Origin of the sequence: Agromyces tardus (genome assembly GCF_003710805.1) — a bacterium.
GTDB classification, from domain to species: domain Bacteria; phylum Actinomycetota; class Actinomycetes; order Actinomycetales; family Microbacteriaceae; genus Agromyces; species Agromyces tardus.
Genome location: NZ_RHHB01000003.1, coordinates 169,505 through 210,043 on the forward strand (window position 1 = coordinate 169,505; position 40,539 = coordinate 210,043).

Sequence of the window (40,539 nt, forward strand, 5' to 3'; positions counted from 1 at the left end):
AGCGCGGCTTCGAGCGCGTCGCCGTCGCGGATCGAGCCCCAGGGGATGCGCTGGAGCTCGACGGCCGGAACCGCCCGATCACGGTACGCGGCCTCCTCGACGAGCCCGCCGGCGAGGAGCTCGCGCGCGAATGCGCGGAGCGTCTCGAGCTCCTCGTCCATCCAGTCGGTGTACCGATCGCGCGCGTCATCCGGGAGCCGCTCGATCATCTGCTGCACGCGATCGGCGACGACGCTCTCGCGCCACGCCACGGGCGCTTCGTGCAGCTCCGCATCCTCATCAGTCCACATCGTGCTCTCCCTCGGATCCCGTGTCCGCCGCGCCGGCAGCGTCGACACGCCGACCCGCGCCGCCCTTCACTGCAGCAATGCCGTGAGCACCGCCGGCACTGCCGGAACGAGCAGCAGAGCAACGGCCGCGACGGCCGCCACCACCGCGACCATCCACCCTCGTCGCCGGCTCCGCGCTCGATCGACCGCCGCACGCAGCCGCTCGAACGCCGAGTGATCGACGTCGTCGGCCTCCGGCATCCGCTTCCAGGTGGCCGGCTGCGCCGCGAGCGCCGCGAGGTGCTGCACCTGCGAGGGCCCGAGCGTGACCGGATGTCGCTGCAGCCACCGCACGAGCTCGGCCTCGCGCAGCACGACGACCTCGGTCGGGCGCTCGCGCACGGTCATCCGCCGCGCTCCGACCACCCCGATGATCGGCGTCACGTCGATGAGCGCCCGCGCCGCTGCCGACAGCAGCTGCGAGGTGCGCTTCGCCTCGTGCTTCGCGTTGCGCAGGTGGTCGGTGCGCTGGCCGTTCACGAGGATTCGGCGCCCGCCGATCCACACGTTCTGGCCGCGGTGGTGCTTGGTGTTGATCGTGAACACGCCGGCGGGCCCGATGACCACGTGGTCGAGGTCGCTCGATCCCGTGCCGACCGGCACCGAGTGCAGCACGTACCAGCCGACGCCGAGCCGATCCAGCCGCTTCGCGACATCCAGCTCGCCGAGGGCCCCGGTGAACCACGGCTCGGCCTCGCGCCCGAGCGGCGAGACGCCGAAGAGCCGCTGCACGGCCGTGTTCGGCGGCACGCTCGCCTGCACGCGCAGGCATTCCGCGATGACGGAGGTCGCGGGGCGACGCAGCCCGAGCGACTCGGCGACGGCGTTCTCGTTCACGTGCCTCCTGAATACGGTGGGAATCCTCCGTATTCTGGCAGCTGCCCACGACACCGCGCGCCCCGCGATCAGCCCCGGTCGTGGATGGTCACGAGGTAGCCGTCGGGGTCGGCGAAGGTGAAAGTGCGGCCGAAGGGACCGTCGACGGGTGCGGACGTGATCGTGGTGCCCGCGGCGACGAGATCGTCGTGCAGCCGCTGCGCGTCGTGGGCGCGAACCCAGAGGCCGACGCCGCCGCTGGGCTGGGCGAGCGTGTCGAGGTCGACGCCCGGCAGCGGCTCGCGCACGGCGAACGGGATGGGCTGCGTGGCGAAGACGACCGCGTGCGGGGGCGACGCCTGCGCGCGGGCGAGGCCGAGGTGCTGCTCGTAGAACGCCGCCGAGCGCTCGAGGTCGCGCACCTGCAGTGAGATGAAGTCGGGTCCGATCGTGGACATGATGTTGCCTCCCGTGAATGTCAGAACATTGACAATCAGCATTCTATGTCAGACTACTGACATGGGGGGATCTCGCTCGACCGTCGACCTCGACACCTCGCTCGGCTACCTGCTCAAGCAGGCGGCCAGTGCGCTGCGATCAGCGATGGATGCGGCGCTGCGGCCGCTCGGCCTGACCGTGCCGCAGTACGCATGCCTCGAACTGCTCGCCCAGCGACCCGGCTTGTCGAACTCCGAGCTCGCGCGTGGCGCGTTCGTGACCAGGCAGTCGATGAACGTGCTGCTGCAGGGACTCGAGCGCGACGGCCTCGTGTCCCGGCCCGCCGAGCCGCCGGCCGCCGGCCGTGCCCTGCCGGCGCAGCTGACCCCGCTCGGTCGGGAGCGACTCGAGGTGGCGAGCTCGGTGGTGCAGCAGGTCGAGGAGCGCATGCGCGCCGGGCTCGACGCGGACCAGCAGGGCGCGCTGCGGGCGCTGCTCACCGCCTGCGTCACCGCGCTGAGCGATTCCGCTCCGAAGTGATCGGCGGGCGTCCCGAGAACGAAGGATGCCTGCCTCCATCGGGCCGGTGGCGCCGCTACGGAGGAGGCGACGTCGCGCGATCCGGCGGGTCAGCCGAGCATCGCGAGGAACCGCCGCATCCGCCCGGCCATCTCGTCGGGCACCTCGGCGATCGCGAAGTGCCCGCCGGCCTCGAGCCGGTCGAACCATCGCAGGTCGAGGTAGTGCGCCGTGGCCAGCGACTCGGGGTAGCCGGCCTCGTGCCGCTGGATCCACACTGCGGCGGGCACGCCCGTGGGCGGGATCAGGGTGTCGGCGCCCTCGTAGTAGGGACGGAACGACGATTGGATCGTCTGGGTAACCCAGTAGATCATCGCCTCGGTGAGGATGCGGTCGCGCGAGATCCGCCGCTCCACGGCGGACGGGTCGCCGGGCGGGGTGTCGCTCCACTCGACGAGCTTCTCGGTGATCCAGGCGAGCAGGCCGACGGGGGAGTCGTTCAAGGCCGCCGCGAGGGTGTCGGGCCGCGTGCCCTGCACGTGGCCGTAGGCGCCGTCCGGTCCGAGCCGCTCGGAGAGGGCGTCGAAGAACGCGCGCTCGTCGGGGTCGGTGACGGCGTCGCGATCGGATCCGGTGGGGAAGTGCGCGTGCGTCGCGACGATGCCGGCGACGTGCTCGGGGTAGCTCGCCGCGATGAGGTCGCTCACGTTCGCCGTGACGTCCTCGCCGTAGGTGACGTAGCGTTCGTAGCCGAGCACGTCGGCCATTAGCCGGTGCATGGTGTCCGCCAGGCGCCGCTCGGTCATCGGGCCGTTCGCGTAGGGCGACGAGAAGGCGAAGCCCGGCAGGCTCGCGACCACGACGTGCACGTCGGGCAGCAGGTCGGCGAAGTCGAGCTGCAGCGCGAACGTGTGCGGCCAGCCGTGCATGACGAGCAGTGCGGGCGCATCGGGCCGCTCCGAGCGCAGGTGCACGAAGTGCACGCTGGCGTCGCCGACCTGCGCGATGAACTGCGGATGCCGGTTCAGCCACGCCTCGCGGGCGCGCCAGTCCCAGTGCTGCCACGAGTCGACGAGCTCCCGCAGGTACGCGGCATCGATTCCCGACGGCGGACGCCGGGGCGAATCATCGAGCAGCCGGGTGCGCGCCAGCCGCTCGCGCAGGTCGTCGAGCACCTCGTCGGCGACCTCAATGGTGAAGGGTTCCGGAGCCGTCATGATCCGACGCTAGGGGCGGCCACCGACACGCGCGCCGGCTCGGGCGCACGGGTGCGCGCCCGAGCCGGAGGCGGGTCTCAGCCGGAGGGATTGTCCACCGGACGACCGTGCTCGTCGACGGTGTCGGGCGCCCCGGGTGCATGGGGTGCCTGGGGCGCATCGGGCGCCTCAGGCGCTCCGCCCGATGCGGTGTCGGCGTCCTCGTTCTCGCCGGGCGTGCCGTGCGTGTTCTGCTTGTCGTCAGCCATGACTCCACGCTCGCGCCTGGCCACCGGGTGCACAACGGGTTGACACGTCGCACGCGCCCGAGCGCAGCGGGCGTCGACCGCGCGTCACCGGGTCGCGGCATCCGCTCGCGTCTGGTAGCCATGTGCACATGAGCGCCGCCGCAGCCAGGGCACGACCAGCGGATGCCGCGCCGGCCGGCCCCTGGTTCGTCGCGCTGCTGCGGGGTGTCAACGTCGGCGGCCGGAACCCGATCCGCATGCCCGAACTCGTCGACTGCTTCCGCGACGGCGGATACGGGAACGTGAGCACCGTGCTGCAGAGCGGCAACGTGCTGTTCCGCGCCGACGGCGTGACGGCGTCGCGGCTCGAAGCCGACGTCGAGGCGATCCTCGAGCGGCGGTTCGAGGCACCACTGCTCGTCGTGGTGCGGTCACGGGACGAGCTCGCACGCACGATCGATGCCGCACCCGCCGATCACGGGTCGGCGAGACTGCGCAGCGATGTCTTCTTCCTCAAGCGGCCGCTGACGGCCGAGCAGGCGCTCGCCGAGATGCCCGAGCTGCGCGAGGGCGTCGATGCCGTGGCGCCCGGCCCGGGCGCGATCTACTTCTCGCGAGTCGCCGCGCACGCGACGAAGACCCGCATCCAGCGCTTCATGGCGTTGCCGGTGTTCCAGCAGATGACCGTGCGCACGTGGCGCACGGTCATCCGGGTGCACGACAAGCTCGATGCTGCGAGCGGGGCGAGCGGGGCCGACGGGCGGTGACGCCCCGAAGCGCCGGCGCGACCCGGCTGCGTTCGGCAGTCGGGTCGAACCGCGTCACGCGGCGGCGGCGGTGGGGCGCACAGGCTTGCGGATGCTGCGACCGCGCGCAGTGGGGATCACCGGCGTGTGCCGGTTGAGGTCGGCCATGTCGAGGCTCAGCCCGGTGTTGCTCGACGCCGCCACCATGAGCGACTCGAGCCAGGCGCGGTCGAGCGGTTCGGAGCGCTGGTTGTCGGCTTCGGCGCGCACCGAGGTGCCGGGCGGGATGAGGAACTGGTGGTACCGGGTCGCGGGGTCCGCCCACGTGAGGAGCATCGTCTCGGTGCGGCGCAGCTTCGCGACCACGACAGCGAAGACGTGCTCGAGCAGGTCGTCGTCGAGGTCGACCGTGGCCTCTTGTCCGATGTGCAGTGTTCCCATGGCGACGCCTCCTGAGCGGTCGAGCGGGCTCATCCGTTGGCTCGTGACCGCTGGTTGAGTTGTCGCTGTGCAGCGAGTTGCTGCTCTTCGCAGTCTCACTGCAATGCCGATCGGCCACTAGGAGTTGACTTCACAGGCGATGTGTGGCCCCCGTTTGCGGGGCACGAGTCACATCAGGTCGAACGGCTCGAGCCACGACAGCTCCCACCACGGCCCGTCGAACTTCTCACCGGATGCCTCGGACTCGTCCTCGAGGTCGATCCGTCTGACCTCGATGCACACGTTCGTCCCGGGCGAGACGAGCACGTTCACGACCCGGTCGGGCGTGCGCACCACCTCCACGAATCCTCCGCCGGCGCGGACCTGCGAGGTGATCGTCCGCATCAGCTCTTCGCGGTCGTACTCGGCGGGCAGGAGGTACTCCCGCTCGCCGATCCTGATCGTGGCCTGCAGCATGTGCCCTCTTCCAGTTGCGAGCCAGTCTGCGCGCTGCGAGCACCGGTGCATACGCCCTTGACACGTCGACCTGTCGATACATGCTCGCGCGCGGGCGCGGCGCGCTGCGCCCCGCCGGCATCCCGGCGGGAGTACGCTCACGCGCAGCACCCTGTGCGGGTCGAGGAGCGAGCGCAGCGGCAGAGCAATCTGTGCGGGTCGGAGCGAGCGCAGCGAGCGTCTCGAGACCCGCGGCGTACACCCGGCGTACAAACGACACGCGGCCCCGGCCGCGACGAGGAGGCGGAGATGGTTCCCGAGATCAACTACTGGGCGGTACTGCTGGCGACCCTGTCGAGCATGCTCGTCGGCACGATCTGGTACGCCCGTGGCGTATTCGGCACCCGGTGGGCGAAGCTCGCGAAGGTCGACATGGACCGCCCGGGATCGAGCGCCGTGATGCCCATCATCGTGACGGTCCTCGTGAGCTTCGTCACGGCGTGGGTGCTCGCGGGCGCCTCCACGATCGCGTGGCACTTCTACGGCGGCAGCTACCTGATGTCGGCGCTGTTGACGGCGGCGATCCTGTGGGCCGGATTCACCGCCGCACGGTTCATCACCCACGACGCGTTCGAGGGTCGTCCGTCGTCGCTCACCGTGCTGAACATCGCACACGAACTCGTGACGCTCCTCGTCATGGGCCTCATCATCGGCGTCTGGCCTCCGGCCGGCACCGTCTGAGGTCGACTCGACGGTGCGTCGACTCGAACCTGACCGGACGGGTGAACCGGCGGGAGCACGCTCGGGCGCGCACGGCGATGCCGAGGCGCGCCGGCGTGCTGCCCGTGCCGCAGACCGCTCCGCCACGATCATCGGCCTGCTGCTCCTCGCACCGGTGGTGCTGTGGTTCGCGTGGCAGGGCGCCTGGATCGGCGCGAAGGTCGGGCTGTGCCATTCCAGCGCCTGCAGGACCAGCGCCATCGACACCGGCATGGCCGTCGCCGTGTACGGTCCCCTCATCGCGTGGGTTCTCGCGCTCGCCGCCTCGATCCTGCGGCTCGCGCTGCGACGCACGGCCTGGTGGATCCCGCCGGTCGCATTGGTCGTGGCCATCGTGGCCCAGCAGGTCGGAGGCTCGATCGCCGACGGATGGTGAGCGCCGTCGCCGGCGTGGGGGCTCGGCTGTCGAGATCGGGCTCCTGCGCCATGGCGGGCTTCGACGGCCGAACGTAGGATCGGAACATGGCCGGGTTCTGGGTCAGGCGCCCACGCGGTGCACGGGAACTCGACGTCGACGACGCCGAGCTGGCGAAGCGGGCTGGACTCGCCCTGGTCGCCGCCGACGAACGCCTCCGCGTCGCCGCCGAGGAACTTAGCTTCGCCGAGGCAGAGCTGGCGGATGCCGCAACGCAGCGCCTGCGCGAGTCGCTCGTCGCGTCGCGCGGGGTGCTGAGCGACGCGTTCCGCCTGCAACGGCTCGCGCACGGTGCGACGGCGGGCGCCGCCGGCGAGGTGCGGGCCCACTACGCCCGCATCGTCGAGCTGTGCGAGGGGATCGAGGGCGCCCTCGATGCGCAGAGCTTCGCGCTCGCCGAACGGATCGCACGGGCCCGCCGTGCGCCCGAGATCATCGACGGCATCCGCGGCGACGCCGCGCGACTGCGTGCCCGCATCCCGCACGCCCGCAGCACGGTCGAACGGCTCGCCGCCCGATACGCGCGCGAGGCGCTCGTCGACGTCGAGACGAGTCCCGCCGAGGCGGAGCAGTTGCTCGATCTCGCCGAGCACAGCGCGGGCGTGGCCGAGCGACGGCGTGCCGCGGGGCGGCTCGAGCAGGGCGACGTCGCGCTCGAGGCATCCGTTGCATCGATACGGCGAGCGGCGGCGCTGCTCGACGCGGTGGAGGACCTCGAGGTCGAGGCGCTGCGGGCCGAGGCCACGCTCGCACTCGTCGTCGAGGAGGCCCGAGGCGATCTGGCCGCCGCCCTCTCCGAGCCCGTTTCCCGCGACGTCGCGACCGCCACCGCGATCGCGGACCTGCAGGCTGCGCTGGCGGCCCTCCCGGCGGTCGGCGTCAACACCGACCCCGTCGCCCACCTCGCCCGGGTGCGCGCGGCGCGTGCGGCGCTGGATGTCGCGCTCGAGGCCGCCCGCGAGCGCGCGACGCATCCGCTTCCGCCCGTGGTCCACGTGCACCGCGCGATCCAGGATGCGGACCGGCAGCTCGACATCGCCCGCGACGCCATCGCCGGCCACCCGGGCTGGGTCGGTGCCGAGGCCATGGCGCTGCTGGCGCAGTCCGAGCACCTCCGGATCGATCTGGGTCACTACCTCGGCAGTTCCGCGGCGGCGGCGATGTCTGGGGGCTCCGGGGCGGCACGAGGAAACGGATCAGGACCGTCAGCGGCACCGGGAACGGCGACGATCACGGTCACCGACCTGGCCCACCGCGAGCGGGTGATCGCGATGGCCCAGCGGGCGGCATCCCTCGCAACCGAGTCACTGCTTCTGGCCCGTCGCGATATCGATGCGATCCGCTCGCAGGGCTCGGGGGAACCCCGCGGCATCCTCGGTCGGCGGTGAGGGCCGCCGGCGCATCGAGCACGGCAGCTGACCTCACCTCACCACCGCGGCACCCACCGCGACCGCACTTCGCGCCGCTTGGGCACCGCCGCAGCGACCGACCGCCCCTGCTACCCCTCAGCCTCGGCCCGCGCCTGGTCGATCATGCGCTGCGCGACATCCGGAACCGAGTTCGTCCACTGCCGCGGCGGCCGCTCGTACCCGCTCGAGGCGGGCCGCGGCGGGATGACGACCTCGATGTGCTCGACGGGCCCCCACGGCACCTTCGTGAGCAGGTGCGCGATCATGTTGATGCGCGAGCGGCGCTTGTCGTCGCTCTCGACCTCGAACCAGGGCGCCTCGGCGATGTCGGTGTGCACGAACATGGTGTCCTTCGCGCGCGAGTAGTCCTCCCACTTCGTGATCGACATGACGTCATTGGGGCTGAGCTTCCACCGCCGCATGGGGTCGTTGAGCCGCGACCGGAACCGTTCCTCCTGCACGACGTCCGACACGCTGAACCAGTACTTCAGCAGGATGATGCCGTCTTCCACGAGCATCCGCTCGAAGGTCGGCGCCTGGTGCAGGAACCGGTGGTACTCCTCGTTGGTGCAGTACCCCATCACGCGTTCGACGCCGGCGCGGTTGTACCAGCTGCGGTCCATGAGCACGATCTCGCCCGCCGCCGGCAGGTGCGACACGTACCGTTGGAAGTACCAGCGCGTCTTGTCGCGCGCGCTCGGTGTGGGCAGCGCCACGATGCGCGTGACGCGCGGGTTCAGGTACTCGGTGACCCGCTTGATCGTGGAGCCCTTGCCCGCGGCATCCCGCCCCTCGAAGATCACCACGAGTCGCGCGCCCGTGTGCTCGACCCACGCCTGCATGTCCACGAGCTGCGCCTGCAACGCCTTGAGCTCGCGCTCGTAGAGCTCCTTCGGCATCCGCTTGGTCATGCTCCACCCCCTCGGCTGCAGCCTAGGGCGGATGCCGCGCCGTGTCGCCGTCTCGCCGCCCCGCGTTGCGCTGTGTCGCTTGTCCCGCCCCGGCGCGGCGCCCCGCCGCCGGGCAATGCCGCGCCCGCGCCGCCGTGCCGCGCTGAGTCGCCGTGTCGTCGCTGGGGTCGGCGGGGTATCCGATGCGGCGCAGCACGTCGCTCACGATCGCCTCGATCGCGGTCTTCACCGGTGCCGCGGTCTCGGGATCCAGTCGGGCGTGCAGGTGCAACATGCCCGCGGCGTCTTCGCGGATCGTCAGCGACCGCTCCGCCCGGATCTGCTCCTCGCGCGGTTCGACCCCGTCGCGGTCGAGCCGCGCCTCGGCCTCGCGGACGCCGCGCACGAGCAGGTCGAGCGGCACCCGCGCAGCGAGGTCGACCAGCGCCGCCTCGGCAGTGTCGGCCAGCTCGGGATCGGCACGCAGGCGCACGCGGTCGAGCATCGAGGTGATGGCGGATGCCGCATCCACACCGATCAGGGCCGACTCGAGCGCTGCGGCGACGTGCTGATGCCGCGACGGCAGGCGATCACCGCCGAAGGTCTGCCGCTCGGCGGTGGCGGTGCCGACCGCGATGAGCTTCGCCGCGTCGCTTCGGGACGACCCGGTCGAAGCGGCGATCAACCGAACCGGATTGTGGAACCCCTGCGCCCTCGCGAGGCTGGATTCGCCCGTCTCGGTGCTCGACCGCTTCGACACCTCGGCGGCGACGCGCGCGAGGAGCGCCTCGGCATCTCGTCGCACCCGAGCCAGCACATCGGTGACGCGCACCAGCCCGGCGTCGCTCATCTGTGCGACCTCGACCTGAGTCGCGCCGCCGATCGCCCCGAACGCGGGCATCGCGCCGTTCCACGCCGCGCGCAACTCCTCGACGTCACGTTCGAGCGTGTGCAGCGGCTGTTCCATGTATCCATCCTGTATCCACCCACCGACATTCGAATGGCAGGGAAACAGAGCCTGACCAGCCATATTGCCTGTGAGGAGATCCCCGTGATGGCGTCCTGTGGAGGACGAGTGGATCATCGGCCGGCTTCGAAGCGGCTAGAGCCGAACGAGCTCGTCGACGCGCACGCCTAACGCCCCGCCCGACTCTGGAACTCACGTCGAACGTCGGCGGCCTGCTCGCCATCGAGCTGCCACCGCGTCTCGTTGCGCCCCGCGAGACGGCCGTACTTCGAGCGCAGGTAGACGCGGATGGTGCGCGGCGAAACGCCGAGTTCACGCGCGAGGTCGTTCGGGGTCACCGGGTTCGGATCCATGTCCGTGAACGTATCGGCACGCTGCGACGGCCGGATGTCGCCGGCTCCGGCTACCGTGATGGGCAGGTTCACGAGTGGCAGCTGTCGGTACCTGGCCGGCTGCCCGGCAACCCCCTCCGTCGAGCGGGTGCCCCAGGGGAAGAACCGGCCCGCGGCATCCGTCTCGGGCAAGTCGACGGAGGTGACGCGCCTCCGAGCGAGAGGAGCGAACCATGCCCGCTGACGAGTACTTCGAGGCTGCCTTCGACCAGATCCGTCGGATGTCGCCGGGCGACCCGCGGAACGAGCGGAGCCCGTGGGGGGACATTCCGCGGGAGGACCGACCGGCGTGGTGCCGCGCGATCCTCGCCTTCCCGACGCACTTCCCCGGGGCGACGGTCATGACGTTCGCGGCGCGGGAGATCCGCTCGGGCGGCGTCGCGACGCTGCATGCCTGGGCGGAGCAGGCGGCCGCGTTCCACCGCATCGGCTGCACGGCCGCCGACTGGTACCTGCTGCGCTTGTGCGTCGACCGGCGGCTCGAGCGGCTGCTCGCCCGCGAGGATGGCCGGTTCGTGATCGACACCCAGCGATCCGGCTATCGCTCCATCGCCCTGATCGCCGAGCACTGGACGGACTGGCTCCCGCTGCTCGCCTCCGGGCTCACGCCGCTGCGCGCCCTCGACCTCATCGTCGACGGGGACCGCCGATCGTGGCCGGGCGGCCGCGTGATCGACGGCGATGGCAACCTGATGGCGTCGGCGTGAGCTGAGGGCGCGGGTGGTCGCCTCCTGCCCCGCTGCGCGAGGCGGCCACCATCACCCACCCATCAGCTCCGTCCGGCGCCGCCGCCGCGGCATCCGCTCGCCTCGCCTACGGCACGTTCGTGAACGTCGCGTTCGGATACAGGAAGCTCGGCGACACCTGCAGCGTGAGGGCGCTGGGGTCGTCGACCGACCAGGCGACCCGCCAGCTGATCGATCCGCCCGGCTCGACGGTGGTGGCCGGGGGGAAGCCCACGTCGTCGCCGGGGCCGAGCGGGTCGTTGCCGAGGTCGACGATCTGGCTCACCTCCTGGTCGCCCGACGAGAAGGTCGGCAGCGGCAGCGCCTCCAGGTCCGCCGTGGAGTTGTTCGTGAGCGTGAAGGTGAACACGACGTTGTTCGACCGGGTCGCGCCGACCGCGAACGCGCTCGGCGTGTACGGCTCGGGCGCGGAGACCGTGAGCGCGACGCCGTCGTCCCAGGTCATCGTGTCGCCGAAGGCGAGGGTGGCGGTGCCGGTGCCGCTGTCGGGTGCCCCGGGCTGCCCGGGCTGCCCGGGCTGCCCCGCATCGGGCCCCTGCCCGGCATCGGGCCCCGGCCCCGCGTCATCCGGCCCCGGCAGCGGCAACCCCGGGACATCCGGAATCGCCTCGTCGATCCCGTCGATCGCGCTGCCGATCGACCCGATGACGAACATGACCAGCATCACGATGCCGACGACCGCGGCGACGATCGACACCAGCAGCCCGGTGACCGCCGGCCATTTCGCGCCCCGCAGGAACAGCCCGATGATCGAGAGCACGAACGCGACGGGCACCAGGATCCACGCGAACCCGCTCACGGCGGGGGTGAACACGACCGCGAGCCCCGCGATCGCGACCACGAGCGCGATGATGCCCACCACGGGCGGGCCAGGATTCGCCGGCTCGGGGTACGACGGCGCTGTGTTCGACGGCTGGGTGAGCGGATGCCGCGGCAGCACCGTCGTCGCGGGCGCGCCGTAGCTCTCGGTCGGCGCCTCGCGGTTCACGCCTGCGGCAGCCTGCGGCGCGGACGGGTCGCCCCACCCCGCCGACCCGGTCGGGCCCCCGCCGTAGCCGGACCCCGCGGCATCCGACCCGCGCGAGCCCCAGACGAAGGGGATCGTCGGACCGTCATCCCCCGCGGGCAGCACTGCGGTGACCGCGGTGTCGGTGTCGCCCTGCGGTGCCGGCTGGGCCTCGGAGCCGGGCGCCACGTACTGCGTCCAGGCGTCGCCGTCCCAATACCGCCGCGCTCCGGACCCGTCTTCGTACCACCCAGCGGGTGCCCTCGTCGGGTCGCTCATCTCTCGATGGTGACAGAGCGGGAGCTCCATCGCATCGTTCAGTTCCGCACCCACAGCCGCCACCCAGCACCACCAATAGGATCGAAGGCATGGCCGGACTCTGGGGCAAGCGAAAGCGCGTTGATCCTGAGCTCGAAGCCCAGGATGCCGACCTGGCGAAGCGGGCTGGATCGGCCCTGGTCGCCGCCGACGAGCGCATCCGCGTCACCACCGACTAGCTCGTGTTCGCCGAGGCCGAGCTGGGGCACGACTCGACCGCAGAGCTGCGCATGTCGCTCATCGCGGTTCGGCAGCATCTGGGCGAGGCGTTCCAGTTGAACCAGCTCAATCACGACGAGATCCCCGACACCGCCGAGGAGCTGCGGGCCCGCAACGCGCGTATCGTGCAGCGCGAGTGGGCCGAAGACGTGCTCGATGAGCGCACCTCCGCCCTCGCCGAGAAGGTCGCGCGAGCGCGTCGGGCTCCCGAGATCATCGCCGGCGTCCGAGGAGATGCCGCGCTGCTCCGCTCCCGCGTCCCTCACGCCCGTGACACCGTCGAACGCCTCGCGGCCCGCTACGCGCCCGAGGCGCTCGCCCCGGTGGAGCCCAATCCCGCCGAGGCCGAGCAGCTGCTCGGATTCGCCGAGCACAGCGCCGGGGTGGCCGAGCGCCGCCGGCAGGCCGGGCAGCGTGAGCAGGCCAACCTCGCGCTCGAGGCATCGACGGAATCGGTGCGCCGGGCGGCGGCGCTCCTCGACGCGGTGGAGACCTTCGAGGTCGAGGCGCTGCGGGCCGAGTCCACGCTCGCGGCGATCGTCGAGGACTCCCGCGGCGACCTCGACGTCGCGCTCAAGGAGCCGCACTCGCCCGGTGTCGCGACCGCGATCGCCAACCTGCGGGCCGCGCTCGCGTCCCTGCCGCGGGCTGGCGCCAACACCGACCCGTTCGCCCAGCTCAATAGCCTGCGCGAGGCGAACGCGGGGCTGAATGCCGCGATCGCCGCGGCCCGCGAGCGCGCGGCGCGGCCGATCCCGCCGCTTGAGCACGTGCGGCACGCCATCGACGACGCCGACCGGCAGCTCGCGGTCACTCGCGACGTCTTCAATGGCTACCGTGGCTGGATCGGCGCCGACGCCCGCACCCGACTGGCCGAGTCCGAGCGCATCCGGATCGACCTCAACCGCTTTCTCGAGATGCCTGCGGCGGCCGTCACCGTCATCGATGAGGACCACCGAGAACAGGCGATGGCGATGGCGCGGCGGGTCGCGTACCTCGCGGGCGAGGCCCTGCTGCTCGCGCAGCGCGACATCGACGCATCCCGTCCGCAGGACCCGGGTCAGTGGGGCGGCCAGGGCTGGGGCGGCGGGCGACGCAGCGGCGGGTCCGACATGATGGGCGGCATCCTCGGCGGCCTGGTCATCGGCAGCATCCTCGACGGCTTCATCGACTAAGACGGATGCAGCATGGCAGGTGCCTGAGCCCACGCTGCGCCATGTCGTGGCATGCGCGACCGGTTCCCCATTCCGCAGCGCGCTCCGAGTGGCGAACCTACGATGGAGCATGGCCGCGTTCCGGGTCGGGAGCAGACGCGGTGCGCAACAATTCGCGTCAGGGCCGACGAGGTCGGCCTCGCCAGGGCTGAGCGGGGTCTGAAGCGATGAGGCAGCCGATCGAGGCCTTCGTCGCGGTGCGCATCCAGCTGAACGATGCGTTCCGGTTGAACCGGCTCAGTCACGACGTTAGCCCGGGCATAGCCAACGAGGTGGGGCCCGTTACATGCGCATCGAGCGGTGCGAACGGGCCCTAGGCATCCTCGATGAGCAGACCTCGGCGCTCGCCGCGCGGATGACGCGCGCGCGGCCGCCCCGAGATCATCGCTGGCGTGCGAGCAGGTGTCGCGCATCTGTCCATGCATCCCACACGCCCACGAGACCGTCGACCGCCTCGCCACCCCGAGCACAGCGTGACGTGGCCGAGCGGCGGCGTGAGGCCGAGCAGGCGAATCTCGGGCTCAAGCCATCCGTTGAATCGGTACGTCGACGGGCGAGTCTTCTCGACTCGGTGGAGACCTTCGAGGTAGACCGCGTTCATGCAGCCGGATAGTCAGACGCGGCAAGTGACTGCGTGGCTAGGCGAACTCTGATCCTCCAAGGTGCTCTGTCTTGAGACCGATGGCCTCGGCGCACGCATCCAAGAACGCCGCGTTCGTTAAGAACCATTCGCGCCCGACCTCGCCTTGGCGGCTAAGGCGGGTGCGGCGAGGATTGTCGTGGCCGGCCGTGCTGAGGAGGCGATGAAAGAGTCGTTCCACTTCTGCCGTGCTTCTTTCACCGGACCCGTACACGCGCAACAGTGCTAGCGGTTCCGGCATGTGCGTTCGCACGCCCTTGCGATAGTCGTCAATCCTTCGGCCGACAGATTCGGCGCGGCCGACCTTGATTAGAAACCGGTCGTCATCCGCAGGATGTTCGATGTACCACCCGTAGGAAAATGCGTAAATTCCGGGCAAGTCGAACAATCGGTCGGTAGCCTTCGACACTTCGCGTTCGAGGTTCTCCTCTTCCTCGCTCTCCGTCGCTTCGTCGGATGACTGTGACTGTTCAACGCGGCGCTCGGCATCCCGAAGTCGTTCTGTCAGTAGCGCGAGCGCCTCAGCAGAGAGGACGCCGCGTCCAGCCCTCGTAAGCGATCGCAGGGTTGACGCGATGGACTTGATCATGGAAGGCGATGATGAGTACTGGCCATCGATGGCGGCGCTAAGGACTGCTTGAGCGTTGTACACCCAGCCCGTCGTCGCGACGTTATGGAGTTCGGAGAGTTCGCTCGGGTTCAGTCCTTGCTCGAGGCCCCGAAATGCGTCACCCAGCCTAGTTTGGTCCTCGCGGATCAAGTCGCGGATCTCGTCGACAGGAGCGACCGGCTGTGATTGCGATTGGTCCTCCGGCGCGAACACGTCGACGAGTCGATCGGCAGACTCCTGATGTAACTCATGCTCAGACATACCCACATCATCCGACAATTGTCGCGGCGCGACGAGCGCGCCCAGGAAGCGCGGCGAACGGCGGATACACGGTTCGCGAGCTCTACGTATCACGTGATGCTCTCGCACTGAACCAGAAGGTCACGGAGGCGAGCGAATCGCCAGCGGTTCGAATCGCGGAAGGCGGCGGCGCACCCGTTCGGTTAAGGCGAAAGGCATTGTGGGCGATCCCGCGCAGTGCCTATCCCTCGGAGGGGTCCAACTCATCGGCAATTGTGGTGAACGGTACGAGCTCCTCACCTGGATCCACATCAAACTCTTGATCGTTTGCGCCTGGAGTAGGCGGCTCGGCCAAGTCGTATTCCGGGCGGACCCAGATCGAGGTAACCAGCGCCGTAAGATCACGAGCGCGCGCCTGGATAGCCGACGCACCCCAGTGATCATTCCCACCAGTCTGAAGCTGGTACCTCGTGGCCACGTCTCTTGTGATCTTGTATGGGGACTCTTCATAGAGTTCAGCCTTGCTCGCAAACCGCCGGGCTCCCAGCGCCGAGTTCTCCGATGGTGTCACGATCGTAAGGTTCGGCAGGGTGTGCAGCCATCGGCTCTGAACCTCCTGAAAGTCTTCTCCAATGTCAGCCAGGTCGGAAATCCATTCAATCGCTTCCCTGCTCTGTGGAAGGATATGTTCGATGGAATCGTCCGTTTCGCCATAGTTGAGCACTGTTGAAGGCGCCAAGGCGTGGTCCATCGTCGAGAGAATCAGCATCCGCTGCGCAGCTTTTTGACTGTGGTAGAAGTCCTCTTGCTCTATTCCGGCAGCAACCACGGCATCGGTTGGCCAGTCGCGCTGGTTGTGGATCATGCTCATCTGTAGTCTGTGCAGCCGATCTTCAACCCCGGATAGGTCCCCATGTAGGCGTGAAAGCATCGATCCGAATATCGAGCTAAGGGTGTTCGTCGGCAGTCCTGCCAAGAGGCGGCGAACTAGCAGGCTTTCTATCCAGCCGATGGCCTCGACGACTTGGTAAGTGTTGAGGTGACCCAAGTGGCGCTGTTCCAGCAGCCACATGGCGAGCGGGTATGCGGTAACGCCGCCCGCCTTTGTGAGCCGAGCGAACGCGCGACCTAGCCCCGCATTGGACTCCCGCTCCGGGTGAACGATCGCTGCATATAGTGCCGACTTGCGCGCGAGGCTCTTCAAATACGCCTCCGTCGCCTCAGGGGTTCCGCCTTCAAGGCGAAGTTCCGCCTGCACCGTGCGATAGGTCCGTTTCTGGAGGATATTCGTTCCCCTGCTGACAACTTCCGCCCAGATCAAGCCCTCGACTTGTTCGGGTCGATGAAGATTCCTCTCGATTAAGCTCCAGTGTTCGCCTAACGCCGCCTCTGCTTTGCTGCCGAGAAGCATGAATAGGTAATTCCGGAGAAGGTCGAGCTGCGTAAGCGGCCGGCCCTTAGCGTTGAGGGATTCAAATATTGAGTTGACGTCGTCGAGGTTGGCGGTTTCGATAGTAATGAGGGTCAGTCGCCTAGTTATCACCTCCTCGATGATCTCGAGATCAAGTGGAAAGCAGCCTGCAAATCTCACAAGCTGCGGCGCCTGTTCTGCGTTTACTCCTTGGCGTCGCAGCTCGGTGTGGAAGAACTTGTACGCCTGCAACATTCGCTTCGAATCAATCTCTGAAAGCCCTATCGATTCGGGCGAAAAGCTTCTTGCGCCGTCGTAGTCAATAATCGCTTCGAAAACCCTGCGATCCGCAGCGAGAGGAACCAGACGGAGCCTGTCAGAGCCAATCTCGTCTTCGTTGACAAGGTACCGGCGGTCGACACGCGCCCTTGCCGACGAGGCGCGTGCCTCTCGCTCCTCCTTGGTGCCGCGGGCATTCAACTCGCTACGCGATCGGACATCGCGGAGTGCACAAAGCAGCAGCAGCAGGGTGGTAATCCGCTGTTGGCCATCAATGACGTCGGAGCGTGGAACCCCGAGTGCGCTCGGGCCCGCTAGAACGACGGTGCCTAGGTAATGCCCAGGAACGCTTTGCAGCTTCTTTTCCCTTTCGGGGTCTGACCAGATGCCGGATAGGCGATCGTACTGATCCAAGATGTCCAACCAGAGAGTCTCGCGCTGTTCCTTTTCCCACGAGTACGCACGCTGAAAGGGCGGGACGCGGTACTGCCTTGGTCCCTTGATTAGACCAAGGAAATCAGTAGTCTTGCTTTCCACAATGCTCCCTTTCGATGGCTGCCCTCGAATCGGATCGTAGGCGCTCCGAATTGTACGCATGGCGAAGCCGTTATTGGCGGAGCCGCCCTGGCCGCCGGTTCTTACACACGCTGGTGAAGCCCTACTGGACCCCGTGGGCCGGCCAGGGCGCCCTCCTCGTGGGTCGGTCCAGGGCGCCCATCCCGCCTCTTCAACGTGAAGACTCGTTGGGTAGGGCACCGGTATGGTTGCTCCATCGACTGCTTTCTGACCGGCCGATATGAGTAACTGGCCGCTATGAGTAAGGGTCGCCCGCTCAGTGTTGGAGCGATAGGCCAAATGCCACGAGGGGACGAGGTGAAGCCTGTGGCGAACGTCACCGACGGAACATCGGCATTGGAAGACCCGGAGAAGACACTCGCGCAAAGCATCGCCGATATGCTGTCGCGTCCTGATTTCCTGCTTCCCTTGGTTGCCGCAGAGCGCCAATTCCGGGACCACTACTACGGTCTAAACGCGGCCGCGCTGCTTGAAGATCTGTTCTTCGACGCACTTGGAAACTTCCTGCGTCAGACCCGGCCCGAGGCGCGTTTACGGCGGCCCGCCGCCGGCCAAAAGGGATGGGATTACAGCTATGACGACCTGAGCGTGTCGCATAAAGTGGGTCAAAAGATTGGGCCGCTCGCTGCTATCTGGGATGCCACTAAGGTACATGACGGGACCTGGACTTTTGAGTTCCCGATAGTCTACGTTTTGGGCAAGAGTCAGCCGGCAACCAAGATTGCAGTTGGCTTGAAGGACGGAACGCGGATTGAAGCACGATCCGTGGGTGAATTGGGCCGAGGCACGAGCCTCCGTGGCGGATCCCTACTGATTGTTCGTTGGCCCGCAAGTGGTGAGCCTGTTGAGCTCTTGGACGTAATCAATTCTCGCCCAGGCCAAAGTTCTTCCGACGTCCTCCCATTCGCTCGGGTCTGGGGTCATGTTGCAAGGGCCGTGGCCCGGGGAGTTCCCGCCAACGAGATCGACGTGCTCCGCATCAAGGGGCGTGATGCTGGGGCGGTTGCTGACGATCCCGACTGCCTGGAATCGCTTTCGGTAAACTTCCGTGGGGGCGTCTACCTGATCGGTGTCGAGGACCTTAAGGAACTGCCCGTCGTCAAGAACAATCGTGCGATTCTGATTGACACACCCGTTGTGCAGAGGCTTCTCTCCACGACCCACGCGGCGGGGGCATTCTCTCCGTTGCCGTTGTGGTACTGGCTCTATTCCTCGGATCGTCCGCCAGACATGTACTCCGCACAGCGGTCGGAGTACGACACACGCTTCCACGCACGAGGAGCCGTGGAGGAGTCGTAAGCCCATACTGAGGGCTAGCCAGCGATGCTGCGTTCAGAAGTACTGCCCTCGAAATACGTGTTCGAGTGAACTCGTAGAAGCTCTTCGGCAAAGCCAGGGGCCACGTAAGCGTTCAGTCGCAAAATGAGATCTGGCTGATGCTTTACGTTCTGATGATCACGCCCCGCGTTGCGTTTCACTACAATATTGGACCCCTCGGATTCGAGGAGAGCGGCCGTCAACGTGGCCGATGGCGCAAGGTTGTCTGGAATCGGAACCGATCGGAGCACTCCGCGGTTGAGCGTGATGCCGCCGTCGTGAATCCGCCACCACCAGTACGCAAGCGACGAATTCAGAACAACGTACGCAAGGTCACGGTCCTCCTCGCTTCTGAAATGAAGCGTGTGCGACCCTGCCCGATCAATCTCTCGCATGACGGCGGACAGGTAGTAACGGGGGGTCGAGGCGACTGTGAGTTTGTATGGCGAATAGTGATCGACCAGCAAGTCCTTAATCGATCGCCTCGATTCACTGATCTCTTGGAAGAGGGCGGTGAGCGAAGCATCGATCTTTCGGAACGCGACGAGGTCTTCCACGAGCGGTGCCAAGTGCTGGTGTGCCGACGCGAACATCTGCTTTCGTTCAGAAGCACGCCATCGAAGCAGCGGCGTTATGCGACGACGAATGGGTCCGTGTCGGAGCGCAACAGTAATCGCGGCACGAGTGCTGTTTACATGATTCGAATTTTGGGAACCGAACTTAACGCCCCGGAACATGTTGTCAGGAACATTATCGAAGCAATAGATATCGATTCGACTGAGGTTTGAGAGCATCAATGCTCTAAGCGATCGGAATTTCCGTCCACCGGTGAAACTCTGCGGTGTGATTGAGACGAATCCGTTGCTCGCCTCGATCACCCGTTCCAGGAAGTACGCATAGAGATCCCTGGCGTCGCTTGTCTTGAAGCTCCGGTTCGCCGGTACCACCACATAAGGCGGATTCAGAATGGCGTACTCAAACGGCGGGAGCGCTTCGAATAACGCATTGAGTACAAACGCCCGGGCAGACAACTTCTCGAAGACATCTGCCGCCGTTCGCTCGAACTCGAGAGTCAGCAAGATTCGCGCTGAAAGCAGCGCCAGTGGGTCTTGGTCTACCAAGACAAGCCGATTCCGAACAAACTCCTCAGGATCGTCGTGGGCACGTGCGAGCCAGAAGCTCAGGTTTCCGACACCGCAGCATGGGTCAAGCCATCGACCATTCCGCCCAATCTCTACCGCTTTCGTAGCCATAAAGACTGCGACGTCGTCCGGTGTGAAGTACTGCCCGGCGAGCTTCCGTTCCTGGTGATTTACGTGAGCCAGGAGGTATTCGTAAAGCACGGAGACTTCTGTGAGAGATCGTTCTCGCAAGAGATCCTCACTCGTCACCGGGGTGATGTCGAGCTCCCTAAGTATCAAAGCGAGTGATGCCGGCTCTTCGCTGGCAGCGCGATTCGCGAGCAGTGACCGCCACGTTGCCTCGAACCCGAAGCGCTCAACGAGCGACTCAAGTTTCGCTGCTGCTTCCTTGACACCCGGCCTAAGGGATGCGTACGCCTGCCCTGTCATGCCCTCAAACCTACCCGCGCCCGGCGACCATACATTGCAGGCTGGCGACGATGTGTGGGCTGGACCCTTGGCTGTGTCGGCGGGGAGAGTCAACGGGGAAGATCGCCTATAGCCCACACCACTCGCGCTGTAGGCGCAGTGCCGCCGGAGAAGGCGCCCTGGAACCCTGCGGGAGATTTGCTCTCTTCCCAGCGAGCGAACGATAGGTCTCGTCGCCGACTGTGGGAGCGATCAAGACTTCGAACGTTTCCTCACCGAGGGCGAGCAATCCAGTGTCCCAGAGGCGGTGAAGGTCGATTCGAAGAGCGATTCCGTTAGGTACAACGTCGGAGTTGGCCCCCTTGAACGGTCGAATGTGGGCTGCCTCCAGAACCTCATTCTCGCGACATCCGGTGATGGCGCATTGCCCTCGATAGGCATCCAGCACGGCGTCGCGGAAACGTCCCTGACCTGGGCGGCGGACCACATTTTGGAGCGCGAACCGGCGTTCGTCCAGTAAGTCTCCCTGCGCAAAAGGATCTGGCAGCTCGACGGCGAGATCTCCAATGTTGATGTCTACGCGCAGTCGAAGGGCAGCGGCTCCTCGATCCAACGGTATCGCTGCATAACCGCCCCTCAACACGCCCTCTAGTAGCCTTTCTAGGGCATTGTCAGTAACCGTGGACCCGGTCGATAGGTACTCTGCTGGCATGGGGGCACCGCCGAAGAGCAAACGGTGCGCATCGTGAAGAATTTCGTACTTCGTCATGTCGGCGGCATTTTCGAGTCCGAGGGCGTTCGCCAAGTCAACGAGGAACGGCTTCTCAACTGTGCTACCGCGCGAGCAATCATGGTGCGGAAACTGCAGGGCCTCCGATAAGGCCGCCATCGTCCTTCGTTCCGGCGAGCGTTCGACCAGCGGCAATGGAGTCTCCTCATCATTCGTGGGTAGTCACGAATCATAGGTGTGTAGTCGCGAAGTCTGAAACCGCCTGAAACGGTCCCTTTTGATCCGATACTGCATCAGACCTCCACGGATTGCGAGGACGGCGCGGACCGTACCAACTCGTTGCTTCCGGCGCCGGCGCTCGGAGCAGTCGCGCGGCGGGAGCGGGCATCGCGCGGCGTCAACGTGGTGCGCGGGCGGAGCGAGTCGAGCCTGCGGTGAGAGGAGGCGTTCCTCGACGGGCTCGTGACCTCGGCGCTGCTGCGCTACCTGGCCGTCGCGCACTACGGACACGGCCGCGGCGCCTGGCGGCAGAGCGAGTACCCGCCGCACTGGCGGCCAATGGTCGTCGACACAGTGGTCGCCGAGCAGGACCGGCTCGCGGTGCTCTGGTCCCGGCGCCGGGAGGGGCGGAGGCGCTGGAGCGCGAACTCGAGGAGCTGCTCGAGGACCTCGCGCTTGGGCTCCTCGAGGAGCTGTACCCGGGTGCGCTCGGCGACGACTAGGGCCGGTGTCGCCCTCGGCGCTGAGATGCACGCGACGTGAGCCTGCCATGACTTCGACGCGTAGGCGCGAGCGACTGTGTCGTAGTTCCTCGCTCGCAGCCACCACATCGCCGACTAAGTGCAATCGCCTGGGCGCAACCCCGGTGCGGCAGCGCACGCCCCGAACTAGCCTGAACAGACCGACCGAGGAGGATCAGCATGAGCGACACCACGGGGCGCGACGACCGGGAATTCGCCGACGTGTCGAGCGAGCAGGAGCGGCTGCGAGCCGAGCACGACCGGGAGCTCGGGGTCGATCCGTTCTTCGAGGGAGCGAACATCACCGAGAGCGACGGACCCGACCTCGAGGGCGGCAACGACCTCGACACCGGCGGCGGGCATCGCACGCCGCGCGAGGGCGACTGACGCCGGCTCAGCGAGCGGCGGGCATGTTGCCCGTCGGTGTCGCGAGTGCCGCGGGGTCGCCGTGCGGTGAGGTCGCGGCTTCCGTTGCGCCCGCGGCATCCGTCGTCACCGCTCGCTCGGCCCGAGGGCGCCGGCCGGTGAGCCGACCTCGATGCGGTCCTCGAGGTAGAACCGCGACAGCCGCACCCGCAGCCGCTCCGCGAGCGAAATCCGCCCGCGCTCGTCGGGGCGCAGCTCGAGCGGGCGCGGAGCGTCCGTCACCTCGATGCGCCGGCGCTCGGCCTCGCCGACCGGGCGATGCACCTCCACGTACTCGCCGCCGGGCAGGCGCACGATGCGCCCGGTCTCGGCGCCGTGCAGCAGCACCTCGCGATCCTTGCGCTGCAGGCCCAGCGCGACGCGGCGCGCGATGACGAACGCGATCGCCGGGCCGAACACGAGCAGCGCCTGCAGCACGGCGATCACGTGCTCGATGGTCAGGTGGAACTGCGTCGCGATCAGGTCGGCACTGCCGGCGGCCCACAGCACGCCGTAGAAGACGATGCCGGCGACGCCGATCGCGGTGCGGGTGGGCGCGTTGCGCGGGCGGTCGAGGAGGTGGTGGTCGCGGCGGTCGCCCGTGATCCACTCCTCGACGAAGGGGGAGGCGGCGACGGCGACGAGGAACAGGGTCACGACCGCGAGGGGCACGAGGATCGCGAGCGTCCAGGTGCGGTCGAGCCACACGACCTCCCAGCCGGGCGGCACGAGCCGCAGGGCGCCGTCGAGGAAGCCCGTGTACCAGTCCGGCTGGCTGCCTGCGGATGCCGCGGCCGGGTCGGCCGGGCCGTACGACCAGATCGGGTTCACCGTGACCGTCGCCGAGACGAGCAGCAGCAGGGCGGTGACGATCGCGAACAGGGCGCCGGCGCGCGCGGCGGCGGCCGGCAGCATCCGCTCGCCCACGATGTTCGACTCGGTGCGCCCGGCGCCCGGGAACTGCGGCGGCCGGTGCTGCAGCGCCGCGAGCCCGCGCAGCGCGACGAGCGCGATGAACAGCACCGGCACGACGGCCACGTGCAGCGGGTACAGGTGCTCGATGATCGCGCCCGGGAATGACCCGCCGAACAGCAGCGACGCGAGCCACGTGCCCACGACCGGGACGCCGAGCGCGATGCCCTCGGTGATGCGCAGGCCCGTGCCCGAGAGCAGGTCGTCGGGCAGGGCGTAGCCGCTCCAGCCGCCGGCGAGGGCGACGACGAAGATCAGGAACAGCAGCACCCACATGCCCCGGCGCGGCCGGCGTAACGCGCCCGTGAAGAACGTGGTGACGAGCTGCATGATGATGGACGCCGGCAGCAGCAGCGCCGCCCAGTGGTGCGCCTGCCGGATCAGCAGGCCGCCGGGAATGTCGAACGTGATGCCCATCGTCGACGCGAACGCCAATGAGACCTCCGCGCCGCGCAGCGGGGCGTACCCGCCGGTGTAGGTCGTCGTCGCGCCCGACGGCGTGTACCAGAACATGAGCAGCACGCCCGTGACCGTGACGACCGCGATGCAGGCGAGGGTCACGACGCCGAAGAGGTTCGTCCAGTGTCGCGGCACCGTGCGGGCGCGAAGGGCGGCGCGGATGTCGGTGACGCTGCGGCCGAACAGCGTGGCGCTCCCGATGCGGGCGGCGAGGCGGTCGGTCACCGGGGCGCGAGGTGGACGGGTGTGGGTGCCGGTGCCGGTGCCGGTTCGGGTGCCTTCGGTGGTGCGGGTGTCCTCGGTCGCCGAGCTGCGCATGCGCTCCTCCTGACTCGTCGTTCACTCCATACGACCCCGCAGGGTGGCGATATGTGACATCCGTCGGGTGCGCTGGGTGCGCTGGGTGCGCTGGGTGCGCTGGGTGCGCTGGGTGCGCGATCGCGGGGCCGACGTGGCCGGTGGGCGCGGCGACCAGCCGCGGCATCGGTGACCTCGGTACCGTGCCCGCGAGATCTCGGTAGCCGATGCGGATTCGCGCGAACCGCTGCGAGAGGAGTGTGGACTCAGGCCGGGAACCCGGCCACTACCACCGGCACCCGAAGGGATCGGAATCATGGACCTCGCACACGACTACCTGGCGGGCGCGACGCATGCGCGCAACGCGGCGGCAGCGGACCGCATCGCCGCGTACCGCCGCAGGGTGGCGGAGCGTCGGGCGCTCGAAGCCCGGGCGGTCGAGAACGGATCGCCCGACCGCGCGTCGGGCCAGTCGGTCGACTCGTCGTGGTCGCGGGCGGTGCGAGCGCTCGCACCGAGCGCATCGCTCGGGCGCGACGCGCTGCCCGGTCGGCCGTGACGGCGGGCGCCGACATCCCCGCAGAGGCCGCCTGACGACTCCGACGGGCAGCGCCGGGCGCGGCCAGCGACCCCCGGCCGACCGCCGCGGACTGTCACAGCACGATCGCGAGCGCGAACCCGTCCCAGCCCTTGGCGCCCACGGTCTGCAGCGCCGTGGCATCCACTCGCGGGTCGCTGCCCAGGAGTTCGAGCCCGCGCTGCGTGCCGATCACCATCGAGTCGCGGCTGCCCGGGTCGGCGACGTCGCCCGAGCGGCCGATGTTGTCGACGACGATGACGGTGCCCGGATGCCCCAGCCGGATCGCCCAGTCGAGGTAGATCGTGTTCGACTCCTTGTCGGCATCGATGAACACGAGGTCGAAGGGGACGTCACCGCGCTCGGCGATGCCCGGCAGCGAATCGGCGGCGCGACCGACGATGATCTCGACCTGCTCCGACACGCCCGCCCGTTCGAGGTTGGCGCGGGCCACGTCGGCGTGCCGCTGCTCCAGCTCCAGGGTCACCACGCGGCCACCACGGGGGATGCCGCGGGCGAGCCAGATCGTCGAGTAGCCGCCGAGCGTGCCGATCTCGAGCACGTGGCGTGCGCCCGTCATACGTGCGAGCAGGTGCAGGAGCTTGCCGGCGAGCGGCGTGACCTCGATCGCGGGAAGACCAGCCGCGAGCGAATCGGCCCGCGCTGCGGTCAGCGCGGGGTCGTCGTCGAGCAGGGTTGCGGCGAGGTAGTCGTCGACGCGGCGCCAGTTGTCGGGAGTGGGGTCGGCCATGCGGCCAGCCTCCTCGCGAGGGCGCTGCGGGTCAACCATCGAAGCGCTGGTGGTGCGCGCCGGGGTGAGGCGCTGTGTGCGCCGGAGTGAGGTTTCCGTGCGGGAGTGCCGTTGAAATCTCACTCCAGCGCAGAAACCTCACTCCCGTGTGCGATGGGCGGCGCGGGCGGCTCGCCTCGCGGGTCGCGGGTCACGGGTCGCGCGACAGGGTGCAGTTCACCGTGTAGAGGCCGTTGGAGATGGTGTCGAAGACGGTGACGGCGACCGTGCGCTTGCGCTCCGGGGGCTCGTTGGGGCTGAGGCCCGCGATCGTCCACGAGGTCACGCCGTGGGCCGCGCCGAGGTCGTCGGGGTCCTCGATCGTGAAGTCGAGCGCGCCCGTGAAGGCGATCGACTTGCTCGTCCAGCCGCGCTGCACCGCCTCGAAGAACACCTTGTCGGCCATGCCCGGCCAGTCCTCGCCGGTGTCGGCGTCGTCCCACGAGGTCGTCAGCAGCTTCTCGCCGTCCATCCACATCTCGAACTCCGGCTCGTCCTCGCCCGGCCAGTCGAGGCCCGACTCGTTGGCGACGTGCACCGTGAACCCCTTGTCGAGCCGCAGGTAGCTCACCGGCGTCGACCAGCGGATGACCTGACCGGTGTCGGCGTCGCTGTCGCGTTGCACGACGATGAAGATCTCGTCCTCTGCGCTCGCGGTGAAGTCATGGGTCAGCGTGTTCGGACCCGAGTCGCTGCCGAGGCCGGAGCCCGCGGCATCCTGCGCCTCGATCTTGCCCGACCCTGCCGGCTGCTCGACCGTGACCGACTCCTGCCGGGGTGTTCCCATGAGCGTCTTCACGGTACGCAGCCGGAACCAGGCGGTGTCGTCGTCGCCCAGCCGCTGGTTGGGCGGGAACGGCACGAGCACGTCCTGGTGGGGTGGGAGCGCGATCGCTGTGGCCTTGCTGTCGCCCAGGTGCTCGAGCACGAGGAGCACGCCGCTGCCCGGGGCGCCGCTCTTCGTGCGCATCGAGACGAGCATCGGCTCGCGGTTGACGAAGGTCGAGCCCTCGTCGTCGATCTGGCGGCCGAACTCGTCGTAGACGACCTGCACGGCCGGCGGCACGGCCGATTTCGAGAGCGAGTCCAGTCGCGTCAGCGGCCGGGAGATGTCGTCGGCGGCGAAGACCTCGACGACGAGCGACGGGCTGTGATGGAACGTGTAGGTGCCCGGCCGCCGCACCCAGGCCCACGAGCGGCCGCCCTCGGCGGCGATGTCGGGCTGCACCAGGTACGCCAGCGACGTCTGCGGCTGGCCCGCGCCCGAGGTGCCGGCGATGGGCCCCGCCGCGTCGATGTCGACGGCCGAGCACGGCTGGCAGTGGTCGTCGCGCACCTGGATGAGCGCCTCGAGGGCGTAGTGGTCGGACGGGTCGCGGTGCCCGACGCGCATGTGGTGGGCGACGAGGTCGGTGCCGTCCATCGTCTTGAGCCGGCAGATGTAGTCGAGCCGCTGCTCGGCCTGCGTCTCGCGATTGCGATTGGTGAGGCCGGGGTCGAGGTCCTCTGACACCCCGGGAGGGCGCATCTCGATCCAGCTGTCGGCGAAGAGCTCGCCGAACTTGTCGGACGGGTTGTCGAAGACATCGAACCATTCGTTGCTCGTCGCGTCGAGGTCGCCGCGGATGTTGAGGTCGCCCGCGACGATCACGTTCTGCCAGCTGCCCGGTGACGCGCCGAGCACCTCGGCCACGAGCTCGCGGATCTCGGCGAGCTGGTTCTTGCGGACGTCGCGGTACTGCTCCTCGGTGTCGTACGACGCCTGCAGGTGCGTGAACACCAGGGTCGTGCGCTCGGCGGGCAGGCCCACCTGCACGAGCACTGCCGCCTTCGACGCCCAGCTGTCGGCGCCCGCGTCATCCGAGTAGAAGCGCTCACGCCGGTCGCCGCCGCCCGGAAGCGGAAGGAAGGGAAGCTGCGAGAACACCATGAGCCCGGCGTCCTCCTCGAGGTCGCCCCCGTGCACCGACTCGATCACGTTGGGCCACTCCGGCTTCAACCGATTCATCAGCACGCTGCGGGCGTCTTCGCTGAACACCTCGTTGAGGGCGAGCACGTCGGGGCGCTCGGTGGGGGCGATGGCGAGCAGGTCGTCGGCGACGGCCTCGGCTCGAGCGATCGAGTCGACCGCGAGCCCGGGCAGCAGGCCCGCGATGCCGGCCGGCACGCTGACGGTGCCCTCGCTGACCCCGGCGATCACCGGGAGCAGCTGGACGTTGAAGGTCATGAGGCGAAGCGGGCGCATTGGAGCACCGTCCTTTGCTGCAGGTCGACGTGCGTGCGCGTCGGCGGTCGCGGTCCGGGGTCGTGCCGGCGTCGGGTGGTGTCGGTGGTGTCGGTGTCGACGGGTGGTGGCGGATGCGTCGGATGTCGCCCGGGTGAACGGCGTCAACGTACGCCCGGGCGGTGGGGGCGGCATCAGGGCTGTCCCTAGAGGTCCGGAGTCGGCCGGGTGCCCGGCACGACGCCCGGCTGGCCGGACTCGTCCTCCACAGGCGGTGAGGAGGGGTAGGGTTTCACCCGCTGATCTGGTATTTCGACTCGATTCCGATGTCGGTGGTGCCCGCAAGAATGGAGCCATGACCGACAGCTGCGAGGCGATGGAGCAGCTCCGCTCTGCGCTCGCCGCCGTGCTGCGATTCGACCACGCGGCGCTGCTGGCCGACGACGACCTGCTCGCCGCCATGCGTGTCCTCGAGGGGCTCGGCCGTCTTGTCGACGGTCGTCGTGCGGCGCTTGCGGGGGAGGTCGCGGAGCGGTCGCGGGTCGAGTTGGGCGAGCAGCGGTTGTCAACTCGGCGCGGATGCCGCTCTGCGGCCGAGCTCGTCGAGCGGGTCACGCAGGTCTCGGCCTTCGAGGCGCGCCGTCGCATCGCCCTCGGGTCTGCGACCCGGGCGCGCGTGGGCTTCACGGGAGAACCGCTCGAAGCGCAGTTCCCGCTCGTCGCCGCTGCGCTCGCCGGGGGCGATCTGGGTGCGGATGCCGCGTGCACGATCATCCGCGAGCTCGACCGCACCCGAGCGGTGGCCGAGCCGGGCGCGTTCGCGGCGGCGGAGCAGGCGCTCGTCGCCGAGGCCACCGGAACGGGCGATGGCGCGCCGCTGAGATGTACCGCCGACGAGTTGCGGGTGCAGGCGCAGGCCTGGTCGACGTTCCTCGACCCGGATGGCCGCAAGCCGGACGACGATCGCGCGATGCGCCGGCGGGGGTTCCGGCTGGGCCGGGCGCGCGACGGCCTCGTGCCGGTCACCGGCGACCTCATGCCCGAGGTCGCCGCGAAGCTGACTCGGCTGTTCGACGCGCATCTGTCGCCGCGCTCGGGTACCGGCTTTCAAGCTGGAGGGCAGCGGGGAGGGGACGGCGCATCCGGTGGATACGGCGGATCCGCTGCACACAGCGACGGCGAGGCCCATGGTGCCGCGGCCCGTTCTGCTGAGGCCCTCGCTGCCGAGGCTCGCGCTGCCGAGACCCGCACCGCCGATCAGCGGCGGCACGACGTGCTCGCCGCCGCGATCGATACTGCTGCCCGTTCGGGCGAGCATCCGACGATCGGTGGGGCCGCGCCCACGGTGCTGGTGAGCGTGCGGGCGTCCGACCTCGCATCGGGCCGGGGCGTCGCGCACGCGGACGGCGTCGAGGTGCCGATCTCGCTCCGCGCTGTCCGCCACATGATGTGCACCGGTGGCATTCAGACGGTCGTGTTCGACGGCGAGGGGCGCATCATCCGCCTCGGGTCGCCCGAGCGGTGCTTCACCCCGCACCAGCGGCGCGCGATCACCCTTCGCGACGGCGGATGCCTCATCCCGGGCTGTTCCGTTCCGGCCGCGTGGTGCGAGATCCACCACGTCATTCCCGACGCCGAGGGCGGGCCGACCCACCCTGACAACGGTGTCCTGTTGTGCTGGTTCCACCACCGCACGATCGACACGTCAGGCTGGGGCGTCCGGATGCTGCGTGGTGTGCCGCACATCCGACCGCCTGCGTGGCTCGATCCCGGGGGCGGCTGGCGGTCCGTCACCAAGTCGCCCACCGCACTCGCCGACCGGAGGGAGCGACACGAGCGGCGACGCGTCGGGCGCGCGGCCTGAACCGGCGTGACGGAGGCGGCCCGCGCGTCGAAGGGCGCAGCGTGAATCGCATGGCGTACGCCGTTCGCGCGCACCGACGGACCGACGCGTTGGACGACGCGTGTACCGGGCGTGACGGAGGCGGGCCGTACGATCGCGGCATGCCCGAACGCTTCACGACCGTCGACGAGTTCCTCGCAGCGCAGGAGCCGCAACGGCGCGCCGACGTCGAGACGCTGCGCGAGCTGGTGCGCGAGGCGGAGCCGAGGCTGGTCGAGATCGTCAAGTGGAACTCGCCCGACTACCAGCTCGACGGTGTCGACCGGCTCACGATCAACGCGGCCGGCACGGGACCGGTGCGGCTCATCCTGCACTTCGGCACCGGGCGACCCGAAGACCGGGGCGCTGCGCCGACCTTCTCGGGCGACCCCGAGGGGTTGCTCACGTGGCACTCGAACATCCGGGCGAGCCTTCGGCTGCCCGACCCGGCGAAGCCGGCGTGGGAGCGCGAGGCGATCGTCGCTGTCATCCGAGCCTGGCTGGCCGAACCGTCGACCGCGCCCGACTGACCCCGTTGCTCGGCCCGCGGCCGCAGCCGCGGCCGCCGACGCCGCACCGCGACGCGTCAGCGCCGACGCGGGCGACCAGCGCGTAGGGCGTCTCGGAGGGCGCGAGGAAGTCGAACTGGGGTCATCGCTCGACCCATCTCTCCCTCGCAATGGTGCTCCTCGCACGCCGAGTCGTGAGTCGCCTCGCACTTCGCCGGGCCGTGGCCAACAGGGCCCCACCCCTGCACTGGGGGTAGCCGGCCCTGAAAATGCGCATCCCTCATCTTGCTGTGCGGCGCGGAGGGGAGCAGGCTTCGGGCAGACACCGTCTCAATGAGGAGGCCGTCGTGCGCGCTGCACTTACCCGAGTCAGGCCCGTTGTCGTTCCCATCGCCGTCGCCGGCCTGGCGGTCGGACTGATGTACGCCGTCGCGGCACCGCCGAGCGCGGCGCGCGCCGACTCGGTCATCACCGTCGACTCGACCGCGCAGGGGCTCGGCGTGCCCGGCTGCACCCTGCCCGAGGCGATCCTCGCCGCGAACCACGATGCGAGCTGGGTGCCGCTGCCGGCCTCGAACGGCCTCGGCTTCGAGACCGGCTGCGCGGCGGGGTCCGGCAGCGACCTCATCGATCTCGCGCCCGGCACGTACGCGTTCCCCGTCGTCATCGACGACGCCTCCAACTACGTCGGGCCCACGGCGACGCCGATCATCACCTCGACGGTGCAGATCGAGGGGCACGGAGCCCTCATCCAGCACACGGGCAGCGCGAACGTCCGGGCCTTCGCGGTGCTAGGCGGTGATCTCGTGCTCAACGAGGTGCACGTGCAGGGGTTCGCCGCGCGAGGCGGAAACGGCGCAAGCGCCGGCGGAGGTGGGGGCCTCGGCGCGGGCGGCGCGATCTACGTGCACGACGGATCGCTGCTCGTGCAGTGGAGCACGTTCGAGGGCAACTCGGCGACCGGCGGCAACGGCGGCGGCCGTACGGGCATCGGCGGGGTCGGCGGCGGGGGCGGCGGCGGCCTGGGCGGCAACGGCGGCGCGAACTCGTCGAGCGGCGGCGGTGGCGGCGGGGCGCGCACTTCCGGAGCGTCGGGCGGGCTCTTCGGCACTGGCGGCGGGGGCGGCGGCACGCTCTCGCCGGCCGGAGGCGGGTCCCTCTTCGATCCCTACCCCGGCGGGTACCGCTGCGGCGGAGAAGGCGGCGTCGACGAATCGATCATCCTCGACGAGTTCCTCGCGCACAGCGACGGCGACGACGCCGAGTGCGCGGGCGGCGGGGGCGGCGGCGGCGCCGACTTCACCTTCTCGAGCGGCGACGGCGGCGACGGCGGCTACGGCGGTGGCGGCGGCGGTGGCGCGTGGGACGACGGCGACGGCGGGCTCGGCGGCTTCGGCGGCGGTGGTGGCGGCGCGACGGTGGAGATCGTCGACGGATGCGGCTACTGCGGCGGCACCGGCGGTGGCGGCGGGTTCGGGGGCGGTGGCGGCAACGGCCCCGGCGGCTTCGTCTTCGGCGGCCCCGGCGACGGCGGCACGTTCGGCGGACACGGCAGCGAGCTCAACGGCGGCGGCGGCGCGGGCCTCGGCGGCGCGATCTTCGGTCACAGCTCCACGATCGCCGTGATCAACAGCACCTTCACCGGCAACTACGCCGTGCGCGGCGTCGCCGGCACGAGCGGCTTCACGGAGGAGACGCCGGCGGCGAACGGCGCCGACGCCGGCGGGGCGCTCTTCGCGGTGGGCGGCACGCTCACCGTCACCAACTCCACCGTCGCGGGCAACGAGTCCACCGGCGACGGCGCGGGCATCGTGGTCTACCGGCCGCTGTCGGGCGAGGCGACGTCGTTCGTGCTGCGGAACACGATCGTGGCGGGCAACTCCGGACGGGACGAGTGCTTCGTGCTCGGCGGGGTCGCGACATCCGGGACCAACAACCTGGTCACCCCGCACGACACCGACGTGCGCGACGGATGCCCCACGATCACGCAGACGGCCGACCCGCAACTCGGTGCACTCGCGTTGAACGCCCCCGGGCGCACCCCCACCATGGCGATCGGCTCCACGAGCTCTGCCTACAACACAGGCAACCTCGCGTTCGCGCCGACCGACGACCAGCGCGGCGTGTCGCGTCCGCGGTACGGCTCCGCCGACATCGGCGCCTACGAATACGTCAGCGGCACGGACTTCTCAGCGCCCACGTCGTCACCGACCATCGCATCCGGCTCGAGCCTCGACGGCTGGAACACCACCGCCGTCACGATCGACTGGGGTTGGGCCGACGGCGCCGGCAGTGCGGGCATCGACCCCGACAACTGCACGCTCCAGTCCACCTCGACCGGTGAGGGCAGCGCGATCGTGCTCACCGCGACCTGCGCCGACCTCGCCGGCAACGTCGCCACCGCGACGCGCACGGTGAAGGTCGACACGACGGATCCGACCGTCACCTGCGCGACACCGCCGACCTACGTGCTCGGCAGCACGCCGACGAGCGGCCTGTCGGCGACCGTGACCGACGAGCTCTCGGGCCCGGTCGCGTCCCCCGTGACCGCGACGGTGTCCGCCGGCGACGTGACCCAGGCGGGCGCGTTCACGAAACCGCTCACGGGTGAGGACGTCGCCGGCAACGACACCACGGTCGACTGCGGCTACCTCGTGGCCTACGACTTCCGCGGCTTCCAGCAGCCGATCCCGCAGTCGTCGTACAAGCGCGGCTCGACGATCCCCGTGCGCTTCCAGCTCGCCGACGCCGGCGGCGTGCTGAGCGACGCGGCGGCCGCGGCGCTGCTCTCGCCGACGTGCCGCGTGTCCGTGACGCTCGACGGGCAGGTGAAGGGCTGCGCGAAGTACAACGCGACCTCCGACACCTTCCAGTTCGACGTGAAGACGACGAAGGGAATGACGGTGGGGACGCACACGATCGGCATCCTCGTGACGTCGGCGGCGGGCGATGTGGTGAACAGCAACTCGACGCAGGTGGTGCTGCGGTAAGGGGCCGGTTCCGGGTGGGTGCCGCGTGTGCTGCAGCGGCATCCGGTCAGCCGGTGCTCAGTCGAGGTGCGCGAAGCGTGGCCACGCCTCGCTCCACGGCATGCGGATGCCGCTGCACACCGTGATCGGCTCGCCCTGCTCCTCGTTGTCGACGCCGAGCCCGTTGTCGAGGCGCGCGTGCACCGCGCACGAGTCGAAGAGCGGCGCGAGGAAGCTCGGGCGGTAGCCGACGAAGACGGCGGCGTCGGCGGCATCCGCTGGGTGGTCCTCGAACCAGAGCTCGTTGTGTCCGCTGAAGACGTCGGTGGCGTCGAGGCCCGACGCCGGGCCGAACCGTGCGACGGCGCCGGCCTCGCCGTAGTTGGCGGTGATGACGGGGATGCCGGCGCTCCCGCCGGGCGCCGTGGCCGCGGCATCCGCGATCTGCTGCACGTACCGGGGCCAGCCGATGCTGTCGGCGGTGACCTGGTTGATCGCCGGAAGGGGAGTGGCACCGACCACGTCGACGGGCACGAGCGGCAGCGCGATGACGGCCGAGATCGCACCGTTGAGCGCGACGGCTGCCCACACGAGGGCGCGGCGGGTGCGGGTGCGCATCCACTCGGCGGTGGGCACGGAGCCGATCGCGAGCAGCACCTGCACCACGCCGAGCGGGTAGAAGAACTGCGCGCTGCCCACGAACGTGAACACGAGCACCACGACGAAGGCGCCGACGAGCAGGCGGATGTCGCGCCACGCGCGCCGCCGGAACAACCCCACGAGGCCGGCCACCCAGACGGGCACGAGCAGAGGACCCACGAGCAGCAGCAGCATCGGCCACATGAGCCACCGCGTCTCGCCCCCGTTGTCCTCGGCGAGGGCGGCGCCCATCGCGAGCTGCGGCCAGCCGTGCGTCGCCTGGTACACGAGGGCCGGGAGGGCAAGCAGGGCCGCGAGCAGGATGCCGCCCCACAGCCACGGGGAACGCAGCACGCGCCACGGCCCGAACACGAGCAGTCCCACGCCGAGGCCCGCGAGCAGCACCGCGACGAGCAGCTTGTTGTAGCTGGCGAGGCCCGCCACGAGTCCGACGACGAGCCACCCGCGGCCGTCGTGGCGCAGCAGCGCGCGTATGGCGAACAGGCACACGAGCGGCCACACCACGAGGTCGATCGACGAGGTGAGGAGCACGTGCCCGAAGATCAAGGGGAACGCGGCCGCGGCGGCGGTCCACGCGGCGAGGGCCTGGGCCCGGCGGGCGCCCCCGACCTCGCGCGCGATGAGGGCTGCGACGAACACGGCCGCGACCGCCGCGAGCAGGGCGGGCAGGTGCAGCATCCACGGCTCGTCGACGATCGACCGGAGCGTGCGGGCGATGAGCGGCGTGAGCGGTGGCTGGTCGAGGTAGCCCCACGCCGGGTCGAGCATGCGGAAGTAGAGCTCGTCGCGGTGGTAGCCGTAGGCGTTGCTCGTCGCGGCGAGCAGTGCGGCGAGCGTGAGCATCGCGGCGATGACGGGGCCGCGGGCGAGGGGCGCGAGGGGCGCGAGTGATGCGGACGGCGCGAGCGGAGCGGCTGAGTTGCGCGGGGCCGCCGCGGCCTCGGCCGGCGGACTCGGGACCGCGGCGTCCGGCGTCATGCGACCACCCTACTGAGGCGGGGGTCGCGGCATGCGCCCGTCGCGTACTCCGGGTGAGCCCCGCGACGGTTCCCCGCGGCGCTGCGTCCGACGGACGCGTTCCGCCGCGACATCCGATCCCACTGGGGCTACCGTGAGAGCACGCGAGCATCTCGGGGGTGGAGATGGCAGGGGAGCACTCGGATGAATCGCCGGGCGGCGGCATCCGCTCGTGGCTGAAGAAGCCCGTCGTCTGGCTGGGCGGCATCGTCGTCGCAGCGCTCGGCATCGCGATCACGAACGCGCTCGTGCCGTGGTTCGGCGGCCTCATCGACCGGGCGACCGAGCGCGGCGACGTGGTGACCGTGGTCGACGCCCAGCCGTATCGGTCCGACGAGGTGGGCGGCACGGTGGCGTTCCCGCCCGACCGCTCGTTCGACGAGGCGGACCTCGCGCAGATCAACGCGTCGGACGATCGCTTCGCGTACCTGGTCGACGCCGGGGCGTCGCCCGTCGGGCGGGCGTTCGTGCGCATCCTGCTCGAGGGCAACCGCAGCGACGGCGTGCGCATCGTCGACGCAGGGATCGACCGCGACTGCGCCGAACCGCTCGACGGCAGCCTGTTCGTCGAGCCGCCCGGCGGGGCCGAGGAGTCGATCCGCCTGGACTTCGACCTCGATGCCGACGATCCGGTCGCCACCACGGAAGGAGGCGACGGGCAACCGGCGCAGTTCTTCCCGGCCCAGACGATCTCGCTCGCCGAAGACGAGCAGGTGCCGCTCATCGTCACCGCGGCGACCACCGAGCAGTCGTGCGAGTTCCGCGTGCGGTTCACGGTGCTGCACGGCGACGATGAGACCTCGGTGCTGGTTCCGGATGCCGCGGAGCCGCCGTTCCGCGTCACCGCGCAGATCGACGAGCGGGCCTACGACTCGGTGTTCCTCGGCGGCGTGGCGTGCGGAGGCGGCGACTTCGTGCGCGCGAGCGACGAGTACTTCGCGACCGGCATCGAGCCGGCGTGCCAGGGCTGATGCAGCTTCTGCTTCTCGCGCACTCCGGGTGAGCCCCGATGCGTCGACCCCGACGCGAGCGCATGATGCTCCCGGAACCATTGGGAATGGCCGGCCGCCCGCGCGCGGCGCCCCCGCGCACGTGCACGCACGACCGCCATGCGGAACGGAACGGAGCGGATCATGGGGATGATCGACGGCACGGAGCCGAAGCCGATCGAGACGCCGGACGTGCGGCCGAGGGTGATCGTGAAGGTGACCGACGCGGCGCGCCGCGAGCGCGGGCTGAAGGAGCGGGCGCCCGAGGGGCGCGCGGGCGAGCGGGAGGACGACATCGGCCGCGAGCTGGTCGACGCGTTCGCGTACCTCGGCGACGTGATCGCCGAGTACCAGGATCGCGTCGCCGGTGAGGCGTTCCTCGAGCCGATGGTGGGGCGCAGCGAGCGCGAGCGGATCGGACGCGGGCGGCGTGCCCGGTTCGACGGGTACGCGGCGATCACGGTGCGGGATGCGGCATCCGCCGCCGAGCTCGCGAAGGAACTCAATGCACGCGACGACGTCGAGACCGCGTACGTCGAGGGCGGTCCGACACCGCCGCCGGTGGATGCCACCGACGACCCGCGCAGCGGGAACCAGGGCTACCTCGATGCGGCGCCCGACGGCATCGACGCGCGGTGGGCGTGGGGTGCGACGGACGGCTCGGGGGTCGGGTTCGTCGACCTCGAGCAGGGGTGGACGCTCAACCACGAGGACCTCGCGGCGGCCGGCATCACGATCATCTCCGGCGTGAGCCAGGCGTACCACGGGCACGGCACGGCGGTGCTCGGCGAGGTCGTCGCGGTCGACAACACGCGCGGGGGCGTGGGCATCGCGCCCGCGGCATCCGCTCGGGTCGTGTCGCAGTACCGCACGTCGACGTCGTACAGCACGGCGGCGGCCATCATCTCGGCGGCCGACGCGATGTCGCCCGGCGACGTGCTGCTGCTCGAGGCGCAGACCACCGCGGCAGGGTCGTCGACGACGTACCTGCCCGTCGAGGTCGAGCAGGCCGTCTTCGACGCCATCCGCGATGCGGTCGACGCCGGCATCGTCGTGGTCGAGGCGGCCGGCAACGGCGGCAACGACCTCGACGACTGGACCGACGCCGACGGTCGCCACCTGCTCAAGGTCGGCGACGACGACTACCGCGACTCCGGGGCCATCATGGTCGGCGCCGCGACCTCCGCCTCGCCGCACTCGCGCCTCGGCTTCTCGAACCACGGCAGCCGCATCGACTGCTACGCGTGGGGCCAGAACGTCGACACGACGGGCGACGGATGGACGGGCACCTCGACCACGGCGTACACCGGGTCGTTCGGCGGCACGTCGGGTGCGACCCCCATCGTCACGGGCGCCGCGGTGCTGCTGCAGAGCTGGCGGCGCGCGCGCACCGGGCAACCCTTCGGCCCGGGCACGGTGCGCTCCTGGCTCGGCTCGAGCCTCAACACCCCGAGCGCCGACCCCGCGACCGACCGCATCGGCGTGATGCCCGACCTGCACGCGATCTTCGACGCGATCGAGCGCAACGACCGGTTCGGGCGGATCGACGACCGCTACGTCTACTGGGTCAACATCCTCTTCGGCATCATCGACGACGCGCCCGGGGTCATCTGGGTGCCCGGCAAGGGGCCGGTGCCGGTCGATCCCGACTGGCGCTCGCAGGCGGTGCGCGCCCGGCGCGAGCTCGTCGCGGCCATCGCGAAGGAGGCGCGCGGGCTCGATGGTCGCCTCACGGCGAAGCAGCTGGATCGGATCGCGGGGGTGGCGTTCAAGAAGCTCGGGCGGTGAGCGGCGTGGCATGGTGACGGGGCGGCGCCGCCCGGTGGCGCTGGTGCCGGCCGCGCTCGCGCCGATCGCGCCAGGGTCGGCGCGCCCGCCGGTCGCCTGCGCCGGCCTGAGGTAGCCGATCTGAGGTGGCCGATCTGAGGTGGCCGATCTGAGGTAGCCGATCTGAGGTGGCCGACCGCCATCTGAGGCGCCGGGTACGCCGAAGATAGGGCACCTGCCGGATACGACGACACCACCTCAGCGAGGAATCTGATCTCAGGCGGACGGACATGCCGCCGGACGTGCACGAACGGAAACGGAAACATGGACCTCGCATACGGTTTCATCGCACAGACGCTCAAGACGAACGACGACATCATCGCCGCCCGGATCGAGGAGTGGCACCGCCTCACCGCCGACCCGCGCGCCGAGAGTGGCGAACCGGTCGAAGACCGATCGACCTTCCTGGGCCGGCTCGGCGAGCGGTGGCGCGGTCGCAGCGCGCGCCGCCCCCACGGGTTGCGAGCGGCCGCCCACTGAGACGGTCGCGCCGCCGAGGTGAATGCCGTAGTGGCGCGCCCGAAGCCCCGCGTCGACCCGGTGCGCGAACGCGGTCAGTGCGCGGCGCGATCGGGCGCCGTGCTCCACAGCGCCCACGCCACGAGCACCGGCTGCAGCAGGAGCCGGATGAAGCGGGCACGATCGGTGCGCATGAGCGGCGCCGGTTGCCCGGTACGCCACTGGTGCACGTTGCCGGAGAACACCGCGACGAAGAAGGCGGCGATCATCGAACCGATCCGCCGGCGCTCATGCGGAAGTCCGACCAGCGCGGCGCCGAGCAGGATCTCGACCGCGCCCGACGCGACGACCACGCCGTCCTTGTCGATCGGCGCGTGATCGACCACCCAGTCGGGCACCACGATGCGGTAGCCCCTCCGCGCCCAGGACAGGTGCGACAGGCCGGCGACCACGAGCAGCGCTGCGAGCAGCCAGCGCGCGACCGAGCGGATGCCGGTCGACGGACTCGTGCGGGCGCGGCTGCATCGGCGGATCATCTCCTCAGTCTCGCATCAGGGCATCAGGGCATCAGCGCATCAGCGCATCAGCGCATCAGCGCATCAGGGCATCAGGGCATCAGCGCGGCCGGGACCGACTGTTCGCCCACCGCGATCGGCGGTGCCGCATCGGGAACATCCTGCCGCGGCATCCGGTTCGCCTTCTTCATGACGACAATCGGAATCATCGGAGCAGGACACATCGGCAGCCAGGTCGCCCGCGCGGCCGTCGCCAACGGGTACGACGTGGTGATCGCCAATTCGCGAGGGCCCGAGACCCTCACCGAGCTCGTGGCGGAGCTCGGCCCGAAGGCCCGCGCCGCGACAGCCGAGCAGGCGGCCGAGGCGGCGGATGTCGCGGTCGTCACCGTGCCGTTCAAGGCCTACGCATCGATCCCCGTCGAGCCGCTCGCCGGCAAGATCGTGATCGACACGAACAACTACTACTTCGAGCGCGACGGCCACGTGCCCGCCCTCGACGACGGCCTCGAGACCGTCAGCGGAATGCTGCAGCAGCACCTGCCGACGAGCCGCGTGGCCAAGGGCTTCAACCACATCCGCTCTGCCGAGATCACGACCGACGGCAAGCCCGCCGGCGCCGCCGACCGGCGTGCCCTCGCCACCTCGAGCGACTTCGAGGATGCCGCGCAGTTCGTGACCGACCTGTACGACCAGTTCGGGTTCGACACCGTGAACGTCGGCCCCCTGTCGGAGAGCTGGCGCGTCGAGCGCGACCAGCCCGCCTACGTGGTGCCGCAGACGCGCGACGAGCTCGTGGCGAACCTCGCGCGGGCGCAGCGTCCGGCCGCGGCGGCGTAGCGCCGCAGCCCCGTCGCAGTCGTGCGGGCCGTGCCGGCGTCGGCACGGCCCGCACGCGTCTGCGGGGGAGTTCGGGCTCAGTCCTCGGAGATCTCTGCGACCGTCTCGCCGGTCTCGACGCTCGACAGGGAACGGGCGATGTCGGCCTGGCTGATGATGCCCACGAGGTCGTGCCCGTCGATGACGGGGAGGCGGCGCACCTGGTGCTGCTGCATCACGACGAGCGCGTCGCGCACATCGTCGTCGGCGCCGATCGTGTACGGCTTGCCGTCGGCGAGGCTGCCGGCGAGCGCGGTCTGCGGATCGCCGCCTTCGGCGATGCACTTCACGACGATGTCGCGGTCGGTGACCATGCCCTGCAACCGATCGTCGTTGCCGCAGATCGGGAGCGCGCCGACGTCGAGCTCGCGCATCATGCGCGCCGCCTCGGCGAGCGTCTGGTCCTCCTTCACGCAGGTGGGATCGGGCGTCATGATGTCGCGTGCGACGGTCATCGGGATCGTCCTTTCTCGAGTCGTCCGGGCATCGTAGGCACGAGTCGGCGCGGGCCGCGCGGGGGTTGACGCCGCGCAGACGGCGTGCGCGAGGCGGCATCCGTGGCGGGGCACACTCCGGGAAACGGAGGCATGCCTCCCGTTCGGGGGACTAGCAAATGGGGGACAACCCCGATTGTGTGGGCCCATGGAGTCAGCCGCCGCCCTCTGGAGACAGCTCCCGGATCTGCTTGCGACGACATGCATCGCAACCGATGACCTCGGGGAGCTCGGCGAACGATTGGGGTACCTCGACGACTCGTGCGAGCGCTACGACGCGCGAGTGCGAAGCGAGCACCAGCCACTGGCCGCCGCGATCCTGGCGCTCGTCCACGACTCCGACACGACCGCCGGCCTGCTCTCGCGCATCGGGCTGAGGTCCGCGCTGCCGTGGGCCGATGGCACCCTCGAGGGCGACCCGCTCTGGGTGCGCGACTCGGTGACGACCGGCCCGATCCCCGTCGTGTCGATGCTCACCGTGGTGCGAGCGCAGGGCCGCTCGTCCGACGAGTTCGGCGAGGCCCGCCTCGCCCCGGCGTTCACGTCGGCCCGGCTCGGCGATCACTGGGTCACCTTCCACTCGTGGTGGGAGCAGCCGCGCATCTACAGCTTCCCGGATGTCGCGATCACCCGCCGCGACCTCGTGCTCCACCTCGCGAACGACGATGGCGCCGGCGCCCTCCTCACCGACGCGAGGCCGCTCGAATCGCAGGCCATCAGCCGCCTCGGCTCCGCCGGGAGCCTGCTGCCGGGCCGGCCCGGCTCGAGCATCCACGACGATTCGCTCGTGTCGGCCGCGATCCGTCAGATCGCCGAGGAGGTGCGGTTCACCCTGCGGGCGACGCTGCACGAGGTGCTCGATGCCCGCGTCGAAGCGGGTGGCGTGCCGAGGGACGAGCCGGTCGAGGCGCCGGCGGGGGCGTAGTCCGGCCGCGCGGCGGGCGGCACCGCGCGGCGGGCGGCACCCCGCGGCGGGCGGCACCCCGCGGCATCCGCTC

General features: G+C 69.7%; 41 protein-coding genes and 1 riboswitch (1 of these 42 running past the window's edge). Of the genes, 20 read left to right on the plus strand and 21 right to left on the minus strand.

The window, feature by feature from the left end; translation table 11 throughout:
* The 3 genes from EDM22_RS03845 to EDM22_RS03855 all read right to left on the minus strand — a co-directional run.
* Window positions 1–290 carry the 5' portion of a hypothetical protein gene (locus tag EDM22_RS03845; protein ID WP_138708019.1) on the minus strand. 124 nt of this gene lie to the left of the window's left edge, so 290 of the gene's 414 nt are visible here — the first part of the coding sequence; it begins with the start codon at window positions 288–290; its stop codon lies off the left edge, out of view.
* 66 nt (window positions 291–356) lie between these two features.
* On the minus strand, window positions 357–1,166 hold the full coding sequence (locus tag EDM22_RS03850) for a nuclease-related domain-containing protein (protein WP_170963998.1): 810 nt from the start codon (window positions 1,164–1,166) through the stop codon (window positions 357–359).
* Between the two features lie 68 nt (window positions 1,167–1,234).
* The gene (locus EDM22_RS03855) at window positions 1,235–1,603 is read right to left on the minus strand and encodes a VOC family protein (protein ID WP_122935737.1); all 369 of its coding nucleotides are present in this window, start codon (window positions 1,601–1,603) and stop codon (window positions 1,235–1,237) included.
* 61 nt (window positions 1,604–1,664) lie between these two features.
* On the opposite strand from EDM22_RS03855, the gene EDM22_RS03860 reads away from it, so the two are divergent.
* Window positions 1,665–2,123, plus strand: a complete 459-nt coding sequence (locus tag EDM22_RS03860) for a MarR family winged helix-turn-helix transcriptional regulator (protein ID WP_122935738.1) — start codon at window positions 1,665–1,667, stop codon at window positions 2,121–2,123.
* 89 nt (window positions 2,124–2,212) lie between these two features.
* Here EDM22_RS03860 and EDM22_RS03865 read toward each other — a convergent pair whose 3' ends face one another.
* Together EDM22_RS03865 and EDM22_RS19430 are read right to left on the minus strand one after the other, a co-directional pair.
* Window positions 2,213–3,319: an epoxide hydrolase family protein gene (locus EDM22_RS03865; RefSeq protein WP_122935739.1), complete on the minus strand. Its 1,107-nt coding sequence runs from the start codon at window positions 3,317–3,319 to the stop codon at window positions 2,213–2,215.
* A gap of 77 nt (window positions 3,320–3,396) precedes the next feature.
* Window positions 3,397–3,567: a hypothetical protein gene (locus EDM22_RS19430; RefSeq protein WP_170963999.1), complete on the minus strand. Its 171-nt coding sequence runs from the start codon at window positions 3,565–3,567 to the stop codon at window positions 3,397–3,399.
* Window positions 3,568–3,695: 128 nt separating this feature from the next.
* Between EDM22_RS19430 and EDM22_RS03870 the strand changes: the two genes are divergently transcribed.
* Entirely contained in the window at window positions 3,696–4,313 is a 618-nt protein-coding gene (locus EDM22_RS03870; RefSeq protein ID WP_122935740.1) for a DUF1697 domain-containing protein, read from the plus strand.
* Window positions 4,314–4,367: 54 nt separating this feature from the next.
* On the opposite strand, the gene EDM22_RS03875 is transcribed toward EDM22_RS03870, so the two are convergent.
* Both EDM22_RS03875 and EDM22_RS03880 read right to left on the minus strand, forming a co-directional pair.
* Complete coding sequence (locus EDM22_RS03875; protein ID WP_122935741.1) at window positions 4,368–4,733, minus strand: DUF7882 family protein; 366 nt, start codon at window positions 4,731–4,733, stop codon at window positions 4,368–4,370.
* Window positions 4,734–4,901: 168 nt separating this feature from the next.
* Window positions 4,902–5,189 (minus strand): hypothetical protein, encoded by a 288-nt coding sequence (locus tag EDM22_RS03880; RefSeq protein ID WP_122935742.1) that lies wholly within the window; start codon window positions 5,187–5,189, stop codon window positions 4,902–4,904.
* A gap of 288 nt (window positions 5,190–5,477) precedes the next feature.
* Here EDM22_RS03880 and EDM22_RS03885 point away from each other — a divergent pair, with 288 nt between their 5' ends.
* The 3 genes from EDM22_RS03885 (at window position 5,478) to EDM22_RS03895 (ending at window position 7,751) form a co-directional block, all read left to right on the plus strand.
* Window positions 5,478–5,909, plus strand: a complete 432-nt coding sequence (locus EDM22_RS03885; protein ID WP_122935743.1) for a DUF1761 domain-containing protein — start codon at window positions 5,478–5,480, stop codon at window positions 5,907–5,909.
* Between the two features lie 13 nt (window positions 5,910–5,922).
* Window positions 5,923–6,324, plus strand: coding sequence for a hypothetical protein (locus EDM22_RS03890; protein WP_122935744.1), 402 nt, complete (start codon window positions 5,923–5,925; stop codon window positions 6,322–6,324).
* 86 nt (window positions 6,325–6,410) lie between these two features.
* Complete coding sequence (locus EDM22_RS03895) at window positions 6,411–7,751, plus strand: hypothetical protein (protein WP_212591882.1); 1,341 nt, start codon at window positions 6,411–6,413, stop codon at window positions 7,749–7,751.
* Window positions 7,752–7,861: 110 nt separating this feature from the next.
* Here the strand turns inward: EDM22_RS03895 and ppk2 are convergent, their stop codons facing one another.
* The 3 genes from ppk2 to EDM22_RS19295 are packed head-to-tail and all read right to left on the minus strand — an operon-like array spanning window position 7,862 to window position 9,982.
* Window positions 7,862–8,683 (minus strand): polyphosphate kinase 2, encoded by an 822-nt coding sequence (ppk2, locus tag EDM22_RS03900; RefSeq protein ID WP_245989165.1) that lies wholly within the window; start codon window positions 8,681–8,683, stop codon window positions 7,862–7,864.
* Between the two features lie 22 nt (window positions 8,684–8,705).
* Window positions 8,706–9,746 carry a DUF222 domain-containing protein gene (locus EDM22_RS03905; RefSeq protein WP_122935745.1) on the minus strand — a complete coding sequence of 347 codons (1,041 nt, stop codon included), beginning with the start codon at window positions 9,744–9,746 and terminating at the stop codon, window positions 8,706–8,708.
* A gap of 50 nt (window positions 9,747–9,796) precedes the next feature.
* The gene (locus EDM22_RS19295; RefSeq protein ID WP_138708020.1) at window positions 9,797–9,982 is read right to left on the minus strand and encodes an HTH domain-containing protein; all 186 of its coding nucleotides are present in this window, start codon (window positions 9,980–9,982) and stop codon (window positions 9,797–9,799) included.
* A 66-nt stretch (window positions 9,983–10,048) separates the two neighbouring features.
* Window positions 10,049–10,162: riboswitch (SAM riboswitch) on the plus strand.
* Between the two features lie 32 nt (window positions 10,163–10,194).
* Between EDM22_RS19295 and EDM22_RS03910 the strand changes: the two genes are divergently transcribed.
* On the plus strand, window positions 10,195–10,728 hold the full coding sequence (locus EDM22_RS03910) for a hypothetical protein (RefSeq protein ID WP_122935746.1): 534 nt from the start codon (window positions 10,195–10,197) through the stop codon (window positions 10,726–10,728).
* Between the two features lie 106 nt (window positions 10,729–10,834).
* Here the strand turns inward: EDM22_RS03910 and EDM22_RS03915 are convergent, their stop codons facing one another.
* Entirely contained in the window at window positions 10,835–12,052 is a 1,218-nt protein-coding gene (locus EDM22_RS03915) for a DUF2510 domain-containing protein (protein WP_170964000.1), read from the minus strand.
* A gap of 89 nt (window positions 12,053–12,141) precedes the next feature.
* Here EDM22_RS03915 and EDM22_RS20215 point away from each other — a divergent pair, with 89 nt between their 5' ends.
* Together EDM22_RS20215 and EDM22_RS03920 are read left to right on the plus strand one after the other, a co-directional pair.
* The gene (locus EDM22_RS20215; RefSeq protein WP_342768494.1) at window positions 12,142–12,270 is read left to right on the plus strand and encodes a hypothetical protein; all 129 of its coding nucleotides are present in this window, start codon (window positions 12,142–12,144) and stop codon (window positions 12,268–12,270) included.
* Window positions 12,271–12,273: 3 nt separating this feature from the next.
* Window positions 12,274–13,485, plus strand: coding sequence for a hypothetical protein (locus EDM22_RS03920; protein WP_342768495.1), 1,212 nt, complete (start codon window positions 12,274–12,276; stop codon window positions 13,483–13,485).
* A gap of 677 nt (window positions 13,486–14,162) precedes the next feature.
* Here EDM22_RS03920 and EDM22_RS03925 read toward each other — a convergent pair.
* Together EDM22_RS03925 and EDM22_RS03930 are read right to left on the minus strand one after the other, a co-directional pair.
* A complete protein-coding gene (locus EDM22_RS03925; protein WP_122935748.1) occupies window positions 14,163–15,035 on the minus strand; it encodes a GIY-YIG nuclease family protein in 873 nt (290 codons plus the stop codon).
* 220 nt (window positions 15,036–15,255) lie between these two features.
* The gene (locus EDM22_RS03930; protein ID WP_170964001.1) at window positions 15,256–17,241 is read right to left on the minus strand and encodes a DUF262 domain-containing protein; all 1,986 of its coding nucleotides are present in this window, start codon (window positions 17,239–17,241) and stop codon (window positions 15,256–15,258) included.
* Between the two features lie 345 nt (window positions 17,242–17,586).
* On the opposite strand from EDM22_RS03930, the gene EDM22_RS19300 reads away from it, so the two are divergent.
* Window positions 17,587–18,579, plus strand: a complete 993-nt coding sequence (locus tag EDM22_RS19300) for a hypothetical protein (RefSeq protein WP_138708021.1) — start codon at window positions 17,587–17,589, stop codon at window positions 18,577–18,579.
* 14 nt (window positions 18,580–18,593) lie between these two features.
* Here EDM22_RS19300 and EDM22_RS03940 read toward each other — a convergent pair whose 3' ends face one another.
* Together EDM22_RS03940 and EDM22_RS03945 are read right to left on the minus strand one after the other, a co-directional pair.
* Window positions 18,594–20,168, minus strand: a complete 1,575-nt coding sequence (locus tag EDM22_RS03940) for an Eco57I restriction-modification methylase domain-containing protein (RefSeq protein ID WP_122935751.1) — start codon at window positions 20,166–20,168, stop codon at window positions 18,594–18,596.
* A 106-nt stretch (window positions 20,169–20,274) separates the two neighbouring features.
* Window positions 20,275–21,072 (minus strand): HNH endonuclease, encoded by a 798-nt coding sequence (locus EDM22_RS03945; protein WP_138708022.1) that lies wholly within the window; start codon window positions 21,070–21,072, stop codon window positions 20,275–20,277.
* Window positions 21,073–21,797: 725 nt separating this feature from the next.
* Here EDM22_RS03945 and EDM22_RS03955 point away from each other — a divergent pair.
* On the plus strand, window positions 21,798–22,004 hold the full coding sequence (locus EDM22_RS03955; protein ID WP_122935754.1) for a hypothetical protein: 207 nt from the start codon (window positions 21,798–21,800) through the stop codon (window positions 22,002–22,004).
* A 105-nt stretch (window positions 22,005–22,109) separates the two neighbouring features.
* Here EDM22_RS03955 and qcrB read toward each other — a convergent pair whose 3' ends face one another.
* Window positions 22,110–23,771 (minus strand): cytochrome bc1 complex cytochrome b subunit, encoded by a 1,662-nt coding sequence (gene qcrB / locus EDM22_RS03960; protein WP_122935755.1) that lies wholly within the window; start codon window positions 23,769–23,771, stop codon window positions 22,110–22,112.
* 43 nt (window positions 23,772–23,814) lie between these two features.
* Here qcrB and EDM22_RS20145 point away from each other — a divergent pair, with 43 nt between their 5' ends.
* A complete protein-coding gene (locus tag EDM22_RS20145; protein WP_281274051.1) occupies window positions 23,815–23,943 on the plus strand; it encodes a hypothetical protein in 129 nt (42 codons plus the stop codon).
* A gap of 123 nt (window positions 23,944–24,066) precedes the next feature.
* On the plus strand, window positions 24,067–24,309 hold the full coding sequence (locus tag EDM22_RS03965; RefSeq protein ID WP_122935756.1) for a hypothetical protein: 243 nt from the start codon (window positions 24,067–24,069) through the stop codon (window positions 24,307–24,309).
* A gap of 94 nt (window positions 24,310–24,403) precedes the next feature.
* On the opposite strand, the gene EDM22_RS03970 is transcribed toward EDM22_RS03965, so the two are convergent.
* Together EDM22_RS03970 and EDM22_RS03975 are read right to left on the minus strand one after the other, a co-directional pair.
* Complete coding sequence (locus EDM22_RS03970) at window positions 24,404–25,078, minus strand: O-methyltransferase (protein WP_122935757.1); 675 nt, start codon at window positions 25,076–25,078, stop codon at window positions 24,404–24,406.
* Between the two features lie 190 nt (window positions 25,079–25,268).
* Window positions 25,269–27,344, minus strand: coding sequence for an endonuclease/exonuclease/phosphatase family protein (locus tag EDM22_RS03975; protein WP_170964002.1), 2,076 nt, complete (start codon window positions 27,342–27,344; stop codon window positions 25,269–25,271).
* A gap of 352 nt (window positions 27,345–27,696) precedes the next feature.
* Here EDM22_RS03975 and EDM22_RS03980 point away from each other — a divergent pair, with 352 nt between their 5' ends.
* From EDM22_RS03980 to EDM22_RS19435, 3 genes are all read left to right on the plus strand, one after another.
* Complete coding sequence (locus tag EDM22_RS03980; RefSeq protein ID WP_170964003.1) at window positions 27,697–29,205, plus strand: HNH endonuclease signature motif containing protein; 1,509 nt, start codon at window positions 27,697–27,699, stop codon at window positions 29,203–29,205.
* A gap of 140 nt (window positions 29,206–29,345) precedes the next feature.
* Window positions 29,346–29,753, plus strand: coding sequence for a DUF1801 domain-containing protein (locus tag EDM22_RS03985; protein WP_170964004.1), 408 nt, complete (start codon window positions 29,346–29,348; stop codon window positions 29,751–29,753).
* 326 nt (window positions 29,754–30,079) lie between these two features.
* Complete coding sequence (locus EDM22_RS19435) at window positions 30,080–32,722, plus strand: choice-of-anchor Q domain-containing protein (protein WP_170964005.1); 2,643 nt, start codon at window positions 30,080–30,082, stop codon at window positions 32,720–32,722.
* A 57-nt stretch (window positions 32,723–32,779) separates the two neighbouring features.
* Here EDM22_RS19435 and EDM22_RS04010 read toward each other — a convergent pair whose 3' ends face one another.
* The gene (locus tag EDM22_RS04010; RefSeq protein WP_122935763.1) at window positions 32,780–34,339 is read right to left on the minus strand and encodes a glycosyltransferase family 39 protein; all 1,560 of its coding nucleotides are present in this window, start codon (window positions 34,337–34,339) and stop codon (window positions 32,780–32,782) included.
* A 164-nt stretch (window positions 34,340–34,503) separates the two neighbouring features.
* Here EDM22_RS04010 and EDM22_RS04015 point away from each other — a divergent pair, with 164 nt between their 5' ends.
* From EDM22_RS04015 to EDM22_RS04025, 3 genes are all read left to right on the plus strand, one after another.
* Window positions 34,504–35,349, plus strand: a complete 846-nt coding sequence (locus EDM22_RS04015; RefSeq protein ID WP_122935764.1) for a hypothetical protein — start codon at window positions 34,504–34,506, stop codon at window positions 35,347–35,349.
* 162 nt (window positions 35,350–35,511) lie between these two features.
* Complete coding sequence (locus EDM22_RS04020; RefSeq protein WP_122935765.1) at window positions 35,512–37,155, plus strand: S8 family peptidase; 1,644 nt, start codon at window positions 35,512–35,514, stop codon at window positions 37,153–37,155.
* A gap of 303 nt (window positions 37,156–37,458) precedes the next feature.
* Window positions 37,459–37,674, plus strand: a complete 216-nt coding sequence (locus EDM22_RS04025) for a hypothetical protein (protein ID WP_122935766.1) — start codon at window positions 37,459–37,461, stop codon at window positions 37,672–37,674.
* A gap of 74 nt (window positions 37,675–37,748) precedes the next feature.
* Here EDM22_RS04025 and EDM22_RS04030 read toward each other — a convergent pair whose 3' ends face one another.
* Window positions 37,749–38,189, minus strand: a complete 441-nt coding sequence (locus EDM22_RS04030; RefSeq protein WP_170964006.1) for a DoxX family protein — start codon at window positions 38,187–38,189, stop codon at window positions 37,749–37,751.
* A gap of 168 nt (window positions 38,190–38,357) precedes the next feature.
* Between EDM22_RS04030 and EDM22_RS04035 the strand changes: the two genes are divergently transcribed.
* A complete protein-coding gene (locus EDM22_RS04035; RefSeq protein WP_122935788.1) occupies window positions 38,358–39,008 on the plus strand; it encodes an NADPH-dependent F420 reductase in 651 nt (216 codons plus the stop codon).
* A 77-nt stretch (window positions 39,009–39,085) separates the two neighbouring features.
* Here the strand turns inward: EDM22_RS04035 and EDM22_RS04040 are convergent, their stop codons facing one another.
* Window positions 39,086–39,502, minus strand: a complete 417-nt coding sequence (locus EDM22_RS04040) for a CBS domain-containing protein (RefSeq protein WP_122935767.1) — start codon at window positions 39,500–39,502, stop codon at window positions 39,086–39,088.
* A 322-nt stretch (window positions 39,503–39,824) separates the two neighbouring features.
* Between EDM22_RS04040 and EDM22_RS04045 the strand changes: the two genes are divergently transcribed.
* Window positions 39,825–40,466: a hypothetical protein gene (locus tag EDM22_RS04045; RefSeq protein WP_138708023.1), complete on the plus strand. Its 642-nt coding sequence runs from the start codon at window positions 39,825–39,827 to the stop codon at window positions 40,464–40,466.
* Window positions 40,467–40,539: the final 73 nt, after the last annotated feature.

What these genes read in the sequence shown, in the direction of transcription:
- EDM22_RS03855 (WP_122935737.1), bottom strand. Translation starts at nt 1,603, where the DNA reads ATGTCCACGATCGGACCCGACTTCATCTCACTGCAGGTGCGCGACCTC.
- EDM22_RS03860 (WP_122935738.1), top strand. Translation starts at nt 1,665, where the DNA reads ATGGGGGGATCTCGCTCGACCGTCGACCTCGACACCTCGCTCGGCTAC.
- EDM22_RS03865 (WP_122935739.1), bottom strand. Translation starts at nt 3,319, where the DNA reads ATGACGGCTCCGGAACCCTTCACCATTGAGGTCGCCGACGAGGTGCTC.
- EDM22_RS19430 (WP_170963999.1), bottom strand. Translation starts at nt 3,567, where the DNA reads ATGGCTGACGACAAGCAGAACACGCACGGCACGCCCGGCGAGAACGAG.
- EDM22_RS03870 (WP_122935740.1), top strand. Translation starts at nt 3,696, where the DNA reads ATGAGCGCCGCCGCAGCCAGGGCACGACCAGCGGATGCCGCGCCGGCC.
- EDM22_RS03875 (WP_122935741.1), bottom strand. Translation starts at nt 4,733, where the DNA reads ATGGGAACACTGCACATCGGACAAGAGGCCACGGTCGACCTCGACGAC.
- EDM22_RS03880 (WP_122935742.1), bottom strand. Translation starts at nt 5,189, where the DNA reads ATGCTGCAGGCCACGATCAGGATCGGCGAGCGGGAGTACCTCCTGCCC.
- EDM22_RS03885 (WP_122935743.1), top strand. Translation starts at nt 5,478, where the DNA reads ATGGTTCCCGAGATCAACTACTGGGCGGTACTGCTGGCGACCCTGTCG.
- EDM22_RS03895 (WP_212591882.1), top strand. Translation starts at nt 6,411, where the DNA reads ATGGCCGGGTTCTGGGTCAGGCGCCCACGCGGTGCACGGGAACTCGAC.
- ppk2 (WP_245989165.1), bottom strand. Translation starts at nt 8,683, where the DNA reads ATGACCAAGCGGATGCCGAAGGAGCTCTACGAGCGCGAGCTCAAGGCG.
- EDM22_RS03905 (WP_122935745.1), bottom strand. Translation starts at nt 9,746, where the DNA reads ATGATCCACTCGTCCTCCACAGGACGCCATCACGGGGATCTCCTCACA.
- EDM22_RS19295 (WP_138708020.1), bottom strand. Translation starts at nt 9,982, where the DNA reads ATGGATCCGAACCCGGTGACCCCGAACGACCTCGCGCGTGAACTCGGC.
- EDM22_RS03910 (WP_122935746.1), top strand. Translation starts at nt 10,195, where the DNA reads ATGCCCGCTGACGAGTACTTCGAGGCTGCCTTCGACCAGATCCGTCGG.
- EDM22_RS03915 (WP_170964000.1), bottom strand. Translation starts at nt 12,052, where the DNA reads ATGAGCGACCCGACGAGGGCACCCGCTGGGTGGTACGAAGACGGGTCC.
- EDM22_RS20215 (WP_342768494.1), top strand. Translation starts at nt 12,142, where the DNA reads ATGGCCGGACTCTGGGGCAAGCGAAAGCGCGTTGATCCTGAGCTCGAA.
- EDM22_RS03925 (WP_122935748.1), bottom strand. Translation starts at nt 15,035, where the DNA reads ATGTCTGAGCATGAGTTACATCAGGAGTCTGCCGATCGACTCGTCGAC.
- EDM22_RS03940 (WP_122935751.1), bottom strand. Translation starts at nt 20,168, where the DNA reads ATGACAGGGCAGGCGTACGCATCCCTTAGGCCGGGTGTCAAGGAAGCA.
- EDM22_RS03955 (WP_122935754.1), top strand. Translation starts at nt 21,798, where the DNA reads ATGAGCGACACCACGGGGCGCGACGACCGGGAATTCGCCGACGTGTCG.
- qcrB (WP_122935755.1), bottom strand. Translation starts at nt 23,771, where the DNA reads ATGCGCAGCTCGGCGACCGAGGACACCCGCACCACCGAAGGCACCCGA.
- EDM22_RS03965 (WP_122935756.1), top strand. Translation starts at nt 24,067, where the DNA reads ATGGACCTCGCACACGACTACCTGGCGGGCGCGACGCATGCGCGCAAC.
- EDM22_RS03970 (WP_122935757.1), bottom strand. Translation starts at nt 25,078, where the DNA reads ATGGCCGACCCCACTCCCGACAACTGGCGCCGCGTCGACGACTACCTC.
- EDM22_RS03975 (WP_170964002.1), bottom strand. Translation starts at nt 27,344, where the DNA reads ATGACCTTCAACGTCCAGCTGCTCCCGGTGATCGCCGGGGTCAGCGAG.
- EDM22_RS03980 (WP_170964003.1), top strand. Translation starts at nt 27,697, where the DNA reads ATGACCGACAGCTGCGAGGCGATGGAGCAGCTCCGCTCTGCGCTCGCC.
- EDM22_RS03985 (WP_170964004.1), top strand. Translation starts at nt 29,346, where the DNA reads ATGCCCGAACGCTTCACGACCGTCGACGAGTTCCTCGCAGCGCAGGAG.
- EDM22_RS04010 (WP_122935763.1), bottom strand. Translation starts at nt 34,339, where the DNA reads ATGACGCCGGACGCCGCGGTCCCGAGTCCGCCGGCCGAGGCCGCGGCG.
- EDM22_RS04015 (WP_122935764.1), top strand. Translation starts at nt 34,504, where the DNA reads ATGGCAGGGGAGCACTCGGATGAATCGCCGGGCGGCGGCATCCGCTCG.
- EDM22_RS04020 (WP_122935765.1), top strand. Translation starts at nt 35,512, where the DNA reads ATGGGGATGATCGACGGCACGGAGCCGAAGCCGATCGAGACGCCGGAC.
- EDM22_RS04025 (WP_122935766.1), top strand. Translation starts at nt 37,459, where the DNA reads ATGGACCTCGCATACGGTTTCATCGCACAGACGCTCAAGACGAACGAC.
- EDM22_RS04030 (WP_170964006.1), bottom strand. Translation starts at nt 38,189, where the DNA reads ATGATCCGCCGATGCAGCCGCGCCCGCACGAGTCCGTCGACCGGCATC.
- EDM22_RS04035 (WP_122935788.1), top strand. Translation starts at nt 38,358, where the DNA reads ATGACGACAATCGGAATCATCGGAGCAGGACACATCGGCAGCCAGGTC.
- EDM22_RS04040 (WP_122935767.1), bottom strand. Translation starts at nt 39,502, where the DNA reads ATGACCGTCGCACGCGACATCATGACGCCCGATCCCACCTGCGTGAAG.